The organism is Pseudomonas sp. MWU12-3103b (genome assembly GCF_023100615.1).
Classification (GTDB): domain Bacteria; phylum Pseudomonadota; class Gammaproteobacteria; order Pseudomonadales; family Pseudomonadaceae; genus Aquipseudomonas; species Aquipseudomonas putida_A.
Genome location: NZ_JALMEY010000006.1, coordinates 1 through 57,671, shown reverse-complemented (window position 1 = coordinate 57,671; position 57,671 = coordinate 1). Strand labels below are relative to the sequence as shown.

Here is a 57,671-nt window from a genome sequence, read left to right as displayed (position 1 = left end):
GTGGCAACGATCCAGATCGACCTGCTCGACGGCAAGGACGGCAAACTGGTTTGGCGTGGCAGCGATGAACAGATGCTCAGCAGCACGCCCAATCCGCAGGATCGCAGCAACGCGGTGCGCGAAACCGTCAGCCGGATATTGGCCAACTATCCACCGCGCTAGTTCGCTGTAAAAAAAAGGGAGCCCAAGAGGCTCCCATTTTTTGCCCCACCACAAATCTCCCTGTGGGAGCGGGCTTGCTCGCGAAGACGGCGTGTCAGCCACATCCATGTTGAATGACACAGCGCATTCGCGAGAAGACGAGGTCTGCAGGGTTTTGTGCAGCACCAAATGGCGCGTTGCCACTAGCGCCGTCTACACTCAAATCCACCATCGGAGGTAGCGCTCGGCAACGCGCCGGCAAAGGAGTGCGCCATGTCGCCTCGTACGCAGTTCAACGGCCCGGCCCGGCAACGCGGGGCGATCGGGTTGATGGCGGCGCTGACACTGGGCCTGGCTCTGGTGTGCATGGTGCTGGTGGTCGATAGCGGCCGTTTGTACATGGAGCAGCGCCGCCTGCAGCGGGTGGTGGATGTGGCGGCACTGGAAGCGGTGTCGCGCCAGGGCGATTGCCTCACGGGCACAACGGCTGCCACTTATGCTACAGCGAGCGCTGCACGCAACGGCTTCACGGTGGGGCAGGGCACAACGTTGAACGTGACCTGCGGCACCGTGCAGACCGGGGCGAACAATTTGCGTGCGTTCAGCGCGAACGCTGCGCAAAAGCAAGCCATCAGTGTCGTTGCCACTCGCGTGGTACCGACCAGCGTCGCCGCCGCCCTCTACGGCCTGTTCACTCCGGGCGCCGTGTCCACGACCACTCGTCTTACGGCCACGGCAGTCGGGACTTACGCGGTACTGCCGCCGATCGCCCAACTGACCATTGGCACCACCGTGCTGACCATCGACGCCAGCAAGTCGGCTGCCCTCAATGCGTTGATAGGCCAGATGCTTGGCGGCAATCTCAACCTCAGTGTGGCGGGCTGGCAGGGGTTGGTGAACACCAATATCAATGTGCTGAGCTACCTCAATCAGCTGGCGCTGGATGTCAACGTTCAAGCCGGGAATTACACCCAACTGCTCAGCCAGAACATACGGCTGACACAACTGATCGACACCGCCATCAATGTGCTGACCCAGGGCGGCAAGACCGCCAGTGTGGCGGTCGACGGCCTTGTCGGGCTGCGAGCGGTGGTGGGCAGTACTTCGGTGGTGCTCGGGCAATTGCTGCAACTGCAAACCGGCGCCGCGTCTTCGGCGCTCAACGCCAATCTTCAAGTTTTCCAGTTGGTGGAAGCCTTCGTGCAACTGGCCAACAGTCAGAACGCGTTGGTGGCGAGCGTGCCGCTGAACATTCCGGGGCTGGTCAATGGCTCGGTCAAGGTCAAGGTCATCGAGCCGCCGCAATTGTCGGCGTTCGGTAACCCGGCACTGGCAAAAGCCGACCCCATGGGCGCCAACCGGATCTATGTGCGAACCGCCCAAGTGCGCACGGTGATCTCGCTGAATCTGCCGTTGCTCAGCGGTGTCGCCGGCCTGGCCAACGCGATTGTCAGCACGCCATTGGTGGGCGGGTTGACCGACACCCTGAACAACCTGTTGCACTTGAACATTGCCGGTACCTTGAACTCGTTGTTCTGCACATTGGGCGGAACCTGCCAGCGCACCGACCTGAAAATACTGCCGACCTCGACCATCGACATCGCCCTGGATGTGGCCGCCGCCGATAGTCATGTCACTGATTACAGTTGCGTCAGCGATGCGACCAAGACCTTGACCACCCAGACCAACTCATCGCTGGTCAAGCTCAAAGTCGGCAGGATCGATGCTGCCAATGCCTTTTCGTCCTCGGCGGACATCACTGTGCAGCCGCTGGCGCTGATCGATGTCGGGGTCATCACCTGCACCATTCCGCTGTTGGGACTTGGCTCGGCGACCTGTGATCCGAACAGCCGCATACCGTTCTACGGCGGTGGCCTGGGGATCAAGGTCGATACCTCGGTGGCCGCCACACAAAACACGCACATCTACAATCAGCCGCCGGAAATCAGGACACCGCCGCAGTACTACAGCTTCGGCACCCAAGGGCTGGTCGACAGCCTCAAGGGAACATTGGCCGGCGTTCAGGTGCAGGCATACAAGCCGACGGGCTCCAGCCTTTTGGGTGGTTTGCTGACCACCACCGCGGATGTGCTGGCAGGGGTGAACAGCACGCTGGGCGTCGTGATCGATAATCTGCTCAGTCCGGTGCTCGATCCGATCCTTGATGGTTTGCTCGCCAACCTCGGCATCACTCTGAACAAGGTTGATGTTGGCGCCAACCTCAGTTGCAAGCCGCCCGGACAGCCGATGCTGGCGATCTAGTCGATCACTGCAACCGGCAGCTCAATGCAGAATCGTGCGCCTTCATCGCCGTTGCGCACACTCAGGCGTCCGCCCATGTTTTCGACGATGCCATAGCTCACCGACAGGCCCAGACCGGTGCCGACACCCACCGGTTTGGTGGTGAAAAACGGCTCGAAAATCCGCTCCAGCAGGCGTTGATCGATACCGCCGCCGTTGTCCTCTACCCACAACCGCACCACGTGCTCGTCGCTCTCAGCAGACACGGCGATCCATGGCTGGAAATCACGATTGGCTTCGCGCTTGCTCAGCAGCGCATCGCGGGCGTTGACCATCAGATTGATCAGTACCTGCTCCAGTTGATCGACATAACCGCGCACCTGCACCTGCAAGCCTGACTCCTTGACCCGCAACTCCACGCCTTTGCCGCGCAGGCCCTCCGAAAGCAACGACAATGTGCCTTCGATGGCATCAAGGGGATTGAACGGTTGCTGTTCGATTTCCGAGCGGCGTCCGAACACTCGCATGTGATCAACCACCCGTGCGGCGCGCTGAACCTGAGCGTCGATTCGATTGAGTTTGTCGGTCAGGTAATCGACCTGCACATCGCCGTTGCTCAGCCGCTTGAGCACGTTGACGATGGCCATGCGCATCACATTCAGAGGTTGATTGATTTCGTGCGCGAGACCGGTAGCCATTTCGCCGAGGGTGGCCATTTTCGCGCTCTGTGTGAGCTGCTGCTGCGAGCGGCGCACCTCCGTGTTGTCGCGTCCCACTGCTTGTACTTCGAGCAGTCGCCCATGCTCGTCGAACACTCCGCGATCCGACCAGACCCACCACGCATGTTCGCGGCCGGGCAGGCGCAGATTGATTTCGGCAGTACTCACCGGTAGTTGCGGGGTCAGTTGCGCCAAGCGCTGGTTGAACGCTTCGCGTTGTTCGTCGGACATCCAGCTGCCGAGGTTAACCCCGGTCAGCTCCTCCGGTGCACATTCCAGATACTTCGCCAGGGGCCGGTTGCCGAAGATCAGCGTCAGGTCCGGGCGATAGCGGCAGATCATCGCCGGCGAATCTTCCACCAGAATCCGGTAGCGTTCTTCGCTGGCCCGGACCTGTTCAGCGGCGAGCGTCGCCTCGGTGACATCCAGCCACAGGCCCACCGCTTCCACCGGCAAACCGAGATCGTCGCGCAGCAGTTTGGCTTCATCGAGCAACCAATGTGCCTGGCCTTGCTGGTCGAGAACCCGATAGCGCGTGCTCACCGTGCCCTCGCGCAGCAATTGGCGGGTGCGCTGGAAATAGACGGAGCGGTCGTCGGGGTGCACATGCTCGACCAGTGCGCCGTCGGCGCAGTCGGCCAGACTCCAGCCCAGCAGCGGTTGCAGGCTGGCGCTGAAAAAGGTCGGTTGCAGCGCACCTTCGACGTAGCGCTGCACATAGATCACCGCCGGTGAACTGGCGATCAGGTTATCCAGCCGCGCGTGTGCGGCGGCGGCCTGTTGCTGCTGATTCTTGATGTCGCTGATGTCCAGCATGAATCCCACGAGTCGGCGTTCGGCACCGATGCCCAGCGCCTGGCCCTGTACGCGATACCACATCGGTGGTGCCTCTTCGGTGCGTTGCAGGCGCACGCAAAGCTCCAGCGGCGAGCCTTCATCTTGCAAGGATTGCAGGTTACTGCGCAGTTCATCCCGGTCGGCGGGGTGTACACGGGCAAACCAGTCCTGAAGCGACAGGCGTGTTGCCGGCAGGCCGAGGTTGTTGGCCAGTGCCTTGGCCAGTTGCACCTCGGCGCTGTCAAACACTTCCCACCACCCGGTGCCCAGCAGCGCCTGGAGGATCTCCAGGCGTTCCAGTTGTTGCTGATGATGGTGCTCACGCAAGCGCTCCAGCAGGGGTGCGGCGATGGCGGTGGCCAATGACTGCCAGTCACGATCGCTGAGGTCTGGCGCCTGTTGCCGGGCGTCATAACAGGCACAGAGCAACCACGCCGCCACACCCCGAGCGTCGCAGTAGGGCACGGCAAAGCCAGGATGGGGGCCAGCCACGCTACCCAGTCGCGGCTGCTCGCTGGCATTCAGTTGTTGAGGCGCCGCGCTGTTCAGGCTATCCAGCGCAGTACCCAGACGTTGTCCCGGGTGCCACAACTGCGGCGCGTCGAGCGCGGTGTAGTGTTGATGGATCTGCCAGCCCTGTTCCTGATCGTCGAGCAACGCCACCGCCAGACACGGGATATGCAAGTGCTGGCTGACGCGTTGCAATTGTTCGCCGAGTACGTCCGCAAGGCGCACGAGGCTGCACTGACACAACTGATCGCGGATCTGTCCCGCGAGCCGTTGGCACTGCTCACGACTGTGTGCCTGACGCCGCTCGCTCAACAGGTCTCCGATGTCGAGCAAGTGCATCAGCCAGCCTTCACTCCGGGGCTCGATCCAGCCGCGTAAATGCAGCGGGGGGCCGGCCTGGCTGAAGAAGTCCAGATCGAGTATTTGCCCCTGCCAGTCCTGCGGCCGACCTTCAACCACAAGGCTGCTCTGAGGCAAAAGGTAGTCGGTCAGGTGTGTGAGCGGACGGGCCGTCAACTGCACCAGCGCATGGCGTACCGGGCCGCTCAGGTGCTCGACGTGACCGTCATTGTCCAGATACACCTGCAGGCCGACGCTCTGCACCAGAGGGGAATTCGGGCCGTCAGGCAAGCCCGGCGGTCGATTGAGCAGGCGGCCGAGCAAGGTGTGGCCCGCACTCAAAACTGCAGGCTCGAGGAGGCGCGCAATGTCGCCGGCAGACGCGGCACCGGGCCGATTCCCGGCAGCACCAGAAACGGCAGTGCCTGATTCAGTTTGGACGTGGGGTAATTGATGCTCACCGTCAGCAACCCTCCGACATAGGTGATGCTGCTGTCGGTGGCGGCGTTGAAGTTCAGTGCCCCAGGCAGCCATCCCAGTTGCCGGGTCAGTTCGGTGCGGGCGAGGTTGGTCAATGCAGTCGAGTAGTTGGCGGTGGCCGGATCCAGCGCCACGCTGCGGCGCACTGCCTCGGCGGTGGACTCGTTGAATGACTGCATCAACAACAGCGGCAGGCTGTAGCTCACCAAGCCGTAAAACACCGCGAAAAACACCACGAACACCAGGGCGAACTCAATGGCCACGGCGCCTTTTTGCTTGCGGGGGAGGTTGGTTTTCATGAGTGCGTCTACCCTGACAATCACTACGTAATGTCAGCATAGAATCAATCGGCCAAAACGGACGTTTTTTAGCGCATGCACAGCATTGTCCTACTGATCTGGCTGACGCTTTGCGCGGCGCAGGATGCCCGACAGCGGCATATCTCCAATGTGCTCACGCTGGGGGGCGGCGCCTTGGCAATGGTCTATCTGTTGGGCACCGGCAACACCTGGCTTGGAGCTGAAGCGGTTCAGGGCGGTTGGGCCGCATTACTCGCTCTGGTGCTGACGTTGCCCGGTTATCGATGGCGCCGATTGGGCGCCGGCGATGTGAAACTAATGACAGCCTTTGGTCTTGCGACGGACGGTCAGCTGTTGCTTTACACGTTTATCGGCGCCGCACTCGCCAGTTTGATGTGGTTATTGCTTGCGCCAAAACTCTGGCTGCATATGAGTCAAGGGGTTAGGCAACGTCTACGATATCTGGAGCCATCAAAGTCAAAAAAGCTGCCATTTGCACCGTTCGTGTTGAGTGGAGCGCTACTGGCTTTGCTTTGGATCCATTAGTCGCCAGCTGCCACTACTGCTATGTACATAGTAGGAAAGTGGGTCTACTTTCAAATCAGCGGTTATACAGCCACCTGCGCTGAGTACAGGAACGGTCAGCCTTTTGGCCTGAGCATGGAGTTGCAAGTGAACAAGCTTACGTCCGTTGTGAAGGTTCTCGTGGTCGACGATCAGCCACTGATTGTCGAGGAACTGTGCGAATTTCTCGAAAGCAGCGGCTACCGTTGCGTGCCTTGCGAATCCAGCAAGCAGGCCATCGAGCAATTTGTCGAAAACCCCGCCATCGGCCTGGTGCTGTGCGATCTGCACATGCCGGACATGGACGGTATCCAGTTGGTGCAGGAACTGCAGCGTCTTTCGGGCAAGCACCGGGTGTTCGAGGCCATCATGCTCACCGGTCGCGCCGACAAGCAGGATGTGATCAAGGCATTGCGTGCCGGAATCGCCGATTACTACCAGAAGCCGATCAACATGGACGAGCTGCTGGAGGGTTTGCAACGTCAGGAAGCTGCCTTGCAGGAACGGCAGAAAACCCTGCAACTGGGACACTTGAACGAGAAGCTCCAGTATCTCTCCGAGTCGATCGACGACCTGTACCAAGACCTCGACAAGGTGCGACGCGCGCCGGCACCGAGAAGCGATGAGCTATCGGCTGAAGGCGACGGGCTGGAAATCCCGGCGATCTTCAATCAGCTGTCACCGCGTCAGCTCGATGTCGCGCGGCTGGTCGGCAAAGGCCAGACCAACTACCAGATCGCCTGTGAACTGGGAATCACCGAGAACACGGTCAAGCTGTATGTCTCGCAGGTGTTGCGTTTGACACACATGCATAACCGCACTCAGTTGGCCCTCGCATTGTCACCAGGCACTTCAGGATTACGCCAGCGAGTGACCGCGCACTGACCTCTGTTTGTCCCGGACATCCGCCCGGGTCAAACCTTTCGATTTCAACCGATATTGGTCTTGGCCTTGGGAAACAGGTTGTCCAGGGTTTCCAGCAGGCGCACGTGATAGATCGGCTTGCGAAACAGATCGAGAACCTGCAGGCGCAGCATATCGCTGACGTCCTCCATGTCCGCATGCCCGGAGGTGACGATCACCGGCAGGTGCTGGCGCGAAGTGTGTTCACGCAGGCGCTTGATCAGCGACATGCCGCTTTCTTCCGGCATGCGCAGATCGGTGATCACCAGGGCGATATCGGGATGGCGGGTCAGATGGTGCAGCGCAAGCTTTACCGATGTTGCGGTGTGGCAAGTGAAGCCCTCGCCTTCCAGCAACTCCGCCAACTCCAGCAGTGCATCCTCTTCATCGTCGACGAGAAGCAACTGCTGGCGAGGAGGTACGGAAGAGTTCATGGGCAACACCTGCAATGGACTGAGTTCTGACGGTAGAACCCAATGGGCGCATTGACAAGTTATCCGCCCAACGCAGTCTGGATCGACGTCAGGATTGCGGTAACCCGAGTACCAATGCCGTTACCGAAGGCGGCTATCACCAGCGCCACCAGACCCACGACCAGCGCGTATTCGATGGCTGATGCTCCTTCGGTGTCTTTGGCCAGGCCTTTGACGAACGCCACTTGAGCTTTGATTTTGCGGGCTACCCGGGAATACGACATGAGAGTTCTCCTTGAGCACACCAGGTGTTGCGCGTTCGCAACATGATTTCCCTGTGCCAGCATCAGCATTGTCGGCATTTTCAGGACCAACAACTGTAAGAACGAATTAATACCAAAGTAGTGAGGCACTGTTTCGCGTTTCAAAACCGCTTTTGGCGCATCAGCCCTCTACTTTCGCTGGATATTTCAACCTTCGTAATGGCGTTTTGTTCTTCCTGCGCTACCGTCAAATAGCGAAATAGTTACTTGTTCATAGCTGCCTGATTGCGAAGTTATCTCGTTGGAAGTACGGGTCATTGCATAAGAAGAGCACGCAGCGGGAAAGGGAGAGCCGTCATGAACAGTCGCGTCACTTTGGGCCTGGCCGGATTGTTTCTGGTGGGGGCCATCATCGCCGGGTATTGGGGACTCACTTTGGGTCGGCAACCTGTCGCCGCTGAACCGGTCGCGACCCCCGTAGCCGTTCCTGTGGAACCAGCGCCAGCCGCTCCCGCCGCGGTGGAGGATCCGAGCCGCCAGCCAGTCGTCGTGCTGCTACGCGATATCGCCCCTTTCGTGAAAATCACTGCCGCCGATGTCGCCGTGGAGAAAGTACGAACAGCACCGGCCGGTAGCCTCGGCAATGTCGATCAGGTCATCGGACGCACGCCGTGGCGGCCGTTGAGTGCCGGCACCTGGCTCAGTGACGAGAGCTTCGAACCTGGCAGTCAACTGTCGAGGATGATTCGTCCCGGCGAGCGTGCACTGGCTGTGGCCGTTGATGAAGTGATCAATGTCGGCGGGCAACTGGCGCCGGGCGATTACGTCGACGTGCTGCTGTTTCTGCGCAAGGACGAAGTGAATCCACAACCTTCTGCGCAACTGGTAATCCCGGCGGTCCGGGTGCTGGTGGTCGGCAGCCAGACAGGACTGACCAACGACGGCCAGCCAACCGGCGCGGCCCGCAGCGACGACGAACGCCTCAAGCAGGAACAGCAACGCATGGCCGCACGCAGTGTGGTGCTGGCGGTGCCGGAGCCAATGCTCAGCCGCTTGATGCTGGCGTCCGGTGCTGGTGTGTTGCGCCTGGCCGTGCGCAGTGCCGATGAGCAGCAATTGGCGAAGTATTGGGCAGGCCAAAACGATGTTGCGACGCGCCTTGATACACCGCGTCGCGAACTTCTGGAGTTCAGTCAGCTGTCACTGGCGACGCCACCCAGACCCATGGCCGTAGCCGGTGCACCGGCCCCGCGCAAAGCGACCGTCGAAGTGATCCGCGGCGCCGAAACCACCCCACCCACTCCCTGAATCGAGCAAGGACGCCTTTACATGCGCAGACGCTTTACGCCCCTGTTCAACGGCTTGCTTCTGGCCCCGCTGCTGGGTATTGCCGCCAGCGGCAGTGCCGTCGCCGCGACTGGCAATTGCGCAGCACTCGGCCAGTTGCCGGCCACGCTGGAAGTCGGCGAGGGCTTGCAGCAGGCGCTGCAATCACCGGTGGCGATCACCCGAGTCGCGGTGGGCGACCCGAAAATCGCCGACGTGCGCGTGACCGGCGATCAAGGGGTGTTGGTGACCGGTGTCGCTCCCGGCGCAACCACCCTGATGATCTGGAGTGCCTGCGCCAGTGCACCGCGTCAAAGCATGGTGTTCGTCCAGGGCAAGGCCAGTGCGGCGATGACAGCCGTGGCATTGCCGGCCAGCGAAGATCCGACACTGCCGTCGCAAGTGCAGACCGACATCCGCTTCGTCGAGGTCAGCCGTACCAAATTGAAAGAGGCCGGTACGCAGATTTTCGGCAAGGGCTCGAACAATTTCCTGTTCGGCGCACCGGGCACGGTGCCTAACACCGGCGTCACGCCAGGCGTGGTGCCGTTGCGTAATCTAGACCCGCGCATCGCGGTGCCGAGCATCCCGCTAGCCAACGACATGTTCAACATTGTCTGGGGCGGCGGCAGCAGTAAATTCCTCGGCATCGTCAATGCGCTTGAGGGCAGCGGTTTTGCCTACACTCTGGCCCGCCCGAGCCTGGTGGCGCTGAGCGGACAGAGCGCCAGCTTTCTGGCCGGCGGTGAAATCCCGATCCCGGTCCCCAGCGCCAACAGCAACAGCTATTCCATCGAATACAAGGAATTCGGCATTCGCCTGACACTGACCCCGACCGTCGTCGGCCGCGATCGCATAGCCCTCAAGGTCGCACCGGAGGTCAGTGAGCTGGACTACAACAACGGCGTTACCATCGGTGGCACCAGGGTGCCGGCGTTCACCATTCGCCGCACCGATACCAGCATTTCACTGGCCGATGGCGAGAGTTTTGTCATCAGCGGCCTGATCAGCACCAACAATGCCTCCGAAGTGAACAAGTTTCCCGGGTTGGGCGATATCCCGGTGCTCGGTGCGTTTTTCCGCAACTCCTCGGTCAACCGCCAGGAGCGCGAGCTGCTGATGATCGTCACCCCGCACCTGGTACAGCCGCTGGCCGCGAATGCACCGTTGCCGTCGCTGCCGGGGGAAAAACTGCGTAATTACGACCCGAACTGGTACCGCCTGTACTTCCTGGAAAATGGCAACTTCGATAAACGCAGTGGGCTATCGCAATGAGTCAGAGCCTCAGCCAGACCTTCCTGGCCATCACCCGCAACGACACCGATCTTGAATGGTTGCAGGGCGCACTGGCGCCGCTGGGCCAAGTGGTCAGCGCCGGCGGCGGCAGTCTTGACGAATTGCTCGCGTTGGTCGATGTGACCTTCGCCAGCCTGGTGTTCGTCGGTCTCGATCGCGACCATCTGGTGGCGCAAAGTGCCTTGATCGAAGGCGTACTGGAAGCCAAGCCGATGCTCGCCATCGTGGCCCTGGGCGATGGCATGGATAATCAACTGGTGCTCAATGCGATGCGCGCTGGTGCGCGGGATTTCGTTGCCTATGGTTCACGTTCCAGCGAGGTTGCCGGGCTGGTTCGACGCCTGAGCAAACGCCTGCCGGCGGTGACGCCGAATGCCCAGCTTGGTGGCCTGACCGTGCTTTACGGCGTGCAAAGCAACGCCGACGGTGCGTTGCTCGCCAACCACATGGCGCTGGTCGTGCAGAAGAGCGGTCAGCAAACCCTGTTGCTCGATCTTGGCTTGCCGCGCGGTGATAGTCTGGCGTTGCTGGGGCTGGAGAGTTCGTTCCATTTCGGCGATGCCTTGCGTCACTTACGGCGCCTTGACGCGACCCTGATCGACAGCGCATTCACCAGCGCCGAGGCGGGCCTGCGCATTCTGGCGTATGCCAGTGGCGACGAGCCGCTCGAGCGCACCAGTGCCGCTGAGTTGTACATGCTGCTCAGCGCGTTGCGTCAACACTTCCAGCACATTGTGGTCAACCTCACCGGTCAGCCGGACAGCGAAGCCTTGCGCACCTTCGTCAGCCATTGCGACAAGCTGTTGTGGTACACCGACCAGAACGTCCTCGATTGCCGGCGCAACCTGACGGTGCTCAATCTGTGGCGGGAAAAAGGCATGAAACTCGACCACGGGCGCTTGTTGGTCGACCGTTATCTGCGCAACGTCGCGCCAGACTCCGACACGCTCGGCAAGACGTTTGGCCTGGAGGTGATCGCCGTGCTGGCGTGTAGTCCGGAGCTGCGCCTGAACGCGAAAAACCAGGGCGTCACGCTGTTTGAACTCGCCCCGCGCGAAGCCCTCAGTCAAAGCCTGCGCACTCTCGGCGAGCGTCTGGCCAAACGCTCCGAAGGCTTGGCGAAACCCAAAATCAACTGGTTCAACCGCCTGCGGGGCACCTCATGAACGGGGAGCAACTGTTTGGCGGGCAGCAACGCCACTCAACCGGTAATACCGATCACGACGGTCTCAAACTGGTGCTGCACCGCTACATCATCGACGCCATCGAGGAGTCCGGGAAAAACCTGCTGGAAGGTTCGCGGCAGGTGCTTTCGCAGTTTGTCATCGACAAGGTGGCCGAATACATCGCACGCCTGCACCTGGCGATTTCGCGATATGAAATGGAGCGACTGGCTGAAGAAATCGTCGACGAGCTGACCGGTTTCGGCCCACTCGAAGTACTGCTGCGCGACAGTGCGGTGACCGAAATTCTGGTCAACGGCCCGTACCGGGTGTTCATCGAGCGCGACGGTGTGTTGCACATGAGTGATCTGCGTTTTATCGATGCACATCACGTCGAGCGCGTCATGCAACGCATCCTCGCCCCGCTCGGGCGACGTCTCGACGAGTCCTCGCCGATGGTCGATGCGCGGCTGCCCGATGGCAGCCGCGTCAACGCGATCATTCCACCGATTGCCCTCGACGGCCCGTGCCTGTCGATTCGAAAGTTTCGCAAGGACATGCTCAAGAGCAGCGACCTGATGGCGATGCAAACCATCGACCAGGCGATTTTCGACTTTATCGAAGAGGCGGTAGGCAAGCGCTGCAACATCCTCATCAGCGGCGGTACCGGCACCGGTAAAACCACCTTGCTGAACATTCTCAGTCAGTTGATCAATCCCCACGAACGTCTGGTGACCATCGAAGACGTCGCTGAGTTGCAACTTGGCCACCCGCATGTCGTACGGCTGGAAACCCGCCCGCCGAATGCCGAGGGCCACGGCGAAGTCAAGGCCAGCGACCTGATCCGCAACGCCCTGCGGATGCGTCCCGACCGGATCATCCTTGGCGAGATTCGTGGGGTGGAAGTGGTCGATGTGCTGACCGCGATGAACACCGGTCACGACGGCTCGATGAGCACCGTGCACGCCAACAATGCGCAGGATGCGCTGCTGCGCCTGGAGACACTGGTGGGCCTTACCGGCCGCACGATCGCCGAGCGTACCCTGCGCCAGATGATCTGCGCCGCCCTCGACGTGATTATTCAGCTGACTCGCATGCCCGACGGCCGCCGCTGCGTCAGCGAAGTAGTGGAAGTGGTCGGTGTGCGCGACGACGTCTATGTCACCAACACGCTGTTTCGCCTCGACCGTCGCACCGGCTTCGGTTTTCTGCGTGAAGCGGTGAACCCGGCCGGTGACAAATTGCGCCGCGACCCGGCGCATCCGCATTGAGGGGCACGGCATGCTCAAGCCGCTATTGCTGATCGTGATTTGCCTGGCTTTGCTCGGCCTGTCGTTGCGCCTGTTTTACAACGGCTGGCGGCAGAGTGGCTCGGAGCGCGTGCTCGAGCGGCTGAGTCAGGGGCAGCCGCAACTGGCAGGCGAAGAACCGCGTTGGGCAGGCCTGGAGCGTGCGTTCTTGCGCGCCGGTCTGGGGCGCCCGACTGATCGACTCGGCGTGTGGCTGCTGTTGTGGGCATTTGCAACATTGATCGGCTTCGCCGTCGCCGGGTGGGTGGGTTTGCTGGTACTGATGGCGTTGCCGCCGGTAGTCATGCGGCTGTATATCAGTTGGCGTTACCAACGGCGATTGCGGCGCATGATCGAACAATTGCCGCAACTGCTCGACCACACGGTGCGCAGCCTCAAGTCTGGACGCACCCTGGCAGATGCCGTACTCGGTGGCATCGAGGCCAGTGAAGCGCCTCTGAAAGACGCCATGGGTCGGGTGCAGCGCAACGTGCAGTTGGGGGTCAGTTTGCCTGACGCGGTGGCGGATCTGGCCGAGCTTTACGAGCGGGATGAGTTTCGCCTGTTCGCCCTTGGCCTCAAGGTTAATCATCGCTACGGCGGCAACGCCAGCGAGCTGCTGGAAAACCTGATCAAGATGATCCGCGAACGTGACCAGGCCTCACGCCAATTGCGTGCCATGACCGGCGAAACCCGGCTCACCGCGTGGGTACTGGGACTGTTGCCGATCACCATGGCGGGTTATTTCCTGCTGTCCAATCCAGTGTATCTGGTCGCCATGTGGCACGACCCGTCCGGGCAGCGCATGCTCGCTGCGGCGTTCGGCATGCAGGTGATCGGCAGCCTGTTGCTTTGGCGGATGTTGCGCAGCCTATGACCACGCCTCTGATAATCAGCGCTTTATTCTTGCTCGGTGCCGCGGTGCTGTTGATCGCCAATCTGTTGGAGCAGCGTCGGCGCAGCCGGCAGATCAGTCGTCGGCTCGATGGCGAGATGATTCGCGAGAATCGTTTTGGCAACCTCCTGCAAGTGCTCGGCGAAAGCAAGGTCGGCCAGCACAGCGTAAAGATTGACTATGAAACCCAGACGCTGCTCAACCGCCTCGGCTGGCGCAGTGCGCGGCAACGTTCGCTGTTCGCCGCCTGCCAGATCGGCTCTCCGCTGTTAATGCTCGCCTTGGTGCTGTTGCTGCAAGGGGTGTTCTTCCCCCACGTGGAAAAACAGTGGATTGCGCCATTGTTTGCCCTCGGCGTCGGCTACCTGCTGCCCAAACGCCTGCTGGTAATGGCGGTGGCACGTCGGCAGAAACGACTGGCGAGCGAGATCATCACGTTCCTGCCGCTGCTGCGCATTCTCTTTGAGTCGGGCATGGCGGTGGAGCAGGCGTTACGGGTGTTGAGCCACGAGGCCCAGGCGCTGTTGCCCGTGCTGACGCAAGAGCTGCGTCTGGTCCTGGTGCGGGTCGACTCGGGTCTCGAACTGGGTGAAGAACTGAACAAGGCCACCCAGCTGCTGGCGGTGGACGAGTTCACCGACACCTGCGTGATCCTTCAGCAATTGCTCTATCAGGGCGGCGGCGCGATGAAATCGTTGCTGTCGCTCAAGCAATTGCTTGACGACCGGCGCCTCACCCGGCTGCAGGAATACATATCGAAAATGTCCGCCAAAATGTCCGTCGTGATGATGCTGTTTCTCTTCCCGGCGTTGTTGATTGTCCTGGCTGGCCCGGGCTTCACCGCCCTGGCCAAGGCCTTGGGTGCTTAGAGGGATCGTGATGAAAGCAATGATTGCAGGTGCATGCCTTGTGTTACTCGGTGGCTGTGCCAATACCGGACAGACCCCTTGGGAGGCGCTGAGCAGCAACGCCAGTTGCGGCAAATTGAATTCGGAGCAGCAATTGTCCCTGAACCTCGCCGACGACATGGCCAATGACGGCAAGCTGCACGCCAGCCTTGCCAACCTGCAGAGCCTGCCGGACAACCTCGCCGATGTGCGCTTGCGCAAAGCCCGGGTTTACCGTTTGCTTGGGCGCAGCGAGGCAGAGCCGCTTTATCGTGGTTTGCTCGGCACCTGTCTGGCGGCCGAGGCCGAGCACGGTCTGGGGCAACTGGCCGCGGCCAAGGCCGATTACGGCCAGGCCCAGGCTCATCTGCAACGTGCCGCACGGTTGGCGCCAACCGACGAAAAAATCCGCAATGACCTGGGCGTGGTCTACCTCAATCAACTACGTATCGAAGACGCGCGCTTCGAATTCCTGACGGCTATGGAACTCAAGCAAAGCGATCAACTGGCCGCGCTGAATCTGGTGACGCTGTTGCTGTACCAGGATGACTGGACCCGTGCCGGTGAACTGGTCAGTCGTCTGGGCCTCAGTCCTGCGCAATTCAGCGAAGCCCAGAGCCGCGCGGAAAAACTCAAGGTGCCGGCGAAGGCCCCGGCTTCGGCCGCCGTCACGGCCATGCTCAAGTAAGGAGAGCTGCGATGAAAGCCGCGATTGTCTGCTTCAGCCTGTTGGCCTTGCCACTGGCCAGTCACGCCATCGACGCGGGGCCGGCCTCGGCCCAGCAACAGGAAACCGAAGGCTGGTTGCAGTTGCAGGCCCGGAACAAGGTGCCCTCGCCGACACTGCAAACCGTCACCCCAGCCGAGCGTGAGCTGGCCATGCAACGCTGGTTGAAAAGTTACCAGCACGATATTCCAGTGTTTTTCGACCAGGACCAGGGTGGCAAGGTCGACAGTGGATCGGGGGGGGGAACGCCTTAAGATCAACCTGCATCGTCGTTTATCATCGGCCGCGCGGAATCTGCAGCATCGATTCCGGCCGGCGGAGTCTCGATCGTGACGCGATCAACAGAAAAATTGACGCCATCACTTTGACTTTTGTGTGGTATCAAAATGATGGCTCGTGTACATTCCCCGCGCCCGAACCAGGACGACCTGGTGGGACGGTAGGGATGCCTGAATCATGTAATGAACCCTGCTGAAACTGTTTCTCATGTTTTGGAAGGGAATCTCGCGTGACTATCGTATGCCTGCGCCGCTCTGTCCTGGCGCTCTCCATCTCCGCCGCCGCCGCTTTGCACACCTCTATGGCTGTCGCCGCCGGCGCGAGCCTGAACCACGACCTGAGTGGCGGCCCGCTGACCAGTAACCTGCAGAACTGGGGGCTGATCACTCTGAGCGGTAACGGCAATATCGCTCCTGTTTCCCAGGTGAGTACGACCTACGGCGCACAGCTCTCGGGGGTGACGGCGGATCAACTGCGCAACACCGGCAATATCCGGATTGACGGCGCCAGGTTCGGCACCGGGATCAGTCTGGGGACCGCTGGAGTGGTGCCGACCAAAATCGCCGGCGCGCTGCTCAACGAAGGCTCTATTTCAGTTCACGGTCTGGCCGACGCTGGCACCTCCAGCGGTATTTCCGATCTCGGCAGCACGCTGGGCGATTCGTTGGTCAACAGTGGCAGCATCGACGTCAGCGGCCAGACCGCCAGTGGCCTGTTGCTGGTGCATACCAACATGACCGGGCTCAGCAACCGAGGCACCATCACCGCAAGCGGCACCGACGCATTGGGCGTATTGCTCGATGGCGCGACGCTGAGCCAGTCGGTCAACAACACCGGGACTATCCGTGCGACCGGTGCCAATGCCGAGGCGGTAGTGTTCGAGGGGGTCAAGTTCAGCGCTCCAGCGAGCGCCAATTCCACCGCGCTGTGGAACGGCGGAACCATCTCCGGCGAGGACATCGGTGTGCATGTCAGTGGCCAGGCCAGTGGCGCCCGGCCTTTCGGCATCTATCAAATGAACGGGTTGATCGAGGGTGGCAAGGCGGCGATCCAGGTCGATGACGGCACGAGCTACTTTTATTTCTATGGCGGCGCGGTGAAGGGTGACTTGCTCGGCCTGTCTGGAGTACTGGTCGACGGTGATGCGACTTTCGACGGTTCGACCATCCGCTCCGGCTACGTCACCATCGAAGAGGGCACGCTGACCCTGATGAAGCCGCACACCACCTTCATCGGCGACTTCGATATGGAAGAGTCGAACTCGGTGCTGGAGATGTACCTGGGCAATGACACCAACCCGGCGCTGCCTGTGCTGAAAGTCACCGGCACCACCGATATCGCCCCGGGCGCGCAGCTGCGTCTGCTGGCGCGCTCCAGTGATTTTCGCGTGAGCCCCGGTGGAACGCGTTACACCCTGATCAGCTCGGGGAATCTGGTCGGTGGCAACAACCTGACCGTGACCTCGACCTCCGCGCTGCTGGATGTGAAGAGTTTCGGTGTGGTCGGTAACGACATCACCAGCGTGGTGACGACCAAGTCGAGCGAGGTGCTGGCCGAGAACACCCTGGCAGTCGGCGGCAGTGATAACGCGGCGACGGCGGTCGGGCATGTGCCAGGACTGCTGGCACGCCTCGATGAACAGGATCCGGTGTTCCAGGCATTCGCCAACGCGAGCACCGATGCCGAACTGGCGCGCCTGAGTGAAACCCTCAGCCCGGATGTCAGCCGTGGTGTACTGCACGCGGCGACCAACAGTCAGACGCTGGTCTCGGGCGTGATCAATGATCGCTCCAGTCGCGCACGCTCAGCCACCGGCGCCCCGGAAAAAGGCGTATGGCTGCAAGCCTTGAGCAGCGATGCCAATCAGGACGAGCGCCGTGGTGTCGCCGGTTATGACGCCGACAGCCACGGGATCGCGGTCGGTGCCGATGGTCAGTTGAATGCCGATACCACATTGGGTCTGGCTTACAGCTACCTCGATACCGATGTGAAATCCGATCTCGGCAACAAGACCAAGGTCACCGGGCATGCGCTGACGCTGTACAGCAACTGGGTGCATGACAACTGGTTCTTCGACTCGTCGTTGATGTACGGCTGGAACGATAACGAATCCAAACGTTATATCGCTGGCACTCAGGCCAAGGCTGATTACGACAGTGATGTATTCGGCGTGAGCGCACTGGCCGGGTACAGCCTGCGGCTGATGCCTGATGTGGTGCTGGAGCCTCAGGTCGGCGCGCGCTATGCCAATGTCGGCATGGATGCGTATCGCGAGAAGGGCAGCTCGGCGTCGCTGAATGTCGGCAGTCAGCGTTATGAAGTCGGTGAGATGGGCGTCGGTGCACGTCTGGCGGCGGCATTCGATGTCGGCAGCGGCAGCCTGGAACCGGAAGCGAAGCTGATGGCCTGGCATGACTTCATCGGTGACAAGGTCAGCACCACATCGGCCTTCGTGCTGGGGGGCGAGTCGTCCGTCAGCCGCGGTACAACTCCGGTGCGTGACAGCTATGAACTGGGCCTGGGCGCCAACTACCGGATGGGCGCGTGGAGCGTCGGCGGCTCTTACAACTATCTGACCTCCAGCGGTTTCGACTCCGACAGTTTCACTGCGAAGGTGCGTTACGCGTTCTGATCCACATCGCGTAAAACCTGTGGGAGCGAGCTTGCTCGCGAAGGCGTAGTGTCAGTCGGCAAAAATGCTGACTGATCCACCGCTTTCGCGAGCAAGCCCGCTCCCACAGGGATGTGCGCTGCAATGTGAGAGCAAGCCCGCTCCCACAGGGATGTGCGCTGCAATGTGAGAGCAAGTCCGCTCCCACAGGGATGTGCATTCCAATGTGGGAGCGAGCCTGCTCGCGAAAGCGGTCTGCCTGCTCAGTTGATTGATCTGACACCCTACAGTTGATAGCTGAAACTGATGCTGTAACGCGCCCGACGATTGAACGTATCCAGCGCTTCATCGGACATCGGCTTGGCGGCCTCCAACGCAATGTTGTAGTACTTGGCATCGCCAAAACGCAGACCTACTGCTGCCGATGACAGGTCATTGCGCTGCACCGCCAGCTTGTTGAACCAGGTTTTCGAACGGTCCAGCACCACGTATGGCTGCAGGATGCGCACCCAGTTGCCGTCGCGATTGAAACTGTAGTTGATCTCGTAAGCCGCACCCCAGCCCTTGTCGCCCGATGCCTGATCGTCCGGGTAGCCACGGCCGAAATTCTGCCCGCCGAACACCGCGCGTTCGCTGTCAGGCAGGGTGTCATCACTCCAGTACAGCGCGGCCGACAGCACGCCTTGCCAGTTGTCGAAGAACTTGTCGCTTTGCACCCCGGAGAGGCGCAGGCGCAGGAAGTTCAGGTCCAGCGCCGGGTTGTTGGAATGCGCGCCCATGCTGTCCAGACCCTGATACACGCCACCACTGAGAATCCGCAGTTGCCGGGCATCGCTCTTGCGCCAGTCGCCTTCGAATGCGAGGGCACGCACGTTAGTGCGCTCTTCGATGCTGAGCGGATAGCCGACCACGTCATAGCGGTTTTTGTCATCCACTGCATAGAGCCGCGCTCCCGCGTTAAGCAGCTCGTTGGAGGCGGCAATGAACGGGTGGCTGACACCGATGGAGTAACGATCGTCTTCCTTGTGCGGTTTGAGTTCGAAGCCATCGCTGGTGAGCACATTGGTGCCCGGATCGGCCCGGTAGCGCGAGGCAAACAGGCTCAGTTGCGTACCTTCGCTATTGAGGAACTGGTTGTAGTCCAGACGGTAGTAATGTTCGTGATCGTCCCCCGGCGGAAACAGCCCGCTCAGGGTCAGCTGCTCGCCCATGGCGGTCTGCGAGTTACTGCTGACCCCCAGCAATGCCTGCGTGCCGTTGCGGTTGTCTTCGGTGGTGCTCATGGTGCTGGTGAACGCTTTGCGGCTGGCCTGGGCCACCAGCGTCGTTGCGCCGTCGGTGGTGCCCGGCGGCGGGACTTGCGCCTGGATGGTCACGCCGGGGATGCGGGTCATCAGGGTGGTGTAGCGTTCGAAGGTCTTGCGGGTCAGCGGGCGTTCGGCCTGGATTTTGGCTGCCAGTTCGTCGAGCAGGCCTTTGACCCGGCCGACATCGCCCTGCACCTGCACATCGCGCACATAACCTTCGACCAGCACCACTCGGGCTACGCCGTCGTCGAAACGCTGTTGCGGCAGGAAGGCGTAGGACAGCAGATAGCCGTCCTTCTGGTAGCGCCGGGTGATGTCGCGTGTGGCTTCGATCAGGTCGGCGAGGCTGGTCTGATGGCCGATCAGGGGTTTGTAGACTTCGGCCAGTTCGTTGAGCGGGTAGATCGTGCCGCCTTCGATCTGCACGGTTTTCAGGTTGATTTTGGTCTCCATCAACAGCGGCTGCGCCGTGGCCGCGCCGGGGTCGGGTACTTGCAGGGGCGTGGCGGCGGGGCGATAAGCATCTGCCGGCAGGTTCGGCACGGGCAGGTTACGCGTGGTTTCGTTGCTGTTGAGAAAACTGGGCAGGGTGTCGGCGAGGGCGGCGGAACTGAGACTGAGGAACAGCAGGGATGCCATTACGCGCATAGGACACTCCATGGTCAGATCACAGCGCTGGGCTGAATTTTTCCTAAGAAAAAAGCGGAAGACTCGTGGGAATCTTCCGCCCTCAACCAAGCGTAGGCGCTGTAGGTGCGGCCGTCGAATCGGCCAGGTGCAATTTAGCGTTTGTTGCCTCCAAGAGCGCCGGTCAGACCACCGAGTACACCGCCCAGACCTCCGGTTGCGGTGCCTCCAGTGGCGGTGCCGCCGCTGACCAGTCCGCCGACCGCACCGACGGTGGCGCCGACGTTGCTGACCACACCACCCACGGCGGTGGTGACCGGGTTGTTGGTGGCGGCAATGGTGTTGCCGATCGTGCTGACCGCTCCGCCGACCTGGCCGGTGAGACCGGCGACCGGTGCACCGAGACCTGTAGTGGCACCGACCTGTTGAGTGAGACCGGTGACGGCGCTGGTGACTGGGTTCAGCCCTGCGCCGACGGTAGCGCCGACGGTGGCCAGTGGCGAGGTGGTGGCGGTGATCGGCGTGCCCGAGCCGCCGAGTACGGTGTTGAGCGAAGCGATGGTGTTGCCCAGTCCGCCAGCCGTGACGCCGCCGGCGCTGACCACGCCGTTGGTGCTGCCGGCGTTCAGACCGGCACCGACGTTGACCACGGCGCCGCCAACCGTTTGCAGCAAGCCGGTACCGCCCAGACCGCCGCCGAGACCACCGCCCAATCCGCCACCGGTGCTGGTGCCGTTATCCACCAGCCCCCCGGCCTTGCCGACAGTGGTGCCGACATTGGTCAAGGCGCCGCCGACGGTGTTGGTCAACGCGTTGCCACTGCCAGCACCGGTGACTTGACCACCCAGGCCTTTGACGGCGCCGCCGACCTGGCCGAGGACACCATTGAGCGGAGCGCCGAGGCCGGTTGCATCGCCGACTTTGTCGGTGGTGCTTTCAACCATGGCAATCACTGGCACCAAACCGTTGCCGACACTTTTAGTCACCGAGCCCAGTGGGCCAGTGGTAGTGGCCAGACTCAGGGTGTCGCCGAGCATGGTGACTTTTTCACCGACGCCATCGAGCACCGGTGCCACTTTGGTCACCACGCCGCCGACAACCGGGACGCTGCCGGTGGCGGTCGCCAGTTTGCTGCTCAGATCCGAGACGCCGGTACCGACATCTGAAACCACGCCACCGACCGAGGACGCCGTGACGCCCAGTCCGTTATCGACGGTGCCCAGTTTGCCGATGCCGTTGGCCACGCCATCACCCAGGGTAGTGACCACATTGCCTGTGGTTTTTACTGCGCTTTGCACCACGCCGCCCACTACTGGAACGGTGCTCAAGGAGTCGCCGACCTGACCGACACCACTGCCGACGCCTGCGACGGTGTTGCCGACATCCTGCACCAGGGTGGTAGTCACCAGCGGGGTGGTAGTCGGGTTGGTCGGATTGGTTGGATCCGTAGGGTCTGTCGGATTGGTAGGATTGGTCGGGTTCGTCGGATTGGTCGGGTTGGTCGTGCCGGTACCGCCAGTGCCACCGGTACCACCTGTGCCAGCGGTATCGGTGCCGCCAGTACCGCCAGTGCCACTGCTACCGCCTGTGCCACCAGTGCCGCCAGTGCCCGACGTCGCGCTGTCTGGCGAAGAGCTGCCGGAGCTGCTGTGATGGCCGCCACCGCCGCTGCTGCAGCCAGCGAGGCCAAGGGAGAGGATCAATGCCAGAGCTGTTGCCGATTTGCACCACACTTGAGTTTTCATGATTGAGATTCCTTGCACCTGTAACAACATTCGTCGTTTTCGATGGCTCACCGATCTGTCGCCGGTGATGCCTCGTCCGTGGTGCCAATCTCGATCGCGCGGTGCTTTTCCACCATTCTCAAGTTGGTATTAACGCCTTTATATATAAGGCGCCGCGCCGTGCCTAAGGACTAATACCCAGGATATAGACGCATAAAAAAAGGCCTTGAAAATCAAGGCCTGGAGTTTTTCAGAGTGCGGCGCCAAACGCGGAAAAACTTAAGTGATATATACACAATTTACAGGCTTGCCCGGGCGGATACTCAGGCAACCGGTTGCCACTGACCGACCATATGTTCCAGATCGCCGTTGCCGATCAGGCGCAACTCGCCGCTGGATCCCGGCGCACTCGCCAGCAATGAGACCTCGCTGGGCAAGCGCACCGGTTTGCGAAAGTGCACGGCGATTTCAAGGTTGGCCTTGGGTAAATGATCAGCCAGCGCGGCGAGGGTTCGTGCCTTGTTCCACAGACCGTGAGCAATCGCCGTGGGAAAACCGAACAGCTTGGCGCTGGCCGCGCTCAAGTGAATCGGGTTGTAGTCGCCCGAGACTTTGGCGTATTGCCGACCGATGTCGGCCGGGGCTTTCCATTGCGCGACTTGCGTCAACACCTGGGACGGTTCCCAGTGTTGCTCGACAGGTTCGCCCTCGAGTTTCACCCCGCGACAGAGCATCTGGCTTTCGGCTTCCCACAGCGGCCCGAGTTGATCATCGAGGCTGGTCAACACCTCGAAGGTCGCGCCTTTGGGATGCGGCTGCAGGTTATGCACGCGGACGCTGACTTGCGCGCGACTGATCCCGCCCATCGGCCGCAACACGCGAATGCGGTTGCTCAGGTGAATCAGCCCCAGCAACGGGAACGGAAACTCCTTGGCCGTGAGCAATTGCATCTGCAGGGCGAACGCGAGGATGTGTGGATAAGTTGGCGGCAGCAGGCCGTCATCGGTAAAGCCGCAGATCTTGCGATAGGCCGCCAGTTTTTGCGGGTCGACATCGACCCAGCAGCGCAAACCGCTGTCGGGCAGTCGGGTGCCGGTGATCTTGCGCCGTGTCGCGGCCCGCGCGTACAGGCCGGGCAGGCTCGGTTCACGATCGAGGGTGTGCCATTCAATGCTCATGCCTATGCCCCCAGAACACTTTGGCCACAGACCCGCAGCGCCTGGCCGGTAAATGCGCCGGTGCCCGGTTGCGCCAGCCACGCGACGGCTTCGGCGACGTCTTGCGGCAAGCCGCCCTGGCCCAGCGAACTCATGCGCCGTCCGGCCTCACGCAGGCCGAACGGGATGTGCGCGGTCATCTGGGTTTCGATGAAGCCCGGGGCCACAGCGTTGATGCTGATGCCGCGCTCGTGCAGCGTCGGCGCCCAGGCCTGAGCCAGGCCGATCAGGCCGGCCTTGCTCGCGGCGTAGTTGGTCTGCCCGCGATTGCCGGCGATGCCGCTGATCGAGGCCAGCAGAATCACCCGCGCATTGTCGTGCAGGGTGCCGCTGTCGAGCAGCGCCTTGGTCAGCACTTGCGGGGCATTGAGGTTGACCGCCAGCACCGCGTCCCAGAATTCCGGGGTCATGTTGGCCAGGGTCTTGTCGCGGGTGATCCCGGCGTTGTGCACCAGAATGTCGAGGCCGTCCGGCAGTTGTTCGATCAGGTGCGCGGCGGCATCTTCGGCGCAGATATCAAGGGTGATCGCCCGGCCGCCAAGACGTGCGGCGAGGGCTTCCAGATCAGTCTTGGCCGGGGGGACGTCGAGCAGAATCACCTCGGCGCCATCGCGGGCGAGGGTCTCGGCAATCGAGGCGCCGATCCCGCGTGCCGCGCCGGTGACCAGCGCCTTGCGTCCGGCCAATGGCCGGGTCCAGTCGGTGACCGGCGTGGCGCACGGGCTCAGGCGAATCACCTGCCCGGAAACAAAGGCACTTTTCGGTGACAGGAAAAACCGCAACGGCCCCTCAAGCTGATCTTCGGCACCCTCACCGACATAGATCAGTTGCAGCGTGCCGCCGCTGCGCAGCTCCTTGGCCAGCGAACGCGAAAAGCCTTCGAGCGCTCGCTGTGCACTGGACGCAAATGGATCGCGCAGGGTTTCCGGGGCGCGGCCCAGGATCACCAGGTGCGCGCTGCTGTCGAGGTTTTTCATCAGCGGCTGGAAGAATTCGCGCAGCTGTTTGAGCTGGTCGGTGTGCTGCAGATCACTGGCGTCGAACACCACGGCCTTGAGTTTCGGCCCGTGCCCGGGAATCCACGCCGTGGCCAGCGACGGTTCGGTGCCGTAGCTGTAGATCGCATCGGTCAGGCGGTTGGCGAACGCATTGACCCGCTCGGCCAGCGGCCCACCGCCGATCAGCAGCGCACCGTCCACCGGCCGCAGGCGTCCGGCCTGCCAGCGTTCCAGCCGCACCGGCGACGGCAGGCCCAAAGCCCCGACCAGACGGTGGCCGATGGATGAGTTGGCGAAGTCGATATAGCGGTCAGACATGGAACGCTCTCCAAAAGTTGGGGTTCAAAGTGTGGACTACCAACGGCAATCAATCGTTCGCTCCACGCAATAAGGCCTACGCTAGAACAGCAGAGTAGTTGGCCGCCGATGGTTGTGTGGCCAAACACAAATTCAGAAACAACGTTGAACCTTGTAGGAGTGACCTGTGGCGAGGGGATTCATCCCCGATCGGCTGCGAAGCAGTCGCAATGTATAGCGATTGCAATGAGGGGGCCGCTGCGCGACCCATCGGGGATGAATCCCCTCACCACAGGCTCACTCCTACAAAGGATTCAGGTGAATTCGATCATTTGGAAAAGGAGCTTTTCATGAGTCAGCTGCGCCGCGTCGCCATCATCGGTGGTAACCGTATTCCTTTCGCCCGCTCCAACGGGCCGTACGCCACTGCCAGCAATCAGGTGATGCTCACTGCTGCCCTGGAAGGCCTGATCGAACGCTACAACCTGCACGGCCAGCGCATCGGCGAAGTGGTGGCCGGTGCGGTGCTTAAATTGTCACGGGATATGAATCTGACCCGCGAATGTGTGCTCGGCTCGCGCCTCTCACCGGCCACCCCGGCCTATGACATCCAGCAAGCCTGCGGCACCGGGCTGGAGGCAGCGCTGCTGGTGGCCAACAAAATCGCCCTCGGCCAGATCGATTGCGGCATTGCCGGTGGCGTCGACACCACCTCGGACGCGCCGATCAGCGTCAGCGAAGGCTTGCGCAAAATCCTTCTGCAGGCCAACCGCGCCAAGACCACCGGCGACAAGCTGAAAACCTTTCTGCAACTGCGTCCGCGGCACCTGATCCCGGAATTCCCGCGTAACGGCGAGCCGCGCACCGGCCTGTCGATGGGCCAGCACTGCGAACTGATGGCGCAGACCTGGAACATCCCCCGTGAGGAGCAGGATCAACTGGCCCTCGAAAGCCATCACAAACTCGCCGCGTCCTACAGTGAAGGCTGGCACAACGATCTGATGACGCCTTTCCTCGGCCTGACCCGCGACAACAACCTGCGCCCGGACCTGACCCTGGAAAAACTCGCCACGCTCAAACCCGCTTTCGAAAAAAGCGCGAAGGGCACGCTGACGGCAGGCAACTCCACGCCACTCACCGACGGCGCCTCAGTGGTGCTGCTGGGCAGCGAGGAATGGGCAAAAGAACGTGGTTTGCCGATCCTCGCCTATCTGCGCGATGGCGAAGCGGCGGCGGTGGATTTCGTCAACGGTGCCGAAGGGCTGTTGATGGCGCCGGTGTATGCGGTTCCGCGCTTGCTGGCGCGTAATGGGTTGACCCTGCAAGACTTCGATTACTACGAAATTCACGAAGCGTTCGCCGCGCAGGTGCTGTGCACGCTCAAGGCCTGGGAAGACCCCGAATACTGCAAGACGCGTTTGGGGCTGGACGCACCGCTGGGTTCGATCGACCGCAGCCGGCTGAATGTGAAAGGCAGCTCGCTGGCGGCGGGGCATCCGTTTGCCGCGACCGGCGGGCGAATTGTCGCCAACCTGGCAAAACTGCTGGATGCGGCGGGCAAGGGTAGGGGGCTGATTTCGATCTGCGCCGCTGGCGGCCAGGGTGTCACCGCGATCATCGAACGTTGAGCACAATCCCCTGTGGGAGCGGGCTTGCTCGCGAAGGGGCCGTGTCAGGCGCCGTCATTGTGTCTGACAGACCGCTTTCGCGAGCAAGCCCGCTCCCACAGGGGAAATGAATGCCAATGTCAGATTCTGTCGCAAATGCCCTTGACGGCCGATAGCTACAAGTAAGGTGGGCTCGGCTATGATCGGCAAAGCTCGATTATTTCGGCACAGTGTGTGCATCCACAGGGTTCACAGGTCGGCAACCCCTCCCCGTAGCGCGAGGATTGCCGTATAACGAGTGACATTCGCGTGTTTGGTAATAAAGGACCCACAATAAAAGCTGATGAAGACTCCAAAACGCATTGAACCCCTGATCGAAGACGGTCTGGTCGACGAAGTGCTGCGCCCACTCATGAGTGGTAAAGAAGCAGCTGTTTATGTGGTGCGCTGCGGTAACCAGTTACGTTGCGCGAAGGTTTACAAGGAGGCGAACAAACGCAGTTTCCGCCAGGCAGCCGAGTATCAGGAAGGCCGCAAGGTGCGTAACAGCCGGCAGGCGCGGGCGATGGCCAAGGGTTCGAAATTCGGTCGCAAGGAGACCGAGGACGCCTGGCAGAACGCCGAAGTCGCGGCGCTGTTCCGTCTGGCCGGTGCCGGCGTGCGAGTGCCCAAGCCGTATGATTTTCTCGATGGCGTGCTGCTGATGGAGCTGGTGGCCGACGAATATGGCGATGCCGCGCCGCGTCTGAACGACGTGGTGCTGGAGCCGGATCAGGCCCGCGAATATCACGCGTTCCTGATCTCGCAGATCGTGCTGATGTTGTGTACCGGTCTGGTGCACGGTGACCTCTCGGAGTTCAACGTGCTCCTGACCCCGACCGGCCCGGTGATCATCGACCTGCCGCAGGCGGTGGATGCCGCCGGCAACAACCACGCGTTCAGCATGCTCGAGCGCGATGTGGGCAACATGGCGTCGTACTTCGGGCGCTTTGCCCCGGAGCTGAAGCAGACCCGCTACGCGAAGGAAATGTGGGCGTTGTACGAAGCCGGCACCTTGCACCCCAACAGCGTGCTGACCGGTGAGTTCGACGATCCGGAAGATCTGGCCGACGTTGGCGGTGTATTGCGCGAGATTGAAGCGGCGCGGCTCGACGAAGAGCGCAAGCAGGCGATCCGTGCGGCGGATGACGAGCCCAAGGGCAAGTCCGACGAACCACCGCCGCCACCGTGGATGCAGTAAGCGCTTGAACAGAAACCCGGCTTCGGCCGGGTTTTTTGTGCCTGCCGCATTTCCAGAACCACCGCAGATCCCCCTGTGGGAGCGGGCTTGCTCGCGAAGGGGCCGTATCAGCCGCCATCCTTGTTGGCTGACACACTGCCTTCGCGGGCAAGCCCGCTCCCACAGGGATTTGTGGTGTTCTTGAAATGTGTGTGGGAATCTTGTCCGCCCTCGCACACTCAAGGATTGAATGTGAACGCCCGCCTCATCATCACCGCCCGGCTGATCTCCGACTTCGGCGCCTTCCTCAACATGGTCGCGCTGGCGACTTACGTTTACCTGCTGAGCAACAGCGCGATGAGCGTCGGGGTGTTCCTCGCCAGTCGGGTTGGCGGGGGGATTTTTGCCAGCCTGATCGGTACGCGCTTCTATCGGCGCTGGAGTGGCCGGGTGCCGTTGATCGCTTTCGATCTGCTGCGCGTGGCGTTGCTTGGCCTGCTGTTGATCCTGCCGCTGAGCCAGCAGGCGTTGCTGTTGCCGGTGATCGCTTTCGGCCTGGGTTTTGGCAATTCGATGTTCGCCATCGGCCTCAACAGCCAGTTGCCACGGCTGATCGACCCGGCGCAGCTACTGAAAACCAATGCCTGGATCACCTCGGCGTCATCCGCAGCGATGGTCGGCGGCAGCCTGGTATCCGGCTTGCTGGTGGCGGCATTTGGTTTCGAAACGGTGTTTGCGCTCAACGCACTGACCTATGTGCTGGCGGCGCTGTTGATTGCACCGTTGCGCTTCGCCGCTGCAGAAGTCAGCGAACAATCGACCAGCGAACGCGGCGAATGGTCAGCCCTGAAACAAGGCCTGCGCAGCGCTCCGGTGATCGCCGCGATGCTTGCCGTGACCATGGCCGACACCTTGGGCAGTGCCGCGCACAACGTCGGATTCCCGATCATCTCCAAATTGCTCACACCCGATTCGGCCAGCACCACGCTGGGCCTGATGCTGGCGGTGTGGGCCAGCGGCAAACTGCTCGGCGCACGGATTGCCAGTCGCCTCAAAGGCACGGATAACCGTGATCTGGAGCGACGGTATTTCTTCGGCGTGGCGTTGATGTCCTGCGGTTTCATCCTGATGTTCCAGCAGCACAGCCTTTACGGCCTGCTGCTGTTCTCGCTGCCGGCGGGGCTGGGGGACGGTTTCTCCGAAGTCAGCCTGATGTCGCGTCTGCAGCGTGAACCGGAGCATTTGCGCCTGCCGATTTTCAGTTTCCTGACCTTGCTGCAAATGACCGGGTTCGGCGTCGGCATGCTGGTTGCCGCGCCGTTTTACGGCTGGTGGACACCGGGTACCGTGGTCATGCTGTTCCACGGCATCCCGCTCGGTACGCTGTTGACCGTGAAGCTGCTGGCGCTCAGGCGCGGGCGGGTTGCGCGCAGCAGCCCGACGCCAGCTCCTTGAGGATCGGACAGTCGGGGCGATGGTCGCCATTACAGTGCTCGACCAGATCCTGCAGGGTGTCGCGCAGCTCGCCGAGTTCACGGATCTTCCGGTTCAGCTCGTCGATGTGCTGCCGTGCCAGCGCTTTCACATCGGCACTGGCACGCTGGCGATCCTGCCACAGGGTCAGCAGCTTGCCGACTTCCTCCAGAGAAAATCCCAGATCCCGCGAACGCTTGATGAACGCCAGGGTGTGCAGGTCATCGTCGCTGTAGACCCGGTAGCCGCTGTCGGTGCGATGGGCAGCCTTGAGCAGGCCGATCGACTCGTAATAGCGGATCATCTTTGCACTCAGGCCACTGTGCCGGGCCGCTTGGCCGATGTTCATCGGTGCTCCTCCAGATCCTTCGGTTTCCAGGTTTTCAACAGTAGCGCATTGCTCACCACGCTGACGCTCGACAGCGCCATCGCCGCACCGGCCAGCACCGGATTGAGGAAGCCGAGCGCTGCCAGCGGAATGCCGATCAGGTTGTAGACGAAGGCCCAGAACAGGTTCTGGCGGATCTTCGCGTAAGTCTTGCGGCTGATCTCCAGCGCTGCCGGCACCAGCCGTGGATCGCCGCGCATCAGAGTGATGCCGGCGGCGTGCATCGCTACGTCGGTGCCGCCGCCCATGGCGATGCCAATGTCGGCCGCCGCCAGTGCCGGGGCGTCGTTGATGCCGTCGCCGACCATCGCCACCACGCCGGTTTTCTTCAGTTCGGCGACGGTCGCGGCTTTGTCGGCGGGGAGTACTTCGGCATGAACGTTTTCAATGCCCAGCGCCTCGGCCACCACGCGCGCACTGCCACGGTTGTCGCCGGTCAGCAGATGGCTGTGAATACCGCGGACGGCCAGTTGCTGCACGGCTTGCAGTGCGCCGGGCTTGAGCGTGTCGCCGAAGGCGAACAGTCCGAGCACTTGCGGTTCCGGGCTTTGCTCGATCAGCCACGACAAGGTCCGGCCTTCACTTTCCCAGACCTTGGCAGACTCGGCGAGATTGCCGGCGCTCAGGCCGCTTTCTTCCAGCAAGCGCCGATTGCCCAGCGCCAGGCGCCGACCATCAAGCGTGCCAGCGATACCGCGTCCGGTCAGGGCCTGGCTGTCGCTGACATCCGGCACGCTCAGGTCACGCTCGGCGGCCGCGTCCAACACGGCTTTGGCCAGCGGATGCTCGCTGCCGCGTTGCAGGGCGCCTGCCAGTGTCAGCAGAGTATTTTCATCGCCATCCAGCGCACTGAAATGGGCGATACGCGGGGTGCCGGAAGTCAGCGTGCCGGTCTTGTCGAAGACCACGTTGTCGACTGCATGGGCACGTTCCAGCGCTTCGGCATCCTTGATCAGAATCCCGTGACGCGCAGCCACACCCGTGCCGGCCATGATCGCCGTCGGCGTGGCGAGACCGAGGGCACACGGACAGGCAATCACCAGCACAGCGACCGCATTGATCAATGCGGTTTCCATGGGCGCGCCGTACAGCCACCAGCCGATCAGGGTGGCGAGGGCGATCAGCAACACGGTGGGCACGAACACCTGGCTGACCTTATCCACCAGTTTCTGGATCGGTGCTTTTGCCGCCTGAGCGTCCTCGACCAGACGGATTATCCGCGCTAATACACTTTCCGCACCGAGGGCGGTGGTGCGCACCAGCAGGCGACCTTCACCGTTGATCGCACCACCGGTGACCTTGTCGCCCGGCTGTTTTGGCACTGGCAGGCTTTCGCCGCTGATCAGCGCTTCGTCGGCGTGGCTTTGGCCTTCAAGTACTTCGCCGTCTACCGGGAAACGTTCACCGGGTTTGACCAAGACCTGATCGTTCAGACGCAGGGCGCTGATCGCGACGTCCTGTTCACGACCGTCGATGACTTGAATCGCCCGCTCCGGGCGCAAGGCTTCGAGGGCGCGGATGGCGCTGGCGGTCTGGCGTTTGGCGCGGCTTTCCAGGTATTTGCCGAGGAGAACCAGGGCGATCACCACCGCCGAGGCTTCGAAATACAGATGCGGCATGCGCCCGGCGGCGGTGGCCCATTCGTACAGGCTCAAGCCATAACCGGCGCTGGTGCCGAGGGCCACCAGCAAGTCCATGTTACCGGCGCCGGCGCGCACGGCTTTCCACGCGGCCACGTAGAAACGTGCACCGAAAATGAATTGCACCGGGGTGGCGAGGGCGAATTGCGCCCAGGCCGGAAGCATCCAGTGAATGCCGAACGGTTGCAGCAGCATTGGCAACACCAGCGGCAAGGCCAGGGCGATCGCGCAGATCAGCGCCCAGCGCTCATGTTGCAGGCGCTGTTGCTGGTTATCGGTGGCCGGATGTTCGGCTTGCCAGACGCTGGCCGAGTAGCCGGCCTTGCTTACAGCATCGAGCAGCGACTGAATATCGACCTGACCGAGCCATTCGAGGTGCGCGCGTTCGTTGGCGAGGTTGACGCTGACGCTCTTCACCCCGGGGACTTTGTTCAGGGCGCGCTCGACGCGACCGACGCACGAGGCGCAGGTCATGCCGTCGATGCTCAACTCCACCGTCTGCTGTGGCACGCTGTAACCGGCGCGTTCAACCGCCTCCATCAACGCCGGCAAGCTGTCACCAGGCGCCTGGACGCGGGCCTGTTCGGTGGCGAGATTGACGCTGACGGCACTGGCGCCGCTGACTTTGCGCAACGCCCGCTCGACACGCCCGGCGCAACTGGCGCAGGTCATGCCGGCAATCGGCAGATCGAAAGTGATGGAATCGGACATCGGTCTTACTCCCTGTAGAAGATGCCTACAAGGATCAACCTTGCCACGCGGGCAAGGTCAAGCGCCAATATTTGACTCACTACAAAAACAGTGTGGGAGCGGGCTTGCTCGCGAATGCGGTGTGTCAGTCAACATCATCGCTGCATGACACACCGCATTCGCGAGCAAGCCCGCTCCCACAGTCTGGTTTTACCTAGTATTCGAGGGCGGCAGGTCGCAGGTACAAGCCTTTGGCATTTGCCGCGATCCGGTACTTGAGCACATCGCCGGCCTTGAGCGAGATCTCCTGCGCGGGCGGTGCCAGCATGCCTGCCTGGCAACCCGGCACCTGACCAGGCAACTGTTTCAGACGAATGGAAATCGTCCCGTGGGGCAGGTTGAACGAAGTGGTTTGTTCCTGCAGCAGGCGCCCAGCGAGTTGATCATTGACGTACACGCCAATCTCGCAGGGAGTCGGCACTTCCAGACGCTCGCGCGAGATGATCAGAACGGCGTAGTCCTCACCGGTCGCGTTGGCCTGGGGCAGGGCGGCAAAGAGGCTGAGCAAGCCAAACAGGCTGAAAGCTGACCAGCGCATGGCTGAATCTCCTGAATTTGAGTCATTGATGCACGCAGCTTGGCTGAGCGCGACGCCGATTGCCAGCCCGGCAGTTTACTGCAGAACTTGACCTTGCCATGGTGGCAAGCTCGACACTGCGGGCAACCTCACTCAAAGGAGTCCATCCATGCAAGTGTTCAACGTTCAAGGCATGTCCTGCGGCCACTGTGTCAAAGCCATCACCAACGCCGTGCAGGCGAAGGATCCGGCGGCCAGCGTACGGGTCGATCTGGCGGCCAAAGAAGTCGGCGTCGAGAGTTCGCTGAGTGCCGAGCAGGTGATCGAGGTGATCAGCGAAGAGGGCTACCCGGTGAAATTGGCCGGTTAACGATAGACCCCAGTGGCGAGGGAGCTTGCTCCCGCCGGGTCGCGAAGCGGCCCTTTTTTTCAATTGAAAAACACTCGGCGTGCTGCGCAGTCCAGCGGGAGCAAGCTCCCTCGCCACAGGTTTCAGGTGTAGGTCATCTGATTTCTAATAGTTAGCGAGCTATCGGAATGTTCAAGGTGTCTCAGCGCGGCTAGACTGTCGGGCTGCCGACTTCTATCCAACCTGGATGCCTGATGAACTTCCGTACCATTCTGATTCTTGGTGCCTTGAGCGCCTTCGGTCCGCTGGCGATCGACTTCTATTTGCCGGCGTTCCCGTCGATGGCGCTGGCCTTTGGCACTGATGAAAAGCATGTGCAACTGACCCTGGCGGCCTATTTCGCCGGTCTGTCGATCGGGCAGTTGCTGTATGGCCCGGTGGCCGACCGGTTTGGGCGGCGCCTGCCGCTGTTGGTCGGTGTCGGCCTGTTCACCCTGGCCTCGCTGGCCTGTGCCTACGCACCGAATCTGGAATGGCTGATCGGTGCGCGTTTCGTTCAGGCGCTGGGCGGCTGCGCGGGGATGGTGATTTCCCGGGCGGTGGTCAGTGATAAGTGCGATGCGGTTGGTTCGGCGAAAGTCTTTTCGCAACTGATGCTGGTGATGGGGCTGGCGCCGATTCTCGCGCCGTTGCTCGGCGGTCTGCTGGTCAACACCACGGGCTGGCAGTCGATCTTCCTCGCACTGACGGGCTTCAGCGCACTGGCCGGCCTCGCTGTGGCGTTGGGGCTGCCGGAAAGTCTGCCGGCCCATGTGCCGCGCCAGCCATTGTCCGGTGCGTTGCGCCAATACGGCCGGTTGTTCGGCGACCGGGTGTTTCTCGGACACGCCCTGACCGGTGGGATTGCGGTCGCCGGGATGTTTTCCTATATCGCCGGTTCGCCGTTCGTCTTCATCAAGCTCTACGGCGTACCGGCCGAGCATTTCGGCTGGCTGTTCGGCACCAATGCGGCGGGTTTCATTCTGGTGGCTCAGGTCAATGCGCGGCTATTGGCCAAGCGCGGTCCGGCGTTTCTGCTGGCACGGGCGGTGTGGGTGTATCTGCTGGCCGGGGTTTCTTTGCTCGCGGTCAGCTCGCTGCACACCGAAGCGTTGTGGCCCCTGTTGATCCCGTTGTTCGTGTGTATCGCCAGCCTCGGCTGCATCCTGCCCAACGCAGCGGCGTGTGCAATGAACGGCCAGGGTGCGCGTGCCGGTAGTGCGTCGGCACTGATGGGCTGCCTGCAGTTCAGCGTGGCTTCCGGCGCGGCTTCGCTGGTGGGCGTTCTGCACGATGGCAGCGCCATGCCGATGGCCATGGTCATCAGCCTGTGCGGGTTGCTGGTGGTGAGCGTCGCGATGTACACCCGGCATTTGCAGAATGCCCGGGCGTTGGCGCAAGCACAGGCCGAAGCCTGACTGCCTCAGCCGACGGCGCGTTGCTGTCCGGGGTCGGGAATCCGATGGGGCGCGTGCAGGCGCGCTTCGAGGGTGCGGGTGAAGGCGAGCGCCTCGGCTTCACTGCGAAAGGTCACGGCGTGCTGGTCCAGGCGAACCTGCCATTGGGACTTTGCCACTTCTTTTATCAGGATCTTCATTACTGACCTCCCTTGTGTAAAAGATGCATCGCAGAGGCTTCGAGTGTAGACCTGAATACGATCGGATTTGTGACAACGATCAAGCATCTGACTGACGGCAAAAAATAGCGCCAGCCCTTGAAAGGGCTGGCGCTGATTACGACGTCCGGGTTTTCAGAAACTTTCTAAAACAATTTTGCCCTTGGCCTTGCCGCTTTCCAGCAGCTCATGCGCCCGGCGCAGGTTCGCCGCGTTGATCGTGCCGAAATGCTCGCCGACGGTGGTCTTCAACGTCCCCGCATCAATCAGCTCGGCCACGCGGTTGAGCAGCTTGTGCTGCTCGATCATGTCCGGTGTTTCGAACAGCGAGCGGGTGTACATGAACTCCCAGTGCAGCGACAGGCTCTTGCGCTTGAGCTGGCTCACGTCCAGCGACTTCGGATCGTCGATCAGCGCGAGTTTGCCTTGCGGGGCCAACGCCTCGACCAGTTGCTCCAGGTGCAGATCGGTCTGGGTCAGGCTGGCGACGTGGGTCACGTGATCGATGCCGGCGCGTTTCAGTTCCTCGCTCAACGGCTGGCTGTGGTCGATCACCAGGTCGGCACCCAGCTCGGTCACCCAGTCGCGAGTCTGTGCACGGGACGCGGTGCCGATGACCTTCAGGCCGGTCAACTGGCTGGCCAGTTGGGTGAGGATCGAACCGACGCCGCCAGCGGCGCCGACGATCAGCAGGCTTTGACCTTCATCGGTCTTGCCCTCACGTATCTGCAGGCGTTCGAACAGCAGTTCCCACGCGGTGATCGCGGTCAGCGGCAGTGCAGCAGCTTCGGCGAAGCCGAGGGATTTGGGCATGTGGCCAACAATGCGCTCATCGACCACGTGCAGCTCGCTGTTGCCACCGGCACGGGCGATGGAGCCGGCGTAAAACACTTTGTCGCCGGCCTTGAACAGCGTCACTTCACTGCCGACGGCCTTGACCACACCGGCGACGTCCCAGCCCAGTACTTTTGCTGCGCCGTTTTCCGGCGCCACGTTCTGCCGCACCTTGGTGTCGACCGGGTTGACCGAGATGGCTTTGACTTCCACCAGCAGGTCGCGCGGGCCGGCGACCGGCTCCGGCAGTTCGATGTCTTGCAGGGATTTTACGTCGCTGATCGGCAGGGAGGCGTAATAGGCGATGGCTTTCATGACTTGCTCCGTAACGGTAATAGAAGAAGGGCTCAGGCGATGGTGCCAAGGCGTTTCAATTGGAAGTGTTCGATGCAGTGGCCGGCGGCGGCCTGGAAGTTCTGAAAATGCGCGCTGGCGTTGTGCGCCGAAAGGATTTCCTCGCTGGCCCAGTGTTCGATCACATAAAAGGTCAGCGGATCGGCCAGGTCGCGATGCAGGTCGTACTGGCTGCAGCCTTCTTCGGCGCGACTCGGCTCAACCAGTTCGCGCAGGGCGTTTTCGAGGGTGTCCTGCTGGCCGGGTTTGGCGATCAGGGTGGCGATGGCGGTGAATGCTTGGGACATGTGCGGCTCCAGTCGCGGGATAAATTTGCTTGAACCCATCATTGGCTATTTCTCGGCGCGATAAAACCGGCTAAAAGAGCAGTCTCTTTCAATATTTTTTTGATAATCGAGGCTGAGAATGCTGCGTTTCGACGATTTACAGTTGTTCGTTCGCGCGGCGGATCTGGGCAGCCTGTCGGCAGCGGCGCGGGTGATGGACATGTCCGCCGCTGTGGCCAGCGCCGCGCTCAAACGCATCGAACAGCAACTGGGCGTGCGTTTGCTGGCGCGCTCGACCCGCAGCCTGCGTCTGACCGCCGAGGGCGAAGGCTTCCTCGAATACGCGCGGGCCGCGTTGAGTTCGCTGGACGAAGGCCGGCGATTTCTCTCCAGCGCGCAGGATCAGGTCAGCGGCATCCTGCAGTTGTCGGCGCCTTCGGATTTCGGGCGCAATCTGCTGTTGCCGTGGCTCGACGAGTTTCAGCGCGAGCATCCGAAGCTGACCGTGCGCCTGCTGCTCGGTGACCGGATCGCCGACCTGTTCCGCCAGCCGGTGGACATCGCCCTGCGCTATGGCGAACCCGAGGATTCGAGCCTAGTGGCCCTGCCCATCGCTCCGGACAATCGCCGCGTGCTCTGCGCATCGCCGGCGTACCTGGCGCGCCACGGCGAACCGCGTCAGCTCGAACAACTGGCGCAGCACAATTGCCTGCTGTACATGCTCGGCAGCCGCGTGCACGACCATTGGAGTTTTCATGACGGCAAACGTGAAGTCGGCCTGACGGTCAGTGGCGATCGCTTCAGTGATGACGCCGACGTCGTCCGGTTGTGGGCGGTGGCGGGGGCGGGCATCGCCTACAAATCGTGGCTCGATGTCGGCGCGGATGTGCTCGCCGGGCGCCTCAAAGTGTTGCTGCCGGAGCTGCTCTGTGAGCGTGCTCCGCTGAATCTGTTGTGCGCCCATCGCGCACAATTGAGTAAGCCGGTGAACCTTTTGAGGGAAATGCTCGCCAGCCGATGCGCCGAATTGAGTAGTCAATTTCCCCATTTCCCGAAAGTTGATCATTAGTCGCAGGCAATTAGCGAAATTTCACTCAGGAACTATCACCATTCGTGTCAGCCACGGCGCAGGAAGCAGCGTGCATCCCGCTTATACTAGCGACCGCCTCAAACCTGCACCGATAACCGGTCAGGACTGAATCCGGCCGGTTTTTCAGAGCCGGGCGAGCGCTGCACAAACGCCGCGGACACTCCATTGACGGGTGCCGCAGCACCGGCCTGGCTTGCTCCGGTTCATGGCGTTTTACCCGTCTTGGCCGATGACCCATTACTGGTCAAGATGTCTTCGAGCAGTAGACGATACGATTCAACAGGGAGTGAATACATGGAACATGCACCTTGCATCAGCCAGATCGCCACGCTGCTGGCCGACCCCAAGCGCAGTGCGATGATGTGGGCGTTGATGGATGGCTCGGCACGCCAGACCGAAGAGCTGGCGCTGCTGGCAGGGTTGTCGCCATCTTCGGCCAGTGCGCATCTGGGGCGTTTGTCCGCCGGGGGCCTGTTGAAAGTCGAGGTCCGTGGGCGCAAGCGCTTTTTCCGTCTGGCAGCCCCGGAGATCGCGGCGGCCATCGAAGCGCTGGCCAGTGCCACGATCGCCAGCGCACCGCGGGAAATTCCTCACGTATTCAAACGCTCGGCACCGAGCGCCAATCCCCGGACTGCGCCGTCTTCACTGCTGCGTGCGCGCTTTTGCGATGATCATTTGGGTGGCACGCTGGCCGCCGATCTGTATCAGCGTCTGCTCGATGCCGGCTGGCTCGAACAGATCGAGCAGCGGGTCGTGGTGACCCTCAAAGGCTCGACGCAACTGGCCAACCGCGGTGTGTTCATCCAGGCCCTCGCTCATCGCAAGGCTCAGGTGGCGTGCGCCTGTCCGGACTGGAGTGAACGTCGCCCGCACCTGGGCGGTTCACTCGGCGCGGCGGTGCTGCAACTGTTCATGCAGTCCGGCTGGCTGGTGCTGCCCAAGGACTCCCGAGCCTTGCAAGTGACCCCGGCCGGGCAGCGGGAAATCCAGCGGTTCGCCAAGGAAACCGAGCTGGAATTGGCGTAATAGAGCGTTCGCCGGCCGACACTTCGACGCTGGCGTCGCCTGTGACTGCGAACAGGTCGTATCCAGAAAAAGCGCTGAGGCGTTATCGCGCACACTCGATCCGCACACATTGCGGAGGGGATGGGCATGGATACGCGAGACTTCAGCGCGGCAGAACGCCTGGAACGGCTGCCGCTCAGCGGTTATCACCGGGTCATTTTCATCATCATTGCCCTGGCGTTCTTTTTCGACTCCATGGACCTGGCCATGATGACGTTCCTGCTCGGCTCGATCAAAACCGAGTTCGGCTTGAGCAGTGCACAGGCTGGCCTGCTCGCCAGTTCGAGTTTTTTCGGCATGGTGCTGGGGGCGTCGTTATCGGGGATGCTCGCCGATCGTTTCGGGCGTAAACCGGTGTTTCAGTGGAGCATCGTGTTGTGGGGCGTGGCCAGTTATCTGTGTTCGACCGCGCAAACGGTCGAGAGCCTGACGCTGTTCCGGATCCTGCTGGGGATCGGCATGGGCATGGAGTTTCCGATTGCACAGTCGATGCTTTCGGAGTTGATCCCGGCGCAGCGGCGCGGGCGCTACATTGCATTGATGGACGGTTTCTGGCCGCTGGGTTTTGTTGCCGCCGGGGTGCTGTCGTACTTTCTGCTGCCGCTGATTGGCTGGCGCGATATCTTCCTGGTATTGGCGGTGCCGGCGGTGTTTGTGCTGGCGATCCGTTTCTTTATCCCCGAATCACCGCGCTGGCTGGAGCAAGCCGGACGCCATGAGGCGGCGGACAAGGTCCTGAGCGCAATAGAGACGCGCGTGCGCACGTCGCTCGGGGGGGCGACGCTGCCGGAGCCGGTGCGCCTGCCAAGAACAGTGACGCCGCCGGGCAACTTCTTCTCGGCGCTCAAGCAGATCTGGTCGCCGCAATATCGCCAGCGCACCACGATGATCTGGAGCCTGTGGTTTTTCGCTTTGCTCGGTTTCTACGGGCTGACATCGTGGCTCAGTGCGTTGTTGCAACAGTCGGGTTTCGCCGTGACCCAGTCGGTGTATTACACCGTGCTGATATCGCTGGGCGGGATTCCCGGGTTTCTGATGGCGGCGTGGCTGGTGGAACGCTGGGGGCGCAAACCGGTGTGCATCGTGACGTTGCTCGGCGGCGGAGTGATGGCGTTTCTCTACGGGCAGAGTGCGGTGTTCGGCGGCAACGTCGCCTTGCTGATCAGCTCGGGGCTGCTGATGCAGTTTTTCCTGTTCGGCATGTGGGCGGTGCTCTACACCTACACGCCGGAGTTGTACCCGACTTCGGCGCGGGCCACAGGCTCGGGCTTTGCCTCGGCGATTGGCCGTGTCGGCTCGTTGCTCGGGCCGCTGGTGACCGGGCTGGTGTTCCCGATTACCGGGCAAGGCGGAGTGTTTGCGCTGGGCGCGCTGTGCTTTGCGATTGCGGCGGGGGTGGTGTGGCTGTTCGGGATGGAGACGCGGGGCAAGACGCTGGAAGAGCTGACTGAAGCAGAGATCGCTGGCTGAACACAGCACCCTGTGGGAGCGGGCTTGCTCGCGAAGGCGGTGTGTCATTCAACCAATATGTCGACTGACACACCGCTTTCGCGAGCAAGCCCGCTCCCACAGGGGATTTGCTTTGTACTTACGGTTTTACCAGACGCGCATCCAGGCTGTTCTGCGCCAGGCGCTTGGCCTGATCCTGGGTCATGCCCAGGTGTTCATGCAGCGCATGGAAGTTCTCGGTGACGTAGCCGCCGAAGTACGCCGGGTCATCGGAGTTGACGGTGACCTTCACCCCACGCTCTAGCATGTCGAGGATGTTGTGCTGCGACATGTGATCGAACACGCAGAGCTTGGTGTTCGACAGCGGGCACACGGTCAGCGGGATCTGCTCGTCGATGATCCGCTGCATCAGGCGCTCGTCTTCGATGGCGCGTACGCCATGGTCGATGCGCTGGATTTTCAGCAGGTCGATGGCTTCCCAGATGTACTCGGGCGGGCCTTCTTCACCGGCGTGGGCAACAGTCAGGAAGCCTTCGTGGCGGGCACGGTCGAACACACGCTGGAACTTGCTTGGCGGGTGACCCATCTCCGAGCTGTCGAGGCCGACGGCGACAAACGCATCACGGAACGGCAGCGCCTGATCGAGGGTTTTCTGTGCTTCGTCTTCGCTCAGATGACGCAGGAAGCTCAGGATCAAACCGCTGGTGATGCCCAGTTGCTGTTCGCCATCCTTGAGTGCCGCAGCGATGCCGTTGAGCACCACTTCGAACGGGATGCCCCGGTCGGTGTGGGTCTGCGGGTCGAAGAACGGTTCGGTGTGAATCACGTTCTGCGCTTTGCAGCGCAGCAGGTAGGCCCAGGTCAGGTCGTAGAAGTCCTGCGAGGTGCGCAGCACGTCGGCGCCCTGGTAATACAGGTCGAGGAATTCCTGCAGGTTGTTGAAGGCGTAGGCCTTGCGCAGGGTTTCGACATCGCTCCACGGCAGGGCGATCTTGTTGCGTTCGGCCAGGGCGAACAGCAACTCAGGCTCTAGCGAGCCTTCCAGATGCAGGTGCAGTTCGGCCTTGGGCAGGGCGTTGAGCCAATCGTACATATTCTTTTCTCATCAGGTGCAGATGGCGGCCATTCTACAGATGCGCGCCGAAACAATTGGCAAAACCTGACCAAGCGATCCATCACACCGCTTGCGGCTCGCGCCGATAGGCGTAGGTATCGGCGAAGCGCGACAGCAGGAATTCGGCGCAGGTGGTGGTCGGATATTTCGCCGGATGCTGTGCGTCCTGGCAACCGGGAAGGCATTTGATGCGGGTGTCCGGGTGCGGCTCGGCGAAGAACGGCATTGAATAGCGATCCACCCCCAGCGGGCTGATGACCCGGTGCGGCGTCGAGCGATAACGGTCGTTGCTCCAGCGCGCCATCATGTCGCCGAGGTTGACCACGAAGGTGCCGTCAATCGGTGGCGCGTCGATCCATTCACCGTTGATGTTCTTCACTTGCAGGCCGCCGGCGCTGTCCTGGTAGAGCAGGGTGATGCAGCCGTAATCGGTGTGCGCTCCGGCGCCTTGCTGTTCGGCGCTGCTGGCGGTGTGGCGTGGTGGGTAGTGGATCATCCGCAGTACGCTGACCGGCTCAACGAAGCGCGAATCGAAGAAGTCGCGTTCGATCCCCAGCGCAATCGTCATCGCCCGCAGCAGGGTTTGCGCGAGCGCCTGCATGTCGAGGTAATGCTGCTCCATCAGCGCTTCCCAGCCTGCTTGTGCCGGATGACGATTCGGCCCGCGCAGCGGTTTTTCCGCGAGCACCTCGGGATGATCCGCCGGCAAGTGCAGGCCCATGTCGAAGGTTTCCTTGAGGTCGCTGGGTTTGTCCGGGTCGAGCTGTTCGGTGGCGATGGCGCCGTAGCCGCGATGGTGGCGGGTCTGGGTGATGTCGATCCTGAGTTTTTCTTCGGTCGGTTGCGCAAAAAAACGCTGGGCGTGGTCGAGCAGCGAGTTGATGCGCTGTGCGGAAATCGGGTGGCCCTTGATGTAGAAAAAGCCCCATTCGCGGCAGGCGTGGTCGATCTTCGCGGCGACGGCGGGCCAGGCGTTTTGGTCGTCGTTATAGAGCGGGCTGATGTCGATGATCGGGAGCTGATCCATACACAATCCTTGAGAACACTGAAGATCCAAATGTGGGAGCGGGCTTGCTCGCGAAGGGGCCGTGTCAGTCGATACATGCGTTGGCTGATACACCGCTTTCGCGAGCAAGCCCGCTCCCACAGGGGAATGGTGGTGGGGCCGGAATTACTTCGGCATCTCGGCCTTCATCCCTTCCACGTAATAGTTCATCGACGCCAGTTCCGCATTCGTCGCACTCACACCTGCCGGGATTTTCTCCACGCCGGCCTGATCCTTGATCGGCCCGGTGAACGGTTGCAATTTACCGCTCTTGATGTCGGCGATGATCTGCTCGGCCTCGGCTTTCACCGGTGCCGGCACCAGATCACTGATCGGCAGTTCAACCGTGCCTTCCTTCAGCCCGCCCCAGTAGTCCTGGGATTTCCAGCTGTGGTCGATCACGCTCTGGGTCGCCTGAATGTAGTGCGGTGCCCAGTCGTTGACGATCGAAGTCAGCACCGCTTTCGGGCCGAAGTGCGCCATGTCCGAGGCGTAACCCACGGCGTACACGCCACGCCGTTCGGCGGCCTGAATCGGCGCCGGGCTGTCGGTGTGCTGGAACACTACGTCCACACCCTGATCGATCAGGGCGTTGGCGGCGTCGGCTTCCTTGCCCGGGTCAAACCACGAGTTGACCCACACCACTTTGATCTCGGTGCCGGGGTTGTACTTGTTCAGCGCCAGCTGGATGGCGTTGATATCGCGGATCACTTCCGGAATCGGGAACGAGGCGACGTAACCGACTTTCTTGCTCTTGGTCATCTTCGCCGCGAGGAAGCCGCCGACGTAACGACCCTCGTAGGTGCGCGCCAGATAGGTGCCGAGGTTCTTGTCCTGCTTGTAGCCGGTGGCGTGTTCGAAGGTGACCTTGGGAAACTGTTTGGCGACTTTCAGCGTCGGGTTCATGTAGCCGAAGGAGGTGGTGAAGATCAGGTCGTAGTTGTCCTTGGCCATGTTGCGGATTACCCGCTCGGCGTCGGCGCCCTCGGCCACGTTCTCGACGTAATTGGTGCTGATCTGCGCGCCGAATTTCTCCGCCAGTGCCTTGCGCCCCTGTTCATGCTGATACGTCCAGCCGTGGTCGCCGATCGGGCCGATGTAGACAAAACCGACCTTCAGCGGATCGGCAGCGCTGGCGCTCAGGCTGATCCCCAGACCGATGGCGGCGCACAGCAGTTTGTGCAGCGGACGTATTTGCATGAATTGGAGCTCCATTTTGTTGTGTGTGGTCAGGGGCAATGCAAATTGCTGACCAACAGGACAACAAACAATCCAAAACCGAAGTGCGGCCTTCGCGAGCAAGCCCGCTCCCACATTGGAATGCGATTCCCTGTGGGAGCGGGCTTGCTCGCGAAGAGGCCGGCAGGAACGATAAAAGTGCATGCCTGAAACCCGCTGCAATCGGTTGGTGCGCTAAGGTGTAACGAAACGTTAGCGCCGCGCCGCAGTCAGTAGCTCATTCGAATCTCTCGGCAAAAAGGCCCGCCATGCTCACGATCCTCAAGCAAGAAAGCTTTCTGCTGCTGGCGGTGATTGCCGCGTGCATCGCTTATCCGCTGGAACACTGGATGCTCCACAGCGGCCAGATCGTCGCGCTGGTCTGCGGTCTGGTGCTGATCGCCTTCATCGTCGCCGCCTCGATGCGCGTCGCCCATCATGCCGAACTGCTCGCAGAAAAAGTCGGCGACCCCTACGGCACGATGATCCTGACCCTCGCTGCGGTGCTGGTGGAAGTGGTGATCCTGGCGATCATGATGAGCAACGAGGCGTCCGCCACGCTGGTGCGGGACACGATCTATTCGGCGGTGATGCTCGACATCAACGGCATCCTCGGCCTCGCCGCGTTGATGGGCGGGCTCAAGCACGGCGAGCAGTCGTACAACGATGATTCGGCACGCAGCTACAGCGTGATGATCCTCACCGCCATGGGCGTATCGATGGTGGTGCCGGAGTTTATTCCGGCGGCCAACTGGAAGATTTATTCAGCGTTCACCATCGGTGCGATGGTGGTGCTTTACGCGCTGTTCCTGCGCATGCAGGTCGGGCCGCACAGTTACTTTTTCAGCTACAGCTACCCGGATAAACGCCGCAAGAAAGAGCCGGTGGAAGATGAACCGAAACCGCTGAGCCTGACCTGGTCGATCGGCATTCTGGTGTTCGGCGTGGTGGTGATCGGCGCACTGGCCGAAGTGATGTCCAAGACCCTCGATCTGGGCCTGGAAGGTACCGGTGCACCGCCGGTGATCACGGCGATTCTGGTGGCAGCGATCTCCGCGGCGCCGGAGATTCTGACGGCGTTGCGTGCCGCGTTGGCCAACCGCATGCAGTCGGTGGTGAACATTGCGATGGGCGCGTCACTGTCGACGGTGATCCTCACCGTGCCGGTGATGGAAGCGATGGCGCTGTACACCGGTCAGCCGTTTCAAATGGCGATGACCCCGGTGCAGACGGTGATGATCTTCATCACGCTGATTGTCAGTGCGATCAACCTGAATGACGGCGAGACCAATGCCATCGAAGGCATGACTCACTTTGTGCTGTTTGCGACGTTTATCATGCTGTCCCTGCTGGGCCTTTAAGGACATACACAAATCCAAATGTGGGAGCGGGCTTGCTCGCGAAAGCGGTGTGTCAGGCAGGCTAAATCTGAATGACACACCGCCTTCGCGAGCAAGCCCGCTCCCACAGGGTTTAGTGTTGGGATCAGGTGCCGGCGATCAACTGCCGAGCCGCCTGGCTGTGATCGGCGATCAGGCCCTTCAGATCCAGCCCTTCAACCTGGCCATCAACGACGCGCCACTTGCCGCCAATCATCACCCGATCCGCACGATCGGCACCGCACAACAGCAGCGCCGAAATCGGATCATGGCTGCCCGAGAAACGCAGCTCATCGAGCTTGAACAACGCCAGATCCGCCTGCTTGCCCACCGCCAGCTCGCCAATGTCGGTACGCCCCAACAGGCTCGCCGAGCCTTTGGTTGCCCAGCCTAGCACGCGTTCCGGGGTGATCTTTTCCGCACCATAACGCAGACGCTGGATGTACAACGCCTGCCGCGCTTCGAGGATCATGTTCGACGCGTCGTTGGAGGCCGAACCGTCCACGCCCAGACCGAACAACGCACCGGCATCGGTCAGATCGATGCTCGGGCAGATGCCGGAGGCCAGACGCATGTTCGAACTCGGGCAATGGCAGATACCGGTGCCGGCCTGGCCGAGGCGAGCGATTTCATCCGGGTTGAAGTGGATGCCATGGGCCAGCCAGGTGCGCGGGCCGAGCCAGCCGACGCTGTCCAGATAATCCACGGTGCGCAGGCCGAAACGCTGCAGGCAGAAATCCTCTTCGTCGAGGGTTTCCGCCAAGTGCGTGTGCAGGCGCACGTCGAGTTTATTCGCCAGTTCGGCGCTGGCCGACATGATTTCCGGGGTCACCGAAAAGGGCGAGCAAGGCGCCAGAGCGATCTGGATCTGCGCACCATCGCCGCGCTCGTGGTACTCGTGAATCAGGCGCTGGCTGTCGTCGAGAATCACCTGACCTTCCTGCACGGTCTGCTGCGGCGGCAGGCCGCCGTCCTTCTCGCCGAGGCTCATCGAACCGCGTGTGAGCATGGCGCGCATGCCCAGTTCACGCACGGTTTCGACTTGCACGTCTATGGCGTTTTCCAGACCGTCCGGGAACAGGTAATGGTGGTCGGCGGCGGTGGTGCAACCTGACAGCAGCAGTTCAGCCAAAGCCACTTTCGTCGCGAGGGCGAGTTTTTCCGGGGTCAGCCGTGCCCACACCGGGTACAGGGTTTTCAGCCACGGGAACAGCGGCTGATTGACCACCGGCGCCCAGGCGCGAGTCAGGGTTTGATAGAAGTGATGGTGGGTGTTGATCAGGCCCGGCAGGATCACATGCTCGCGGGCATCGAACACTTCGTTGCACGGCGCGGACGGTTGCTGACCGGCAGCGAGCACTTCGACGATCACGCCGTCTTGCAGCACCAGACCGCCACGGGCATCAAGCGCGTTGGCCGTGAAAATGGCGAGGGGATTTTTTAACCAGGTACGGGTCGCAGGCATTGTGGCCGGCTCCTCTGAAAGTTGGGTTCAGGGTTGCCAGCTCAGTGTTGCCCTGTCTGCTGATCCAGGGTCGCCGCGTTGGACGAGGTGCGGAGTTTCAAACAAATCGCCGGATCGGGCAAGCCCAACCCGACCGCCAACATACACTGCCCATGTGGGAGCGGGCTTGCTCGCGAAAGCGTCGTGTCAGTCAATAGATCAGTTACCTGACATACCGCTTTCGCGAGCAAGCCCGCTCCCACAGGGGGATGTGGTGTTTACCAGGGAATGGTTTCACCCTTGTAGTTGATGAAGTGATGCCCGCCCTTGCCGGTATACGCATTCACCTGATCAATCAGCCCGCGAGTGCTGGTCTCCACATCCAGGTCGGCGCCTTCACCGCCCATATCCGTCTTCACCCAGCCCGGGTGCAGCGACAGCACGGTAAGTTTCTGCTCGCTCAACTGGGTGACAAAACTGTTGGTCATCGAATTCAGCGCGGCCTTGCTCGCCTTGTACAGCGCCAGCTCCGGGGCGTCGGGTACGGTGACGCTGCCCAGGCCGGAACTCATGAACGCCAGCACGCCGCTGCCGTCGCGGATCTGCCCGACGAAGCGTTGCGCCAGGTTGATCGGCGCCACGGCGTTGGTGAAAAACAGTTGGCCGACTTCGGCCAGTGTCGCGCCACCCGGGGTTTGCACTTCAGGGCCTTTGACCCCGGCGTTGACGAACAGCAGGTCGAAGGTTTCACCCTTGAGCTGCTGGCTCAGGGCGATCACCGCCTGCTGGTCGTCCATGTCGAGTTTCTCGATCCGCACCTTGCCCAGCGCTTGCAGCGCCTCGGCCTTTTGCGGATTGCGCACGGTGGCGGTCACTTGCCAGCCGTCGGCCAGCAGGGTTTTCACCAGCCCGAGGCCCAAGCCACGGGAGGCGCCGATGATCAGTGCGTTTTTTGCCTGGGACATGACTCGGTTCCTTGAAGATTACGGTTCACGGATTCAATGGACACGCCTGACCCAGCCGTAGTTGCAGTACTCGTCGCAACACATCGAGCCGGGTCTCAAAAGAGCTGTTGAGCCCGGAGCATACTCCAGGCTTTAGCGCGGTTGCTTATCAAATTCCCAGGACGCTCAGCGGTGTTCGCAAATCATGTACACAACATGGACACTGTGGGAGCTGGCTTGCCAGCGATGAGGCCAGTGGCATCACCACTCTAATGCCCGGCCTGCCACGGCTGCCCCAACGACACCGGCGCATACAACCGGGTACGAACGGCATCCCGTGACAACAGCACCAACACCACAATCGTCGCCACATACGGCAGCATCGCCAGCAGACTCGACGGAATCGCCAGCCCCAAGCCCTGCGCCACCAGATGCAGGATGCTGGCGAGGCCAAACAGATAAGCCCCGAGCAACAAGCGCCACACCCGCCAACTGGCAAACACCACCAGCGCCAGGGCAATCCAGCCGCGTCCGGCGGTCATGTTCTCGGCCCACATCGGCGTGTAAGCCAGCGACAGATACGCCCCGGCCAACCCGGCCATCGCCCCGCCGAACAGCACCGCCAGCGTGCGCACGGTCAGCACCGGCAGGCCCATCGCACTGGCCGCGTCCGGGTTCTCACCAACGGCCTGAATGATCAGCCCTACACGGCTTTTGATGATCACCCAAGCCACCAGCGCAAACAGCGCGAACGACAGGTACACCAGCAAGTCCTGAGCAAACAGCATGCGCCCGATCAGCGGAATCTCACTCAAGTACGGAATCGCCAACGGCTCGAATCCGGCCAACGGCTTGCCGACCCACGCCGCGCCGACAAAGGTCGACAGGCCCACACCGAAGATCGTCAGCGCCAGCCCGGTCGCCACCTGATTGGCATTGAACACCAGCGCCACCAGGGCAAACAGCGAAGACAAGAGCATCCCCGCGAGCATCGCCAGCAACACGCCGAGCCACAGGTTGCCGCTGTTGAGGGCGACGATAAAACCGATCACTGCGCCAAACAGCATCATTCCTTCCTGCCCGAGGTTGAGCACGCCGCTCTTCTCGCAGATCAACTCACCCAGCGCCACCAACAACAGCGGCGTGCCGCAACGCACCATGGCGTAGAAAATATTGCTCAACAGATCGATATCCATCACAGCGCTCCGGCGGTTACGGCGGTGGTCGACGCGCGCCGTGTCCAGCGCAGTTTCAGGCGTGGCCGATAAAGAATCAGCACGTCGCAGGCCAGCAGGAAAAACAGCATCATTCCCTGAAACAGTTGGGTGATCGCTTGCGGCAGATTCAAGGTCATTTGCGCGCTTTCACCGCCGATGTACAGCAGCGCCATCAGCAGGCTTGAGAACAGAATCCCGATCGGGTTCAACCGCCCGAGAAACGCCACGGTGATTGCTGCATAGCCATAGCCCGGCGAGACTTGCGGCACCAATTGCCCGATCGGCCCGGTCACTTCGCAAACCCCGGCGAGCCCGGCCAAACCACCGCTGATCAACAGCGCGAGCCAGATCAGACGCTTCTCGCGAAAGCCGACAAAACCTGCGGCACGTTTATCCAGACCTAGCACTTTGATCTGGAAACCGACAAAGCTTTTCTGCAACAACACCCAGACCGCAACCAGTGCGAGCAAAGCGAAATACACCCCGGCATGCACCCGGCCATCCTCCGTCAGCAGCGGCAGGCGACTGGCGTCGCCGAACATCGCCGACTCGGGAAAGTTGTAGCCGGCCGGATCCTTCAGCGGCCCGTGCACGCAGAACAGCAACAGGTTCAGCGCGATGTAATTGAGCATGATGCTGGTGAGGATTTCGTTGGCGTTGAAGCGCGTGCGCAGCCATGCCGTCAGCCCGGCCCAAGCGGCCCCGGCGAAGGTCCCGGTGAGCAGAATCAGCACCAGTGCCCAACGGCTTTGCAGGTCGATGATGTTCACCGCCAAGGCGCTGCCAGCGAGTGCGCCGAGGAGCAATTGACCTTCGGCGCCGATGTTCCAGATCCGCGCTTGATAAGCCACCGCCAGACCAAGTGCGCAAAGCAGAATCGGCAGCGCCTTGACCAGCAGTTCGGAGACGCCATACAGATCGCTGACCGGTGCGATCAACAACGTGTGCAAGGTTTGCAGCGGGTCATGTCCCAGAGCGATGAACAACAGCGAGCCGCAACCGAGGGTCAGCAGTGCTGCCAGCAACGGCGAGCACCACAACATCAGGCGCGATTGTTGGCCACGGGGTTCGAGGGAAAGCAGCATGTTGGGAAAACTCCGTCAGGCCGTGGCCGATGAATGCGTGGGGTTGATGTGCCCGGCCATCCAGCCACCGACATCGCTCAGCAGGGTGTCGGTGGTGTTCTGCAGCGGCGACAGACGCCCCGCGCACAGGGCGCCGAGGCGGTCGCTGATCTGGAACAGTTCGTCGAGGTCTTCGGAGATCACCAGGATCGCCGCGCCGGCATCGCGCAGGGCAATCAGCGCGCGGTGAATGGTCGCCGCCGCGCCCACGTCGACGCCCCAAGTCGGGTGCGCGGCGATCAGCAGTTTCGGTTGCTGGAGAATTTCCCGGCCGAGGATAAATTTCTGCAGATTGCCGCCGGACAGGCTGCGCGCGGCCGCGTGAGTGCCCGGGGTTTTCACCCCGAAGCGCTGAATGATCTGTTGGGCGAGGGCTTCGACTTTACTGCGCTCGATCAAACCGTTGCTCACCAGCCCCTGTTGAAAGGCCGTGAGCAAGGCGTTGTCGGCAAGGCTCAGTTCCGGCACTGCGCCGTGGCCCAGGCGTTCTGCCGGGACGAACGCCAGACCGAGTTGGCGCCGCGCATCCGGACGCAAATCGGCGACCGCTTGCCCGGCGAAACAAATTGTTGTCGCGCCGTCGCGGGGCAGGGTTTGTTCACCGCTGAGCAGCGCCAGCAACTCATCCTGGCCATTGCCCGCGACCCCGGCGATGCCGACGATTTCGCCGCCGCGCACTTGCAGGTTGATGTCGCTCAACGAGCAGCCGAAGGGATCGGGGTTGTGCCAGCTCAAGCCGTTGACCTGTAGAAAGTCCGCGCCGCCACTGACCTTCGGATATTCGCCGATCAACGCCGCCGCTTCGCCGACCATCATCTGCGCCAATTGCTGATCCGAGCATTCGGCCGGCCGGCAATGCCCGGCGACCCGCCCGCCGCGCAAAACCGTGGCGCTATGGCACAGGGCGCGCACTTCCGCGAGCTTGTGGCTGATAAACAGAATGCTGCAGCCCTCGGCGGCGAGGCGGCGCAGGGTGATGAACAGTTCGTCGGCCTCTTGTGGCGTCAGCACCGACGTCGGCTCGTCGAGGATCAGCAGGCGAATATCCTGCATCAGGCAGCGAATGATCTCCACTCGTTGCCGCTCGCCAATCGACAGGCTGTGGACAAGTCGCTCCGGCTCCAGCGCCATGCCGTAGCGGCGCGACACTTCGCGAATTTTCGGCTCAAGCTGTTTCGGCGTACCGGCCTCGGCGCCCATTGCCAGAGCAATGTTCTGCGCGACGCTGAGGGTTTCGAACAGCGAGAAATGCTGGAACACCATGCCGATCCCCAACTGCCGGGCCTGCGCCGGGTTGCGAATATTTACTCGCTGACCCTGCCAGAGCATTTCCCCCGTATCGGCCTGGGTCACGCCGAAGATGATCTTCATCAAGGTACTTTTGCCCGCGCCGTTCTCACCGAGCAGCGCGTGGATTTCCCCGGGCGCGATGCACAGGTCGATGGCGTCATTGGCCAGGCAACCGGGGTAGCGTTTGCTGATCTGGCGCAGTTGCAGGCGCGGCGTTGAATCTGGGCTTGGCATGACAGGCTCGACTGGCTTGGAGTTGTGCCTGTGGATAAAGCAATTTCCTGGCCATTGAGTCAGGAACGCCCGCCGTAACTGTTGCCGCGTGCCGGCGGCAGAGCGTCGCGCTGAAAAACGCAGGAGGAGCCGGCACCAATTCAGCGCAAAGCTGTTGATCCGGCTCCACTTTTGCACCGTGACGAACTGGTTAAAAAACGAGCAGCCGGGTCGAAGCTATACAGAACCTGCGACTGCGCCAGCCATGAACGGCTTATCCACAGGTTGTTCCACAGTATTTGTGCGCAATTGGAAATCCTTGGCATAAGCGCTGGGATGCTATCTCCCAATGGTGATAAAAAGCGCTAACTATCTGTTTTTACGTGGGATTTATCTTTTTTCATGCGCAGTGGACGAAAAGTGAGCAAATCGCGCAAAGCCACGTGACAGAAGGGTTACAGCCATATGTGCTCAGGTTATCCACAGTCGGGTGCACAGCAGATGTGGGCAAGTTGCTGGAATAAAGAAATCCGTCGATGCCCTAAAAGATCGCAGCCTTCGGCGGCTCTTACTGGGAAACACTAAGTCCTGTGCAGGAGCTGCCGAAGGCTGCGATCTTTTGCTCTTCTAACGCTGCAGCACTATCCGACCACGGCTGAGATCCGCCAGTTGCGTTTGCAACAACTCGATCTGCGCCTCACCCACTGCCAACTGCAACTCAACACCATTGGCAGTGAAGTTTTCTTCCACTACCAAGCCAGCCAGATCCGCCACCCGCAGCTTCACCAACGCCAACTCGGCAAAGCCGCAGGCACAACTAAGCGGCACACGGCTGATCAACTCGACTTTTGCCGCCGCTTGCAGGCACTTGTTCGCGCCGCCGCCATAGGCTCGGGCCAAACCGCCGGTGCCCAGTTGAATGCCGCCATACCAGCGGATCACCAGCACCGCGACCTGATCGCAATCCTGCGCTTCGATGGCCGCCAGAATCGGCCGTCCGGCGGTGCCGCCGGGTTCGCCGTCGTCGTTGCTGCGGTATTGCGCACCGAGTTTCCACGCCCAGCAGTTGTGCGAGGCATTCAAGTCGCTGTGTTGTTCGAAGAACGCCTGCGCGTCGGCGGGGCTGCCGATCGGCGCGGCGACGGTGATGAAGCGGCTTTTGCGAATCTCTTCGCGGTACTCGCAAAAACCGCTGAGGGTGAAAGGCATAAACGTCTTAAATAGTCGGGGTGAGGCCGCAGCCTTTGAGAATGATGCGGATCAGGTTGTTGCCGGCGTCTTCCATGTCCTGCTTGGTCAGCTTGCTGCGACCGCTGACGCGGCAGATCTGCGTGGCGAAGTCGGCGTAATGCTGGGTGCTGCCCCACAGCAGGAAAATCAGGTGCACCGGATCCACCGGGTCCATCTTGCCGGCATCGATCCAGGCCTGGAACACGGCTGCGCGGCCCTGGAACCAGGCGCGGTAATCCTGGTTGAAATACTCGGTCAGGCATTCGCCACCGCTGATCACTTCCATCGCAAAGATCCGCGAGGCTTGCGGTTGGCGGCGGGAGAATTCCATCTTGGCGCGAATGTAGCGGGTCAGCGCTTCGGCCGGATCATCCTCGGCGGTCAGGGTGTTGAAGGTGCTGTCCCACAGCTCGATGATGTTGCTCAGCACCGCCACGTACAACCCAAGCTTGTTGGTGAAGTAGTAATGCAGGTTCGCCTTGGGCAACCCGGCATTCTGCGCGATGGTGTTCATGCTGGTGCCTTTGTAACCGTGACGGGCGAACTCGTCTTCGGCGGCTTTGAGGATGGTCTCTTCGTTCTTCTGACGAATGCGGCTGGCGGGTTTGCCGCCGTGAGCAGGGACTTCAAAGGTCATAGGCACTTCCGGTTTGTCTGTGGGTGCAACCAGTTGCGTTGATAACGCACCCACAGGCATCCGACAAGTGCTGATGCAATAAAACCGTTACGCCTGTTCGATCTTGTTCAGCGCTGCGGCGGATTCGACGCGGGTAGTTTTCGCCTCCGGCAGCAACAGGCACAGGATGATCGCGGTCAGGCCACCGCTGGTGATCGCCGAATCGAACAGGTTTTGCACCAGTTTCGGCAACAGGTGCAGAAGGTTCGGTTGCGCGGCAATGCCCAGGCCGACGCCGAGCGAGGTGGCGATGATCAGCATGCAGCGTCGGTCCAGCGGCGACTGCGCGAGGATCCGCACCCCGGCCGCTGCTACGCTGCCGAACATCACTAGCGTGGCGCCGCCGAGCACCGGTTTGGGGATCTGCTGCAGCACCGCGCCGATCATGGGGAACAGGCCGAGACAAAACAGGATCGCGCCGATGTACAGCCCGACATAGCGGCTGGCCACGCCGGTCAACTGGATCACGCCGTTGTTCTGCGCAAACGTGGTGTTGGGGAAGGCGCTGAAGGTGGCGGCGATCATGCAGCTCACGCCGTCACCGAGCACGCCACCACGCAAACGACTTATATAAGAGGGGCCGCTGATCGGCTGGCGGGCAAGCATGCAATTGGCGGTGAGGTCGCCGACGGTTTCGATGGTGCTGATCAGATAAATCAGCGCGACCGGCAGGAAAGCTGTCCAGTCAAAGCTGAAACCGAACTTGAAGGGTGCAGGAAGACTGACCAGCGGCAAGTCAGGCAATGCCTGCGGAACCAGTTTCCCGCTGAACCACGCGGCCAGACTGCCGAGCAGCAGTCCGATAATGATGGCCGACAGCCGCACCCACGGCGTGTTCGAGCGATTGAGCAGGATGATCGTCAGCAACACGAACACCCCCAGCGCCAGATTGCCCGGCGCCCCGAAGTCCGGCGCATTGAATCCACCGCCCAGATCGGTGATGCCGACCTTGATCAGACTGACGCCGATCAGAGTAATAACAATCCCGGTCACCAGCGGCGTAACAACCCGGCGTAATTGACCGATGAAACGGCTGAGGACGATCTGCACCACGGCGCCGAAAAAGCACACGCCGAAGATCATCGCCAGAATGTCTTCCGGGCTGCCGCCACGCTGCTTGACCAGAAACCCGGCCGACAGCACCGCGCCGAGAAAGGCAAAACTGGTGCCCTGCAAACAGATCATCCCGGCGCCGATGCCGAACGGCCGCCGCGCCTGAATAAAGGTGCCGACCCCGGACACCATCAGCGCCATGCTGATCAGGTACGGCAAGTGTGCGGTCAGGCCGAGGGCCGAGCCGATCACCAGCGGTGGGGTGATGATGCCGACGAAACTGGCGAGCACGTGTTGCAGGGCGGCGAGGATTGCGGCGGGTGGTTTTGGGCGGTCGTCGAGGCCGTAGATCAGGTCGCTGGACGGTTCAGAATCTGGCTGCATGGCTTAAGGCTTCTTGTTGAAGGATCGGGGTTGATCCTGCTTTGCAAAAAACTGTCCACTTGCTCAGGTTATTCAGTGATTCTGTGGTTGAAAACCTGATCTGTCGGGCCTTGCAGGATTTTTCAACGCGTCGCCGCCAGACTCTCCAGAAAACTTTCCAGCACCAAATGAGGGCGCCGCCCCTTGCGCGTGACCGATGCCAGACTCAAATCATAAAAACGTGTCGTCGATTTCAGCGCACGCAAGCGACCTTGCTGCACCCACAGGCTGGCGTAATGATCCGGCAGATAACCGATGTAACGCCCGGTCAAAATCAGAAACGCCATGCCCTCACGGTCGGACGCACTGGCGGTGCAATTGAGCGCCTGGTAATGCGCCTGAATCTCCGCCGGCAAACGAAAGGTCGGGGCAATCGCGTCCTGACTATTAAGACGTTCGTCATCCAGTTGCTTGTCATCGACATAGAACAGCGGGTGGCCGACCGCGCAATAAAGCAGCGAGCGTTCGCTGTACAACGGCTGATATTCCAGCCCCGACAGTGCGCTGGCCTGCGGCACCACGCCGACATGCAGGCGACCGTCGAGTACGCCTTGTTCGACTTCATTGGGTGCGATCATGCGGATCTGGATCTGCACGTCCGGCCCGCGCTCCTTCAGTTGGGCGAGGGCATGGGTGATGCGCATGTGGGGCAGGGTGACGAGGTTGTCGGTCAGGCCAATGATCAGTTCGCCACGCAGGTGCTGGTGCAGGCCATTGACCTCGGTGCGGAAACTTTCCAGCGCACTTAACAGTTGCAGCGCTGACTGATAAACCTCGCGGCCCTCTTCAGTCAGCGAGAACCCGGCGCGGCCGCGTTGGCACAAACGCAGGCCGAGGCGCTGTTCGAGATCGCTCATCTGCTGGCTGATCGCCGAGCGACCGATGCCAAGCACGGTTTCCGCCGCCGAGAAGCCGCCGCACTCCACCACGCTGCGGAAAATCCGCAGCAGGCGAATATCAAAATCACTGACCTGGGCCAGCGGATCGGGGCGGCGACTGCTCATGCTGTTGTTCTCATTGTTTAGCAGGATTCTAACTGAAGGTTAGAAAAGTTGGATTTCACCGACTTTATCCGCGTGGCAATTTAGCTGCAACAACGCTTTTTATCTCCCTGATGCTTATGCCCTGCGAGGTTTTGCCCGATGAACATGCCTGAAAACGCGCCGTCGCCACTGGCCAGCCAACTGAAGCTGGACGCGCATTGGATGCCGTACACCGCCAACCGCAACTTCCAGCGCGACCCGCGTCTGATCGTGGGTGCCGAAGGCAGCTGGCTGTTCGATGACAAGGGCCGCAAGATCTACGATTCGCTGTCCGGTCTGTGGACCTGCGGCGCTGGGCACACCCGCAAGGAAATCCAGGAAGCGGTATCCAAACAACTGGGCACCCTCGATTACTCGCCAGGCTTCCAGTACGGCCATCCGCTGTCGTTCCAGTTGGCGGAAAAGATCACTGAGCTGACCCCGGGCAACCTGAACCACGTGTTCTTCACCGACTCCGGTTCCGAGTGCGCCGACACTGCGGTGAAGATGGTTCGTGCCTACTGGCGTCTGAAAGGTCAGTCGACCAAGACCAAAATGATCGGCCGTGCCCGTGGTTATCACGGTGTGAACATCGCCGGCACCAGCCTCGGCGGCGTCAACGGCAACCGCAAGCTGTTCGGTCAGGCGATGATGGATGTCGATCACCTGCCGCACACGCTGCTGACCAGCAACGCATTCTCCCGTGGCATGCCGGAGCAGGGCGGTATCGCTCTGGCCGATGAGCTGCTGAAGTTGATCGAACTGCACGACGCGTCGAACATCGCGGCGGTCTTCGTTGAGCCGATGGCCGGTTCCGCTGGTGTGCTGGTTCCGCCTCAGGGTTACCTGAAGCGTCTGCGCGAGATCTGTGATCAGCACAACATCCTGCTGGTATTCGACGAAGTGATTACCGGCTTCGGCCGCACCGGTTCGATGTTCGGCGCCGAAAGCTTTGGCGTGACCCCGGATCTGATGTGCATCGCCAAGCAAGTGACCAACGGCGCGATTCCGATGGGCGCGGTGATTGCCAGCTCCGAGATCTACCAGACCTTCATGAATCAGCCGACTCCGGAATACGCGGTGGAATTCCCCCACGGCTACACCTACTCGGCCCACCCGGTGGCGTGCGCCGCTGGCCTGGCGGCACTCGACCTGCTGCAAAAGGAAAACCTCGTGCAGAGCGTGGCCGAGGTTGCACCGCATTTCGAAAATGCCCTGCACGGTCTGAAAGGTTCGAAGAACGTCATCGACATCCGTAACTACGGCCTGGCCGGTGCGATCCAGATCGCGGCCCGTGACGGCGACGCCATCGTGCGTCCGTTCGAAGCCGGTATGGCCCTGTGGAAAGCCGGGTTCTACGTACGCTTCGGCGGCGACACGCTGCAGTTCGGCCCAACCTTCAACAGCAAGCCGCAAGACCTCGATCGTCTGTTCGATGCGGTTGGCGAAGTGCTGAACAAGCTCGACTGATTTTTCCCTCTATATATACCTGCGAATAACAGGCGCCCCATGTGGGCGTCTGTACACAAGAATTCAGGAGTTTTCGATGAGCGTTATCCCGCATTTGATCAATGGCGAACTGGTGACCGAGAACGGTCGCGCGGTTGATGTGTTCAACCCGTCCACCGGTCAGGCGATCCACAAGCTGCCGCTGGCCACCCGCGAAACCATTCAACATGCAATCGACGCCGCCAAAGCTGCGTTCCCGGCATGGCGCAACACTCCTCCGGCCAAGCGTGCCCAGGTGATGTTCCGCTTCAAGCAACTGCTGGAGCAGAACGAAGCACGCATCTCGCAATTGATCAGCGAAGAACACGGCAAGACCCTCGAAGACGCCGCCGGTGAACTGAAGCGCGGTATCGAGAACGTCGAGTTCGCCTGCGCCGCCCCGGAAATCCTCAAGGGCGAGTACAGCCGCAACGTCGGCCCGAACATCGATGCCTGGTCGGACTTTCAGCCGCTGGGTGTGGTGGCCGGCATCACGCCATTCAACTTCCCGGCGATGGTCCCACTGTGGATGTACCCGCTGGCGATCGTCTGCGGCAACTGCTTTATCCTCAAACCGTCCGAGCGTGACCCAAGCTCGACGCTGCTGATTGCTCAATTGCTGATCGAAGCCGGTCTGCCGAAAGGCGTGCTGAGCGTGGTGCATGGCGACAAGACTGCAGTGGACGCGCTGATTGAAGCGCCGGAAGTCAAAGCGCTGAGCTTTGTTGGTTCGACGCCGATTGCCGAATACATCTATGCCGAAGGTACCAAGCGCGGCAAACGCGTTCAGGCACTGGGCGGCGCGAAGAACCATGCGGTGCTGATGCCGGATGCGGATCTGGACAACGCGGTCAGCGCGCTGATGGGCGCGGCCTACGGTTCTTGCGGTGAGCGCTGCATGGCGATTTCGGTCGCAGTGTGTGTCGGCGATCAGGTAGCGGATGCGCTGGTGGCGAAACTGGTTCCACAGATCAAGGCGCTGAAAATCGGTGCCGGCACTTCGTGTGGTCTGGACATGGGGCCACTGGTGACCGGTCAGGCGCGGGACAAGGTCAGCGGCTATGTCGATGACGGTGTGGCCGCGGGTGCGACCTTGGTCGTCGATGGTCGCGGCTTGAGCATTCCGGGTAACGAAGAGGGCTTCTTCCTCGGCGGCTGCCTGTTCGACAACGTTAGCCCTGAAATGCGCATCTATAAGGAAGAGATCTTCGGGCCGGTGTTGTGCGTGGTTCGGGTCAACAGCCTGGAAGAGGCGATGAAGCTGATCAACGATCACGAATACGGCAACGGCACCTGCATCTTCACTCGTGATGGTGAAGCGGCGCGTCTGTTCTGCGACGAAATTGAAGTCGGCATGGTCGGCGTCAACGTACCGCTGCCGGTTCCTGTGGCTTACCACAGCTTCGGCGGCTGGAAGCGCTCGCTGTTCGGCGACCTGCATGCCTATGGCCCGGATGGTGTGCGCTTCTATACCCGTCGCAAGGCCATCACCCAGCGCTGGCCGCAGCGTGCGAGCCATGAGGCTTCGCAGTTCGCTTTCCCTAGCTTGTAAGTAGCAGGGCATGACGAAGGCCGACCTCTAAAGGTCGGCCTTCGTGTTTTCGGGTTTTTTTGACCGATATGACAGAAATGTGAAAAAAGCGGTTGACGGCAGATTCAGGAGGTCTATAATTCGCCCCACTTCCGGCGCAGTCGAAACGGAAAACTCCTTGAGATTCAACGAGTTACGCAGTTTTCGACAGCGACTTGCTTCAGTTCATCGAGGTCTGGAAGGAGTTGAAAGA

50 protein-coding genes and 1 pseudogene (1 of these 51 running past the window's edge) are annotated in these 57,671 nt (G+C 61.4%); 24 read left to right on the top strand and 27 right to left on the bottom strand.

The features are described 5' to 3' along the window. A protein-coding gene (locus tag M0808_RS11860) for a DUF4136 domain-containing protein (protein WP_007963018.1) crosses the window boundary here: on the top strand, nt 1-162 show its 3' end. The gene continues 396 nt to the left of window position 1, outside the view; the window shows 162 of its 558 coding nt (coding positions 397-558); its start codon lies beyond the left edge, outside the window; the stop codon is at nt 160-162. A 252-nt stretch (nt 163-414) separates the two neighbouring features. Further along, nucleotides 415-2,403 carry a pilus assembly protein TadG-related protein gene (locus tag M0808_RS11855; protein ID WP_139053454.1) on the top strand — a complete coding sequence of 663 codons (1,989 nt, stop codon included), beginning with the start codon at nt 415-417 and terminating at the stop codon, nt 2,401-2,403. Here M0808_RS11855 and M0808_RS11850 read toward each other — a convergent pair. Next, nucleotides 2,400-5,129, bottom strand: a complete 2,730-nt coding sequence (locus M0808_RS11850) for a PAS domain-containing sensor histidine kinase (protein WP_247841191.1) — start codon at nt 5,127-5,129, stop codon at nt 2,400-2,402. The genes M0808_RS11855 and M0808_RS11850 overlap by 4 nt on opposite strands. Further along, nucleotides 5,126-5,566, bottom strand: coding sequence for a TadE/TadG family type IV pilus assembly protein (locus M0808_RS11845; protein WP_027613607.1), 441 nt, complete (start codon nt 5,564-5,566; stop codon nt 5,126-5,128). Before M0808_RS11845 ends, M0808_RS11850 begins: the two co-directional genes overlap by 4 nt. A 75-nt stretch (nt 5,567-5,641) precedes the next feature. Between M0808_RS11845 and M0808_RS11840 the strand changes: the two genes are divergently transcribed. Then, the gene (locus M0808_RS11840) at nt 5,642-6,112 is read left to right on the top strand and encodes a prepilin peptidase (protein WP_210556626.1); all 471 of its coding nucleotides are present in this window, start codon (nt 5,642-5,644) and stop codon (nt 6,110-6,112) included. A gap of 126 nt (nt 6,113-6,238) precedes the next feature. Beyond that, nucleotides 6,239-7,015, top strand: coding sequence for a response regulator transcription factor (locus tag M0808_RS11835; RefSeq protein ID WP_139053451.1), 777 nt, complete (start codon nt 6,239-6,241; stop codon nt 7,013-7,015). Nucleotides 7,016-7,059: 44 nt separating this feature from the next. Here the strand turns inward: M0808_RS11835 and M0808_RS11830 are convergent, their stop codons facing one another. Together M0808_RS11830 and M0808_RS11825 are read right to left on the bottom strand one after the other, a co-directional pair. After that, nucleotides 7,060-7,467 carry a response regulator gene (locus M0808_RS11830; protein WP_027613610.1) on the bottom strand — a complete coding sequence of 136 codons (408 nt, stop codon included), beginning with the start codon at nt 7,465-7,467 and terminating at the stop codon, nt 7,060-7,062. Nucleotides 7,468-7,526: 59 nt separating this feature from the next. Further along, on the bottom strand, nt 7,527-7,730 hold the full coding sequence (locus M0808_RS11825) for a Flp family type IVb pilin (RefSeq protein WP_027613611.1): 204 nt from the start codon (nt 7,728-7,730) through the stop codon (nt 7,527-7,529). A gap of 336 nt (nt 7,731-8,066) precedes the next feature. On the opposite strand from M0808_RS11825, the gene cpaB reads away from it, so the two are divergent. From cpaB to M0808_RS11780, 9 genes are all read left to right on the top strand, one after another. Further along, the gene (cpaB, locus tag M0808_RS11820; RefSeq protein WP_027613612.1) at nt 8,067-9,017 is read left to right on the top strand and encodes a Flp pilus assembly protein CpaB; all 951 of its coding nucleotides are present in this window, start codon (nt 8,067-8,069) and stop codon (nt 9,015-9,017) included. A gap of 21 nt (nt 9,018-9,038) precedes the next feature. Continuing rightward, nucleotides 9,039-10,310, top strand: coding sequence for a type II and III secretion system protein family protein (locus M0808_RS11815; RefSeq protein WP_027613613.1), 1,272 nt, complete (start codon nt 9,039-9,041; stop codon nt 10,308-10,310). After that, a complete protein-coding gene (locus tag M0808_RS11810; RefSeq protein WP_139053449.1) occupies nt 10,307-11,497 on the top strand; it encodes a pilus assembly protein in 1,191 nt (396 codons plus the stop codon). The genes M0808_RS11815 and M0808_RS11810 overlap by 4 nt, the downstream gene beginning before the upstream one ends. After that, the gene (locus tag M0808_RS11805; protein WP_027613615.1) at nt 11,494-12,765 is read left to right on the top strand and encodes a CpaF family protein; all 1,272 of its coding nucleotides are present in this window, start codon (nt 11,494-11,496) and stop codon (nt 12,763-12,765) included. The genes M0808_RS11810 and M0808_RS11805 overlap by 4 nt, the downstream gene beginning before the upstream one ends. A 10-nt stretch (nt 12,766-12,775) precedes the next feature. Continuing rightward, nucleotides 12,776-13,660, top strand: a complete 885-nt coding sequence (locus M0808_RS11800; RefSeq protein ID WP_247841189.1) for a type II secretion system F family protein — start codon at nt 12,776-12,778, stop codon at nt 13,658-13,660. Next, nucleotides 13,657-14,547, top strand: coding sequence for a type II secretion system F family protein (locus M0808_RS11795; RefSeq protein WP_247841187.1), 891 nt, complete (start codon nt 13,657-13,659; stop codon nt 14,545-14,547). Before M0808_RS11800 ends, M0808_RS11795 begins: the two co-directional genes overlap by 4 nt. Nucleotides 14,548-14,557: 10 nt before the next feature. Next, nucleotides 14,558-15,253, top strand: a complete 696-nt coding sequence (locus tag M0808_RS11790) for a tetratricopeptide repeat protein (RefSeq protein WP_139053446.1) — start codon at nt 14,558-14,560, stop codon at nt 15,251-15,253. Between the two features lie 11 nt (nt 15,254-15,264). Then, entirely contained in the window at nt 15,265-15,546 is a 282-nt protein-coding gene (locus M0808_RS11785) for a DUF3613 domain-containing protein (RefSeq protein ID WP_103368080.1), read from the top strand. Nucleotides 15,547-15,800: 254 nt separating this feature from the next. After that, complete coding sequence (locus tag M0808_RS11780; protein ID WP_247841185.1) at nt 15,801-18,203, top strand: autotransporter outer membrane beta-barrel domain-containing protein; 2,403 nt, start codon at nt 15,801-15,803, stop codon at nt 18,201-18,203. 263 nt (nt 18,204-18,466) lie between these two features. On the opposite strand, the gene M0808_RS11775 is transcribed toward M0808_RS11780, so the two are convergent. The 4 genes from M0808_RS11775 to M0808_RS11760 all read right to left on the bottom strand — a co-directional run bounded on the left by M0808_RS11775 (nt 18,467) and on the right by M0808_RS11760 (nt 24,373). Then, nucleotides 18,467-20,137 (bottom strand): POTRA domain-containing protein, encoded by a 1,671-nt coding sequence (locus M0808_RS11775; protein ID WP_247841183.1) that lies wholly within the window; start codon nt 20,135-20,137, stop codon nt 18,467-18,469. A 134-nt stretch (nt 20,138-20,271) separates the two neighbouring features. After that, nucleotides 20,272-21,861: a collagen-like triple helix repeat-containing protein gene (locus tag M0808_RS11770; RefSeq protein ID WP_247841181.1), complete on the bottom strand. Its 1,590-nt coding sequence runs from the start codon at nt 21,859-21,861 to the stop codon at nt 20,272-20,274. Between the two features lie 302 nt (nt 21,862-22,163). Continuing rightward, nucleotides 22,164-23,018: a MaoC/PaaZ C-terminal domain-containing protein gene (locus M0808_RS11765; RefSeq protein WP_247841179.1), complete on the bottom strand. Its 855-nt coding sequence runs from the start codon at nt 23,016-23,018 to the stop codon at nt 22,164-22,166. Nucleotides 23,019-23,020: 2 nt separating this feature from the next. Next, the gene (locus M0808_RS11760) at nt 23,021-24,373 is read right to left on the bottom strand and encodes a 3-oxoacyl-ACP reductase (RefSeq protein ID WP_247841177.1); all 1,353 of its coding nucleotides are present in this window, start codon (nt 24,371-24,373) and stop codon (nt 23,021-23,023) included. Between the two features lie 329 nt (nt 24,374-24,702). On the opposite strand from M0808_RS11760, the gene M0808_RS11755 reads away from it, so the two are divergent. From M0808_RS11755 to M0808_RS11745, 3 genes are all read left to right on the top strand, one after another. Continuing rightward, entirely contained in the window at nt 24,703-25,980 is a 1,278-nt protein-coding gene (locus M0808_RS11755; protein ID WP_047291079.1) for an acetyl-CoA C-acetyltransferase, read from the top strand. 322 nt (nt 25,981-26,302) lie between these two features. Beyond that, the gene (locus M0808_RS11750; protein ID WP_003221347.1) at nt 26,303-27,199 is read left to right on the top strand and encodes a PA4780 family RIO1-like protein kinase; all 897 of its coding nucleotides are present in this window, start codon (nt 26,303-26,305) and stop codon (nt 27,197-27,199) included. 231 nt (nt 27,200-27,430) lie between these two features. Continuing rightward, nucleotides 27,431-28,633, top strand: a complete 1,203-nt coding sequence (locus M0808_RS11745) for an MFS transporter (RefSeq protein ID WP_348773035.1) — start codon at nt 27,431-27,433, stop codon at nt 28,631-28,633. Here M0808_RS11745 and cueR read toward each other — a convergent pair. From cueR to M0808_RS11730, 3 genes are all read right to left on the bottom strand, one after another. Beyond that, nucleotides 28,587-29,000: a Cu(I)-responsive transcriptional regulator gene (gene cueR / locus M0808_RS11740; RefSeq protein WP_027613627.1), complete on the bottom strand. Its 414-nt coding sequence runs from the start codon at nt 28,998-29,000 to the stop codon at nt 28,587-28,589. The genes M0808_RS11745 and cueR overlap by 47 nt on opposite strands. Then, nucleotides 28,997-31,390: a copper resistance metal-translocating P1-type ATPase CueA gene (gene cueA, locus M0808_RS11735; RefSeq protein ID WP_247841176.1), complete on the bottom strand. Its 2,394-nt coding sequence runs from the start codon at nt 31,388-31,390 to the stop codon at nt 28,997-28,999. The genes cueR and cueA overlap by 4 nt, the downstream gene beginning before the upstream one ends. 193 nt (nt 31,391-31,583) lie before the next feature. Next, on the bottom strand, nt 31,584-31,967 hold the full coding sequence (locus M0808_RS11730; protein WP_210556610.1) for a hypothetical protein: 384 nt from the start codon (nt 31,965-31,967) through the stop codon (nt 31,584-31,586). Between the two features lie 148 nt (nt 31,968-32,115). On the opposite strand from M0808_RS11730, the gene M0808_RS11725 reads away from it, so the two are divergent. Both M0808_RS11725 and M0808_RS11720 read left to right on the top strand, forming a co-directional pair. Next, nucleotides 32,116-32,316, top strand: coding sequence for a cation transporter (locus tag M0808_RS11725; protein ID WP_096794848.1), 201 nt, complete (start codon nt 32,116-32,118; stop codon nt 32,314-32,316). Nucleotides 32,317-32,549: 233 nt separating this feature from the next. Further along, the gene (locus tag M0808_RS11720) at nt 32,550-33,752 is read left to right on the top strand and encodes a multidrug effflux MFS transporter (protein ID WP_027613631.1); all 1,203 of its coding nucleotides are present in this window, start codon (nt 32,550-32,552) and stop codon (nt 33,750-33,752) included. A gap of 5 nt (nt 33,753-33,757) precedes the next feature. Here the strand turns inward: M0808_RS11720 and M0808_RS11715 are convergent, their stop codons facing one another. The 3 genes from M0808_RS11715 to M0808_RS11705 all read right to left on the bottom strand — a co-directional run bounded on the left by M0808_RS11715 (nt 33,758) and on the right by M0808_RS11705 (nt 35,424). Beyond that, nucleotides 33,758-33,931, bottom strand: coding sequence for a hypothetical protein (locus M0808_RS11715; protein WP_166496092.1), 174 nt, complete (start codon nt 33,929-33,931; stop codon nt 33,758-33,760). Nucleotides 33,932-34,084: 153 nt separating this feature from the next. After that, complete coding sequence (locus M0808_RS11710; protein ID WP_247841174.1) at nt 34,085-35,098, bottom strand: zinc-binding alcohol dehydrogenase family protein; 1,014 nt, start codon at nt 35,096-35,098, stop codon at nt 34,085-34,087. 32 nt (nt 35,099-35,130) lie between these two features. Further along, entirely contained in the window at nt 35,131-35,424 is a 294-nt protein-coding gene (locus tag M0808_RS11705) for a putative quinol monooxygenase (protein ID WP_247841171.1), read from the bottom strand. Nucleotides 35,425-35,542: 118 nt separating this feature from the next. Between M0808_RS11705 and M0808_RS11700 the strand changes: the two genes are divergently transcribed. From M0808_RS11700 to M0808_RS11690, 3 genes are all read left to right on the top strand, one after another. Beyond that, nucleotides 35,543-36,472, top strand: coding sequence for a LysR family transcriptional regulator (locus M0808_RS11700; protein ID WP_007962958.1), 930 nt, complete (start codon nt 35,543-35,545; stop codon nt 36,470-36,472). 315 nt (nt 36,473-36,787) lie between these two features. Then, complete coding sequence (locus M0808_RS11695; RefSeq protein ID WP_097089938.1) at nt 36,788-37,519, top strand: helix-turn-helix transcriptional regulator; 732 nt, start codon at nt 36,788-36,790, stop codon at nt 37,517-37,519. 126 nt (nt 37,520-37,645) lie between these two features. Beyond that, nucleotides 37,646-39,028, top strand: a complete 1,383-nt coding sequence (locus tag M0808_RS11690) for an MFS transporter (RefSeq protein WP_247268756.1) — start codon at nt 37,646-37,648, stop codon at nt 39,026-39,028. 10 nt (nt 39,029-39,038) lie between these two features. Here the strand turns inward: M0808_RS11690 and M0808_RS11685 are convergent. The 4 genes and pseudogenes from M0808_RS11685 to M0808_RS11670 all read right to left on the bottom strand — a co-directional run. Next, nucleotides 39,039-39,128, bottom strand: a pseudogene (locus M0808_RS11685) (DUF4381 domain-containing protein); the annotation flags it as partial. A gap of 18 nt (nt 39,129-39,146) precedes the next feature. Next, a complete protein-coding gene (locus M0808_RS11680) occupies nt 39,147-40,100 on the bottom strand; it encodes an adenosine deaminase (protein ID WP_003221371.1) in 954 nt (317 codons plus the stop codon). Nucleotides 40,101-40,182: 82 nt separating this feature from the next. Then, entirely contained in the window at nt 40,183-41,148 is a 966-nt protein-coding gene (locus M0808_RS11675) for a 2-oxoglutarate and iron-dependent oxygenase domain-containing protein (protein WP_247841168.1), read from the bottom strand. Nucleotides 41,149-41,292: 144 nt separating this feature from the next. Continuing rightward, nucleotides 41,293-42,366, bottom strand: a complete 1,074-nt coding sequence (locus M0808_RS11670) for a BMP family ABC transporter substrate-binding protein (protein WP_210556602.1) — start codon at nt 42,364-42,366, stop codon at nt 41,293-41,295. A 287-nt stretch (nt 42,367-42,653) separates the two neighbouring features. Between M0808_RS11670 and M0808_RS11665 the strand changes: the two genes are divergently transcribed. Further along, nucleotides 42,654-43,745, top strand: a complete 1,092-nt coding sequence (locus M0808_RS11665; RefSeq protein ID WP_098967080.1) for a calcium:proton antiporter — start codon at nt 42,654-42,656, stop codon at nt 43,743-43,745. A gap of 124 nt (nt 43,746-43,869) precedes the next feature. Here M0808_RS11665 and M0808_RS11660 read toward each other — a convergent pair whose 3' ends face one another. From M0808_RS11660 to M0808_RS11620, 9 genes are all read right to left on the bottom strand, one after another. Continuing rightward, the gene (locus M0808_RS11660) at nt 43,870-45,228 is read right to left on the bottom strand and encodes an 8-oxoguanine deaminase (protein WP_003221377.1); all 1,359 of its coding nucleotides are present in this window, start codon (nt 45,226-45,228) and stop codon (nt 43,870-43,872) included. A gap of 257 nt (nt 45,229-45,485) precedes the next feature. Then, complete coding sequence (locus tag M0808_RS11655) at nt 45,486-46,172, bottom strand: SDR family oxidoreductase (RefSeq protein WP_247841166.1); 687 nt, start codon at nt 46,170-46,172, stop codon at nt 45,486-45,488. Between the two features lie 248 nt (nt 46,173-46,420). Continuing rightward, nucleotides 46,421-47,347, bottom strand: a complete 927-nt coding sequence (locus tag M0808_RS11650; protein ID WP_003221385.1) for an ABC transporter permease — start codon at nt 47,345-47,347, stop codon at nt 46,421-46,423. Continuing rightward, a complete protein-coding gene (locus M0808_RS11645; protein ID WP_247841164.1) occupies nt 47,347-48,453 on the bottom strand; it encodes an ABC transporter permease in 1,107 nt (368 codons plus the stop codon). The genes M0808_RS11650 and M0808_RS11645 overlap by 1 nt, the downstream gene beginning before the upstream one ends. Before the next feature lie 15 nt (nt 48,454-48,468). After that, nucleotides 48,469-50,016: an ABC transporter ATP-binding protein gene (locus M0808_RS11640; RefSeq protein ID WP_247841162.1), complete on the bottom strand. Its 1,548-nt coding sequence runs from the start codon at nt 50,014-50,016 to the stop codon at nt 48,469-48,471. 606 nt (nt 50,017-50,622) lie between these two features. After that, on the bottom strand, nt 50,623-51,204 hold the full coding sequence (locus M0808_RS11635; protein WP_098967083.1) for a YigZ family protein: 582 nt from the start codon (nt 51,202-51,204) through the stop codon (nt 50,623-50,625). A gap of 7 nt (nt 51,205-51,211) precedes the next feature. Next, nucleotides 51,212-51,862, bottom strand: coding sequence for a TetR/AcrR family transcriptional regulator (locus M0808_RS11630; protein WP_027613646.1), 651 nt, complete (start codon nt 51,860-51,862; stop codon nt 51,212-51,214). Nucleotides 51,863-51,949: 87 nt separating this feature from the next. Next, nucleotides 51,950-53,338: a nucleobase:cation symporter-2 family protein gene (locus tag M0808_RS11625; protein ID WP_247841160.1), complete on the bottom strand. Its 1,389-nt coding sequence runs from the start codon at nt 53,336-53,338 to the stop codon at nt 51,950-51,952. Nucleotides 53,339-53,460: 122 nt separating this feature from the next. After that, nucleotides 53,461-54,381, bottom strand: coding sequence for a LysR family transcriptional regulator (locus M0808_RS11620; RefSeq protein WP_007968115.1), 921 nt, complete (start codon nt 54,379-54,381; stop codon nt 53,461-53,463). A 138-nt stretch (nt 54,382-54,519) separates the two neighbouring features. Between M0808_RS11620 and M0808_RS11615 the strand changes: the two genes are divergently transcribed. Together M0808_RS11615 and M0808_RS11610 are read left to right on the top strand one after the other, a co-directional pair. Then, nucleotides 54,520-55,869 carry an aspartate aminotransferase family protein gene (locus tag M0808_RS11615; protein ID WP_247841158.1) on the top strand — a complete coding sequence of 450 codons (1,350 nt, stop codon included), beginning with the start codon at nt 54,520-54,522 and terminating at the stop codon, nt 55,867-55,869. 76 nt (nt 55,870-55,945) lie between these two features. After that, nucleotides 55,946-57,439 carry a CoA-acylating methylmalonate-semialdehyde dehydrogenase gene (locus M0808_RS11610; RefSeq protein WP_247841156.1) on the top strand — a complete coding sequence of 498 codons (1,494 nt, stop codon included), beginning with the start codon at nt 55,946-55,948 and terminating at the stop codon, nt 57,437-57,439. The last annotated feature ends 232 nt before the right edge of the window (nt 57,440-57,671 follow it).

Bases quoted from the DNA above. Each gene is read 5' to 3' on its own strand.
- M0808_RS11855 (WP_139053454.1), top strand. From the start codon at position 415: ATGTCGCCTCGTACGCAGTTCAACGGCCCGGCCCGGCAACGCGGGGCG.
- M0808_RS11845 (WP_027613607.1), bottom strand. From the start codon at position 5,566: ATGAAAACCAACCTCCCCCGCAAGCAAAAAGGCGCCGTGGCCATTGAG.
- M0808_RS11840 (WP_210556626.1), top strand. From the start codon at position 5,642: ATGCACAGCATTGTCCTACTGATCTGGCTGACGCTTTGCGCGGCGCAG.
- M0808_RS11830 (WP_027613610.1), bottom strand. From the start codon at position 7,467: ATGAACTCTTCCGTACCTCCTCGCCAGCAGTTGCTTCTCGTCGACGAT.
- M0808_RS11825 (WP_027613611.1), bottom strand. From the start codon at position 7,730: ATGTCGTATTCCCGGGTAGCCCGCAAAATCAAAGCTCAAGTGGCGTTC.
- cpaB (WP_027613612.1), top strand. From the start codon at position 8,067: ATGAACAGTCGCGTCACTTTGGGCCTGGCCGGATTGTTTCTGGTGGGG.
- M0808_RS11815 (WP_027613613.1), top strand. From the start codon at position 9,039: ATGCGCAGACGCTTTACGCCCCTGTTCAACGGCTTGCTTCTGGCCCCG.
- M0808_RS11810 (WP_139053449.1), top strand. From the start codon at position 10,307: ATGAGTCAGAGCCTCAGCCAGACCTTCCTGGCCATCACCCGCAACGAC.
- M0808_RS11805 (WP_027613615.1), top strand. From the start codon at position 11,494: ATGAACGGGGAGCAACTGTTTGGCGGGCAGCAACGCCACTCAACCGGT.
- M0808_RS11800 (WP_247841189.1), top strand. From the start codon at position 12,776: ATGCTCAAGCCGCTATTGCTGATCGTGATTTGCCTGGCTTTGCTCGGC.
- M0808_RS11795 (WP_247841187.1), top strand. From the start codon at position 13,657: ATGACCACGCCTCTGATAATCAGCGCTTTATTCTTGCTCGGTGCCGCG.
- M0808_RS11790 (WP_139053446.1), top strand. From the start codon at position 14,558: ATGAAAGCAATGATTGCAGGTGCATGCCTTGTGTTACTCGGTGGCTGT.
- M0808_RS11785 (WP_103368080.1), top strand. From the start codon at position 15,265: ATGAAAGCCGCGATTGTCTGCTTCAGCCTGTTGGCCTTGCCACTGGCC.
- M0808_RS11775 (WP_247841183.1), bottom strand. From the start codon at position 20,137: ATGCGCGTAATGGCATCCCTGCTGTTCCTCAGTCTCAGTTCCGCCGCC.
- M0808_RS11770 (WP_247841181.1), bottom strand. From the start codon at position 21,861: ATGAAAACTCAAGTGTGGTGCAAATCGGCAACAGCTCTGGCATTGATC.
- M0808_RS11765 (WP_247841179.1), bottom strand. From the start codon at position 23,018: ATGAGCATTGAATGGCACACCCTCGATCGTGAACCGAGCCTGCCCGGC.
- M0808_RS11760 (WP_247841177.1), bottom strand. From the start codon at position 24,373: ATGTCTGACCGCTATATCGACTTCGCCAACTCATCCATCGGCCACCGT.
- M0808_RS11755 (WP_047291079.1), top strand. From the start codon at position 24,703: ATGAGTCAGCTGCGCCGCGTCGCCATCATCGGTGGTAACCGTATTCCT.
- M0808_RS11750 (WP_003221347.1), top strand. From the start codon at position 26,303: ATGAAGACTCCAAAACGCATTGAACCCCTGATCGAAGACGGTCTGGTC.
- cueR (WP_027613627.1), bottom strand. From the start codon at position 29,000: ATGAACATCGGCCAAGCGGCCCGGCACAGTGGCCTGAGTGCAAAGATG.
- cueA (WP_247841176.1), bottom strand. From the start codon at position 31,390: ATGTCCGATTCCATCACTTTCGATCTGCCGATTGCCGGCATGACCTGC.
- M0808_RS11730 (WP_210556610.1), bottom strand. From the start codon at position 31,967: ATGCGCTGGTCAGCTTTCAGCCTGTTTGGCTTGCTCAGCCTCTTTGCC.
- M0808_RS11725 (WP_096794848.1), top strand. From the start codon at position 32,116: ATGCAAGTGTTCAACGTTCAAGGCATGTCCTGCGGCCACTGTGTCAAA.
- M0808_RS11720 (WP_027613631.1), top strand. From the start codon at position 32,550: ATGAACTTCCGTACCATTCTGATTCTTGGTGCCTTGAGCGCCTTCGGT.
- M0808_RS11715 (WP_166496092.1), bottom strand. From the start codon at position 33,931: ATGAAGATCCTGATAAAAGAAGTGGCAAAGTCCCAATGGCAGGTTCGC.
- M0808_RS11710 (WP_247841174.1), bottom strand. From the start codon at position 35,098: ATGAAAGCCATCGCCTATTACGCCTCCCTGCCGATCAGCGACGTAAAA.
- M0808_RS11705 (WP_247841171.1), bottom strand. From the start codon at position 35,424: ATGTCCCAAGCATTCACCGCCATCGCCACCCTGATCGCCAAACCCGGC.
- M0808_RS11700 (WP_007962958.1), top strand. From the start codon at position 35,543: ATGCTGCGTTTCGACGATTTACAGTTGTTCGTTCGCGCGGCGGATCTG.
- M0808_RS11695 (WP_097089938.1), top strand. From the start codon at position 36,788: ATGGAACATGCACCTTGCATCAGCCAGATCGCCACGCTGCTGGCCGAC.
- M0808_RS11690 (WP_247268756.1), top strand. From the start codon at position 37,646: ATGGATACGCGAGACTTCAGCGCGGCAGAACGCCTGGAACGGCTGCCG.
- M0808_RS11680 (WP_003221371.1), bottom strand. From the start codon at position 40,100: ATGTACGATTGGCTCAACGCCCTGCCCAAGGCCGAACTGCACCTGCAT.
- M0808_RS11675 (WP_247841168.1), bottom strand. From the start codon at position 41,148: ATGGATCAGCTCCCGATCATCGACATCAGCCCGCTCTATAACGACGAC.
- M0808_RS11670 (WP_210556602.1), bottom strand. From the start codon at position 42,366: ATGCAAATACGTCCGCTGCACAAACTGCTGTGCGCCGCCATCGGTCTG.
- M0808_RS11665 (WP_098967080.1), top strand. From the start codon at position 42,654: ATGCTCACGATCCTCAAGCAAGAAAGCTTTCTGCTGCTGGCGGTGATT.
- M0808_RS11660 (WP_003221377.1), bottom strand. From the start codon at position 45,228: ATGCCTGCGACCCGTACCTGGTTAAAAAATCCCCTCGCCATTTTCACG.
- M0808_RS11655 (WP_247841166.1), bottom strand. From the start codon at position 46,172: ATGTCCCAGGCAAAAAACGCACTGATCATCGGCGCCTCCCGTGGCTTG.
- M0808_RS11650 (WP_003221385.1), bottom strand. From the start codon at position 47,347: ATGGATATCGATCTGTTGAGCAATATTTTCTACGCCATGGTGCGTTGC.
- M0808_RS11645 (WP_247841164.1), bottom strand. From the start codon at position 48,453: ATGCTGCTTTCCCTCGAACCCCGTGGCCAACAATCGCGCCTGATGTTG.
- M0808_RS11640 (WP_247841162.1), bottom strand. From the start codon at position 50,016: ATGCCAAGCCCAGATTCAACGCCGCGCCTGCAACTGCGCCAGATCAGC.
- M0808_RS11635 (WP_098967083.1), bottom strand. From the start codon at position 51,204: ATGCCTTTCACCCTCAGCGGTTTTTGCGAGTACCGCGAAGAGATTCGC.
- M0808_RS11630 (WP_027613646.1), bottom strand. From the start codon at position 51,862: ATGACCTTTGAAGTCCCTGCTCACGGCGGCAAACCCGCCAGCCGCATT.
- M0808_RS11625 (WP_247841160.1), bottom strand. From the start codon at position 53,338: ATGCAGCCAGATTCTGAACCGTCCAGCGACCTGATCTACGGCCTCGAC.
- M0808_RS11620 (WP_007968115.1), bottom strand. From the start codon at position 54,381: ATGAGCAGTCGCCGCCCCGATCCGCTGGCCCAGGTCAGTGATTTTGAT.
- M0808_RS11615 (WP_247841158.1), top strand. From the start codon at position 54,520: ATGAACATGCCTGAAAACGCGCCGTCGCCACTGGCCAGCCAACTGAAG.
- M0808_RS11610 (WP_247841156.1), top strand. From the start codon at position 55,946: ATGAGCGTTATCCCGCATTTGATCAATGGCGAACTGGTGACCGAGAAC.